52 protein-coding genes and 1 pseudogene (2 of these 53 only partly in view) are annotated in these 57,671 nt (G+C 61.0%); 27 read left to right on the top strand and 26 right to left on the bottom strand.

From position 1 onward, the window contains the following. The 7 genes and pseudogenes from J3O30_RS26640 to J3O30_RS26610 all read left to right on the top strand — a co-directional run. A pseudogene (locus J3O30_RS26640) lies at positions 1-2,846 on the top strand (PAS domain-containing protein) (it extends 789 nt beyond the left edge of the window). Continuing rightward, positions 2,843-3,484, top strand: coding sequence for a response regulator (locus J3O30_RS26635; protein WP_207584772.1), 642 nt, complete (start codon positions 2,843-2,845; stop codon positions 3,482-3,484). Before J3O30_RS26640 ends, J3O30_RS26635 begins: the two are co-directional and overlap by 4 nt. Before the next feature lie 2 nt (positions 3,485-3,486). After that, positions 3,487-3,864, top strand: a complete 378-nt coding sequence (locus J3O30_RS26630) for a response regulator (protein WP_207584771.1) — start codon at positions 3,487-3,489, stop codon at positions 3,862-3,864. Position 3,865: 1 nt separating this feature from the next. Continuing rightward, positions 3,866-4,558 carry a response regulator transcription factor gene (locus J3O30_RS26625; RefSeq protein ID WP_207584770.1) on the top strand — a complete coding sequence of 231 codons (693 nt, stop codon included), beginning with the start codon at positions 3,866-3,868 and terminating at the stop codon, positions 4,556-4,558. A gap of 209 nt (positions 4,559-4,767) precedes the next feature. Continuing rightward, positions 4,768-5,127 carry a metalloregulator ArsR/SmtB family transcription factor gene (locus J3O30_RS26620; RefSeq protein ID WP_207585202.1) on the top strand — a complete coding sequence of 120 codons (360 nt, stop codon included), beginning with the start codon at positions 4,768-4,770 and terminating at the stop codon, positions 5,125-5,127. Positions 5,128-5,318: 191 nt separating this feature from the next. Next, entirely contained in the window at positions 5,319-5,984 is a 666-nt protein-coding gene (locus J3O30_RS26615) for a nitroreductase (RefSeq protein WP_207584769.1), read from the top strand. Positions 5,985-6,066: 82 nt separating this feature from the next. Continuing rightward, complete coding sequence (locus tag J3O30_RS26610) at positions 6,067-6,639, top strand: NADPH-dependent FMN reductase (protein ID WP_207584768.1); 573 nt, start codon at positions 6,067-6,069, stop codon at positions 6,637-6,639. A gap of 65 nt (positions 6,640-6,704) precedes the next feature. On the opposite strand, the gene J3O30_RS26605 is transcribed toward J3O30_RS26610, so the two are convergent. The 6 genes from J3O30_RS26605 to J3O30_RS26580 all read right to left on the bottom strand — a co-directional run bounded on the left by J3O30_RS26605 (position 6,705) and on the right by J3O30_RS26580 (position 15,018). After that, the gene (locus J3O30_RS26605; RefSeq protein WP_207585201.1) at positions 6,705-7,892 is read right to left on the bottom strand and encodes a mandelate racemase/muconate lactonizing enzyme family protein; all 1,188 of its coding nucleotides are present in this window, start codon (positions 7,890-7,892) and stop codon (positions 6,705-6,707) included. 12 nt (positions 7,893-7,904) lie between these two features. Next, positions 7,905-9,116: a mandelate racemase/muconate lactonizing enzyme family protein gene (locus tag J3O30_RS26600; protein WP_207584767.1), complete on the bottom strand. Its 1,212-nt coding sequence runs from the start codon at positions 9,114-9,116 to the stop codon at positions 7,905-7,907. Then, entirely contained in the window at positions 9,113-10,834 is a 1,722-nt protein-coding gene (locus tag J3O30_RS26595) for an ABC transporter ATP-binding protein (RefSeq protein WP_207584766.1), read from the bottom strand. Before J3O30_RS26595 ends, J3O30_RS26600 begins: the two co-directional genes overlap by 4 nt. A 7-nt stretch (positions 10,835-10,841) precedes the next feature. After that, positions 10,842-11,963 carry an ABC transporter permease gene (locus J3O30_RS26590; protein ID WP_207584765.1) on the bottom strand — a complete coding sequence of 374 codons (1,122 nt, stop codon included), beginning with the start codon at positions 11,961-11,963 and terminating at the stop codon, positions 10,842-10,844. 9 nt (positions 11,964-11,972) lie between these two features. Continuing rightward, positions 11,973-12,959 (bottom strand): ABC transporter permease, encoded by a 987-nt coding sequence (locus tag J3O30_RS26585; RefSeq protein ID WP_207584764.1) that lies wholly within the window; start codon positions 12,957-12,959, stop codon positions 11,973-11,975. Between the two features lie 118 nt (positions 12,960-13,077). Continuing rightward, a complete protein-coding gene (locus J3O30_RS26580) occupies positions 13,078-15,018 on the bottom strand; it encodes an ABC transporter substrate-binding protein (RefSeq protein WP_207584763.1) in 1,941 nt (646 codons plus the stop codon). 302 nt (positions 15,019-15,320) lie between these two features. On the opposite strand from J3O30_RS26580, the gene J3O30_RS26575 reads away from it, so the two are divergent. Genes J3O30_RS26575 through J3O30_RS26535 form a run of 9 tightly spaced genes read left to right on the top strand, consistent with a single transcriptional unit; the run spans position 15,321 to position 24,010 of the window. Further along, positions 15,321-16,034, top strand: a complete 714-nt coding sequence (locus J3O30_RS26575; RefSeq protein ID WP_207584762.1) for a FadR/GntR family transcriptional regulator — start codon at positions 15,321-15,323, stop codon at positions 16,032-16,034. Between the two features lie 21 nt (positions 16,035-16,055). After that, entirely contained in the window at positions 16,056-16,886 is an 831-nt protein-coding gene (locus J3O30_RS26570; protein ID WP_207584761.1) for an NAD(P)-dependent oxidoreductase, read from the top strand. Continuing rightward, a complete protein-coding gene (locus J3O30_RS26565) occupies positions 16,883-17,770 on the top strand; it encodes an SMP-30/gluconolactonase/LRE family protein (RefSeq protein ID WP_207584760.1) in 888 nt (295 codons plus the stop codon). Before J3O30_RS26570 ends, J3O30_RS26565 begins: the two co-directional genes overlap by 4 nt. A 19-nt stretch (positions 17,771-17,789) precedes the next feature. Continuing rightward, on the top strand, positions 17,790-18,743 hold the full coding sequence (locus J3O30_RS26560) for a dihydrodipicolinate synthase family protein (RefSeq protein ID WP_207584759.1): 954 nt from the start codon (positions 17,790-17,792) through the stop codon (positions 18,741-18,743). 43 nt (positions 18,744-18,786) lie between these two features. After that, positions 18,787-20,373, top strand: a complete 1,587-nt coding sequence (locus J3O30_RS26555; protein WP_207584758.1) for an ABC transporter substrate-binding protein — start codon at positions 18,787-18,789, stop codon at positions 20,371-20,373. Between the two features lie 5 nt (positions 20,374-20,378). Then, a complete protein-coding gene (locus J3O30_RS26550; protein ID WP_207584757.1) occupies positions 20,379-21,476 on the top strand; it encodes an ABC transporter permease in 1,098 nt (365 codons plus the stop codon). A 4-nt stretch (positions 21,477-21,480) separates the two neighbouring features. Beyond that, positions 21,481-22,416, top strand: coding sequence for an ABC transporter permease (locus J3O30_RS26545; RefSeq protein WP_207584756.1), 936 nt, complete (start codon positions 21,481-21,483; stop codon positions 22,414-22,416). Continuing rightward, on the top strand, positions 22,413-23,270 hold the full coding sequence (locus J3O30_RS26540) for an ABC transporter ATP-binding protein (protein WP_207584755.1): 858 nt from the start codon (positions 22,413-22,415) through the stop codon (positions 23,268-23,270). Before J3O30_RS26545 ends, J3O30_RS26540 begins: the two co-directional genes overlap by 4 nt. Beyond that, the gene (locus tag J3O30_RS26535; RefSeq protein ID WP_207584754.1) at positions 23,267-24,010 is read left to right on the top strand and encodes an ABC transporter ATP-binding protein; all 744 of its coding nucleotides are present in this window, start codon (positions 23,267-23,269) and stop codon (positions 24,008-24,010) included. Before J3O30_RS26540 ends, J3O30_RS26535 begins: the two co-directional genes overlap by 4 nt. 37 nt (positions 24,011-24,047) lie before the next feature. On the opposite strand, the gene J3O30_RS26530 is transcribed toward J3O30_RS26535, so the two are convergent. Both J3O30_RS26530 and J3O30_RS26525 read right to left on the bottom strand, forming a co-directional pair. Beyond that, on the bottom strand, positions 24,048-25,385 hold the full coding sequence (locus J3O30_RS26530; protein WP_246762840.1) for a HAMP domain-containing sensor histidine kinase: 1,338 nt from the start codon (positions 25,383-25,385) through the stop codon (positions 24,048-24,050). Between the two features lie 38 nt (positions 25,386-25,423). Beyond that, on the bottom strand, positions 25,424-26,098 hold the full coding sequence (locus J3O30_RS26525; protein WP_207584752.1) for a response regulator transcription factor: 675 nt from the start codon (positions 26,096-26,098) through the stop codon (positions 25,424-25,426). 267 nt (positions 26,099-26,365) lie between these two features. Here J3O30_RS26525 and J3O30_RS26520 point away from each other — a divergent pair, with 267 nt between their 5' ends. Next, positions 26,366-26,947, top strand: coding sequence for a methyltransferase domain-containing protein (locus J3O30_RS26520; RefSeq protein WP_207584751.1), 582 nt, complete (start codon positions 26,366-26,368; stop codon positions 26,945-26,947). Beyond that, positions 26,944-27,555, top strand: coding sequence for a VTT domain-containing protein (locus J3O30_RS26515; RefSeq protein WP_207584750.1), 612 nt, complete (start codon positions 26,944-26,946; stop codon positions 27,553-27,555). The genes J3O30_RS26520 and J3O30_RS26515 overlap by 4 nt, the downstream gene beginning before the upstream one ends. Positions 27,556-27,748: 193 nt before the next feature. On the opposite strand, the gene J3O30_RS26510 is transcribed toward J3O30_RS26515, so the two are convergent. Next, entirely contained in the window at positions 27,749-28,591 is an 843-nt protein-coding gene (locus tag J3O30_RS26510) for an alpha/beta hydrolase (protein WP_207584749.1), read from the bottom strand. 318 nt (positions 28,592-28,909) lie between these two features. Between J3O30_RS26510 and J3O30_RS26505 the strand changes: the two genes are divergently transcribed. Then, positions 28,910-31,789, top strand: a complete 2,880-nt coding sequence (locus tag J3O30_RS26505; RefSeq protein WP_207584748.1) for an AAA family ATPase — start codon at positions 28,910-28,912, stop codon at positions 31,787-31,789. 182 nt (positions 31,790-31,971) lie between these two features. Continuing rightward, the gene (locus tag J3O30_RS26500; protein WP_207584747.1) at positions 31,972-32,580 is read left to right on the top strand and encodes a class I SAM-dependent methyltransferase; all 609 of its coding nucleotides are present in this window, start codon (positions 31,972-31,974) and stop codon (positions 32,578-32,580) included. Positions 32,581-32,668: 88 nt separating this feature from the next. Here the strand turns inward: J3O30_RS26500 and J3O30_RS26495 are convergent, their stop codons facing one another. Then, positions 32,669-33,781, bottom strand: a complete 1,113-nt coding sequence (locus tag J3O30_RS26495; protein ID WP_207584746.1) for a hypothetical protein — start codon at positions 33,779-33,781, stop codon at positions 32,669-32,671. A gap of 327 nt (positions 33,782-34,108) precedes the next feature. Here J3O30_RS26495 and J3O30_RS26490 point away from each other — a divergent pair, with 327 nt between their 5' ends. After that, entirely contained in the window at positions 34,109-34,621 is a 513-nt protein-coding gene (locus tag J3O30_RS26490; RefSeq protein ID WP_207585200.1) for a hypothetical protein, read from the top strand. Positions 34,622-34,731: 110 nt separating this feature from the next. Next, positions 34,732-34,935, top strand: coding sequence for a cold-shock protein (locus tag J3O30_RS26485; RefSeq protein WP_003572688.1), 204 nt, complete (start codon positions 34,732-34,734; stop codon positions 34,933-34,935). 178 nt (positions 34,936-35,113) lie between these two features. On the opposite strand, the gene J3O30_RS26480 is transcribed toward J3O30_RS26485, so the two are convergent. From J3O30_RS26480 to J3O30_RS26435, 10 genes are all read right to left on the bottom strand, one after another. After that, positions 35,114-36,739 carry a GMC family oxidoreductase gene (locus J3O30_RS26480; protein WP_207584745.1) on the bottom strand — a complete coding sequence of 542 codons (1,626 nt, stop codon included), beginning with the start codon at positions 36,737-36,739 and terminating at the stop codon, positions 35,114-35,116. Further along, positions 36,736-38,265, bottom strand: coding sequence for an FGGY-family carbohydrate kinase (locus J3O30_RS26475; protein ID WP_207584744.1), 1,530 nt, complete (start codon positions 38,263-38,265; stop codon positions 36,736-36,738). The genes J3O30_RS26480 and J3O30_RS26475 overlap by 4 nt, the downstream gene beginning before the upstream one ends. Positions 38,266-38,296: 31 nt before the next feature. Beyond that, on the bottom strand, positions 38,297-39,115 hold the full coding sequence (locus J3O30_RS26470) for an aldolase (RefSeq protein ID WP_207585199.1): 819 nt from the start codon (positions 39,113-39,115) through the stop codon (positions 38,297-38,299). Next, positions 39,112-40,860 (bottom strand): glycerol-3-phosphate dehydrogenase/oxidase, encoded by a 1,749-nt coding sequence (locus J3O30_RS26465; protein ID WP_207584743.1) that lies wholly within the window; start codon positions 40,858-40,860, stop codon positions 39,112-39,114. The genes J3O30_RS26470 and J3O30_RS26465 overlap by 4 nt, the downstream gene beginning before the upstream one ends. 12 nt (positions 40,861-40,872) lie before the next feature. Further along, complete coding sequence (locus tag J3O30_RS26460) at positions 40,873-41,865, bottom strand: aldo/keto reductase (RefSeq protein WP_207584742.1); 993 nt, start codon at positions 41,863-41,865, stop codon at positions 40,873-40,875. Continuing rightward, positions 41,862-42,866: a sugar-binding transcriptional regulator gene (locus tag J3O30_RS26455; protein WP_207584741.1), complete on the bottom strand. Its 1,005-nt coding sequence runs from the start codon at positions 42,864-42,866 to the stop codon at positions 41,862-41,864. Before J3O30_RS26455 ends, J3O30_RS26460 begins: the two co-directional genes overlap by 4 nt. A 1-nt stretch (position 42,867) precedes the next feature. After that, positions 42,868-43,860, bottom strand: a complete 993-nt coding sequence (locus J3O30_RS26450; protein WP_207584740.1) for an ABC transporter permease — start codon at positions 43,858-43,860, stop codon at positions 42,868-42,870. 27 nt (positions 43,861-43,887) lie between these two features. Continuing rightward, a complete protein-coding gene (locus tag J3O30_RS26445; RefSeq protein ID WP_207585198.1) occupies positions 43,888-45,426 on the bottom strand; it encodes a sugar ABC transporter ATP-binding protein in 1,539 nt (512 codons plus the stop codon). Positions 45,427-45,491: 65 nt separating this feature from the next. Continuing rightward, complete coding sequence (locus J3O30_RS26440; protein WP_207584739.1) at positions 45,492-46,520, bottom strand: substrate-binding domain-containing protein; 1,029 nt, start codon at positions 46,518-46,520, stop codon at positions 45,492-45,494. 222 nt (positions 46,521-46,742) lie between these two features. Further along, positions 46,743-46,988, bottom strand: coding sequence for a DUF982 domain-containing protein (locus tag J3O30_RS26435; RefSeq protein WP_207585197.1), 246 nt, complete (start codon positions 46,986-46,988; stop codon positions 46,743-46,745). Between the two features lie 248 nt (positions 46,989-47,236). On the opposite strand from J3O30_RS26435, the gene J3O30_RS26430 reads away from it, so the two are divergent. After that, complete coding sequence (locus J3O30_RS26430; protein ID WP_207584738.1) at positions 47,237-47,806, top strand: nucleoside 2-deoxyribosyltransferase; 570 nt, start codon at positions 47,237-47,239, stop codon at positions 47,804-47,806. A 97-nt stretch (positions 47,807-47,903) separates the two neighbouring features. Here the strand turns inward: J3O30_RS26430 and J3O30_RS26425 are convergent, their stop codons facing one another. Continuing rightward, positions 47,904-48,221: a YkgJ family cysteine cluster protein gene (locus J3O30_RS26425; protein WP_207584737.1), complete on the bottom strand. Its 318-nt coding sequence runs from the start codon at positions 48,219-48,221 to the stop codon at positions 47,904-47,906. 134 nt (positions 48,222-48,355) lie between these two features. After that, on the bottom strand, positions 48,356-49,639 hold the full coding sequence (locus J3O30_RS26420) for an epoxide hydrolase (protein ID WP_207584736.1): 1,284 nt from the start codon (positions 49,637-49,639) through the stop codon (positions 48,356-48,358). Positions 49,640-49,910: 271 nt separating this feature from the next. Between J3O30_RS26420 and J3O30_RS26415 the strand changes: the two genes are divergently transcribed. Together J3O30_RS26415 and J3O30_RS26410 are read left to right on the top strand one after the other, a co-directional pair. After that, positions 49,911-50,828 (top strand): DMT family transporter, encoded by a 918-nt coding sequence (locus tag J3O30_RS26415; RefSeq protein ID WP_207584735.1) that lies wholly within the window; start codon positions 49,911-49,913, stop codon positions 50,826-50,828. A gap of 188 nt (positions 50,829-51,016) precedes the next feature. Then, entirely contained in the window at positions 51,017-51,466 is a 450-nt protein-coding gene (locus J3O30_RS26410) for a pyridoxamine 5'-phosphate oxidase family protein (RefSeq protein WP_207584734.1), read from the top strand. A gap of 22 nt (positions 51,467-51,488) precedes the next feature. Here the strand turns inward: J3O30_RS26410 and J3O30_RS26405 are convergent, their stop codons facing one another. Further along, complete coding sequence (locus tag J3O30_RS26405) at positions 51,489-52,733, bottom strand: DUF763 domain-containing protein (protein WP_207584733.1); 1,245 nt, start codon at positions 52,731-52,733, stop codon at positions 51,489-51,491. Between the two features lie 118 nt (positions 52,734-52,851). On the opposite strand from J3O30_RS26405, the gene J3O30_RS26400 reads away from it, so the two are divergent. After that, entirely contained in the window at positions 52,852-54,393 is a 1,542-nt protein-coding gene (locus J3O30_RS26400; protein ID WP_207584732.1) for a phospholipase D-like domain-containing protein, read from the top strand. Here the strand turns inward: J3O30_RS26400 and J3O30_RS26395 are convergent. Further along, entirely contained in the window at positions 54,340-55,302 is a 963-nt protein-coding gene (locus J3O30_RS26395) for a lysylphosphatidylglycerol synthase domain-containing protein (RefSeq protein ID WP_207584731.1), read from the bottom strand. The genes J3O30_RS26400 and J3O30_RS26395 overlap by 54 nt on opposite strands. A gap of 115 nt (positions 55,303-55,417) precedes the next feature. Between J3O30_RS26395 and J3O30_RS26390 the strand changes: the two genes are divergently transcribed. Beyond that, a complete protein-coding gene (locus J3O30_RS26390) occupies positions 55,418-56,146 on the top strand; it encodes an endonuclease/exonuclease/phosphatase family protein (protein WP_207585196.1) in 729 nt (242 codons plus the stop codon). Positions 56,147-56,214: 68 nt separating this feature from the next. On the opposite strand, the gene J3O30_RS26385 is transcribed toward J3O30_RS26390, so the two are convergent. Both J3O30_RS26385 and J3O30_RS26380 read right to left on the bottom strand, forming a co-directional pair. Further along, positions 56,215-56,721: a hypothetical protein gene (locus tag J3O30_RS26385; protein ID WP_207584730.1), complete on the bottom strand. Its 507-nt coding sequence runs from the start codon at positions 56,719-56,721 to the stop codon at positions 56,215-56,217. Between the two features lie 115 nt (positions 56,722-56,836). After that, positions 56,837-57,671: the 3' portion of an FAD-binding oxidoreductase gene (locus tag J3O30_RS26380; protein ID WP_207584729.1), read on the bottom strand. The gene runs 302 nt beyond the window's last position; the window shows 835 of its 1,137 coding nt (coding positions 303-1,137); its start codon lies beyond the right edge, outside the window; its stop codon occupies positions 56,837-56,839.

Raw genomic sequence — 57,671 nt, 5'->3', positions numbered from 1 at the left:
AGTCCCAGAAACACAAGCAGATCATGCTGCAGCTTTTCCTGGCGATCTCCGCATTTTCGGCGCTGATCGTCGCCGCCATATCCAGGCAACATCAGCTGGCCGTGCTCACATTGCGCCAAAGCGTTGAGACGTTGCGCGACCGGGAACAAGAGCTCTCGCAGCTTGTCGACATGGTTCCGAGCCACGTCTGGCGTCTGTCACCTCGCGGCGAACCAACCTTCTTCAACAGACGAATGATCGATTTCCTCGGTTTGGATGTCGCGGATTCGGACAGGCCGGGCGTGAGCCGATTGGAGGCGGTCATCGCAGCAATCATTCATCCCGATGATGCAGCGAGTTTCAAAGATGCGCTCAACCATTGCCTTGCCACCGGCGAAAACTTCGCCATGCGCTATCGGCTGCGCCGCGCCGACGGCGTCTATCACTGGATGTCGAGCCGCGCCGAACCGATGCGGGATCAGGCCGGCAGCATTGTCCAATGGTATGGCCTTTGCCACGACATCGACGATCAGGTCCGTGCAGAAGAGGCGGTGCGCCAGAGCGAGCGAGCGCTGCAGCAGATGATCGACGCGGTGCCGGTTCGCGTCTGGAGCGTAGAGCCGGCGAGCGGGTCGGTCTATTTCAACAAACGTTATCAGGACCATTTCCGCGCCGTCATCGCCAATTTCGACGCTCTCGGCGCGCCGCGCATCGAAGAGCTGCTGCGGCAGCTGATTCATCCCGAAGACGCGCCCGACGTCCAGCGCACGCTGCGGAATTGTTTTGACAGCGGCGGCGGTACCGCCATGCGGTTTCGCTGGCGCGAAAAAGACGACGTCTACCGCTGGGCGGAATGCCGGGTGGAACCCCGGCGCGACGACAACGGAACGGTCGTACAGTGGTATGGCGTTTCTCTCGATGTCGAGGAGGAAGTGCGCGCCCTGGAGGCGTTGCGTGATCGCGAGCGCGAGCTCTCGCAGCTCGTGGACATGGTCCCGGTGCACATTGCCCGCATGGCGCCCGACGGCAAGCCAACCTTCTTCAGCAGACGCACACTTCAATCCATTGGGGTGGACGACGTCGCGGCCTGGGATACGCCTGACATCAGCCGCTCGGCGGCCATCATCGGGGCGACCGTGCATCCAGAAGATGGGCCGCGCATGAGGGAAGTGCTTGCTCACGCGCTTGCGACCGGCGAGCCCTACACAATCCGGTATCGCCGGCGTTGGGCGGGCGGCGAATATCGCTGGATGGAAGGTCGCGCTGAGCCGTTGCGGGATCAGAATGGAGCGATCGTGCAATGGTATGCGGCTGCGATCGACATCGATGACGAGGTGCGTGCGCAACAGGCCCTGCGTGAGCGAGAACGGGAGCTGTCACAGCTCGTCGACATCGTTCCGAGCCTTCTCTGGCGTCTGAATGCGGAGGGGGAGCCGACCTTCTTCAACCAGCGGCTCATCAATTTTCTCGGTCCCGATATTGCAAACCCGGGCAAGCCCGGCATGAACCTGTCCGCCATCATCGAAGCCGCCATTCATCCCGATGATGCGGAAAGTCTGGCCGAGGCGCTGAAGCATTCCTTCGCCACCGGCGAGCGCTTCTCGAAACAGTATCGCCTGCGACGCGCCGATGGCGTCTACCGCTGGGTCAGAGGCAGTGCCGAACCACTGAGGGACGAAAGCGGACGGATCATTCAATGGTACGGCCTGACCCATGACATCGACGATCAACTTCGCATCGAGGAGGAGTTGCGTGAGAGGGAACGTTCGCTCTGGCAGATCGTCGAAACACTGCCCGCCATGATCGATTGTGCAGCGCCCGATGGGGAGCCGGTCTATCGCAATCCTCAGCTCCGAGACTTCCTCGGATATAAGCTCGAAGAGCTTGATGGAACGGGGAAAACCCGGCTGGACGGCACGCTCGACGCCGGCGTACATCCCGACGACGTGGCGGGGGTCAAAGAGAACTATGCCCATTCATTGTCCACTGGCGAGCCCTATGCGCGCCGGCATCGTCTGCGGCGCTACGATGGGGAATATCGCTGGGTAGAGACGCGTGCGGCACCGATGCGCAATGCCGAAGGCGTTATCGTCCAGTGGAACGTCATCTGCCTTGATATCGACAGTGAGGTTCGCACGGAAGAAGATCTGCGTCAGGCGCGAGAAGGCCTTGCGCGGGCAAGCCAGGTGGCGAGCCTTGCCGAGCTTTCGGCCTCCATCGCCCATGAGGTGAACCAGCCGCTCGCGGCCGTCGTCGCCAACTCGCATGCCTGCCAGCGCTGGCTGATGGCGGAACCGCCGAATATGGAGCGGGCACAGAGGACGGTCGCGCGCATCATCCGCGACGCCAACTCGGCGGCGGATGTCGTCAGCCGTATCCGCGCCCTGTTCAAGCAATCCGCAGACCGGAGGGTCTACACGAAGCTCGCCGGCGTCGTCGACGAAGCCCGCAATCTCATGGCCGACGAAGCGGCACGGCGGAGCGTCAGGCTGAACGTGGACGTCGATGCAAACCTTCCGCTCATCGCCATCGATCGCGTTCAGATCCAGCAGGTTCTGATCAATCTCGTCCGCAACGGCATCGAGGCGATGGAGACTGTCGCCGGCGACAGGGTGATCGGGATGCGCGTGCGCCATATGGGGAATGCCATTCAGACCGAAATCACCGATCGCGGCCAAGGTATCGAGTTCCCCGAGAAGATGTTCGAGCCGTTCTTCACGACAAAGGAAAATGGCATGGGCATGGGTCTGGCGATCTGCCGCTCGATCGTCGAGCTGCACGGCGGACGATTGTGGGCAGAGAAGAACAATCCGCACGGAGCGACGTTGATCTTCACGTTGCCGATAGAAACGAAGGCGGCGTCATGACGGTCGATGACCATATCGTCTTCATCGTCGATGACGACGGACGTGTCCGGGAGGCGCTCAGCGAGCTCATGGACGCGCATGGCATGCGCGCCATCGCCTTCGAATCCGCCGGCGATTACGTGAGAGCGGACAAGTCGGATGTAGCCGCCTGCCTCATCCTCGATATCGAGCTGCCTGACATCAACGGCCTCGACCTGCAGAGACAGATCGCCGACGGGGATCATCCGCCGATCGTCTTCATTACCGGACATGGCGACATCCCCTCGTCCGTGCGTGCGATCAAAAGCGGCGCCGTGGATTTCCTGACCAAACCGTTCAGTGACGCGGATCTCATGGCAGCAATCCACGCGGCGCTCGCCCAGGATCGGGTGAAGAGATCGGAACGTGCCGAACTCGATATGCTCAAACGACACTATCTCGACCTGACGCCGCGCGAGCGCGAGGTGCTGCCGCTCGTGGTCAGCGGTCTTCTCAACAAGCAGGCAGCAGCCGAATTGGGGATCAGCGAAGTTACGCTGCAGATCCATAGAAGAAATGTGATGCAGAAAATGGCGGCGGCGTCGCTCGCCGATCTCGTGCGGATCGCGGAGAAATTGGAAATACCGATTACCCACTCGCGCCGAGTGGGGGGGAATTGAACATGAACGAGACAAGACATGTCGTCGCAATTGTCGATGACGATCCAAGACTGCTTGAATCGATGGGCGACCTTCTGGAATCGGCAGGCTATGTCGCCCGCGGCTTCCCGTCGGCGGGCTCGCTGCTCGTCAGCGGGCTGTCGGACCTCGACCTGCTCATCACCGATATCGGAATGCCCGGTATCGACGGCTTCGAACTTCGTGACCTGGTGAGAAAATCGCGCCCCGAGCTGCCGGTATTCCTGATCACGGGCCGCCACGAGATAGCCGATCAGGGCCGTGCTCAGGGCACAGGCGGGTTTTTCCGCAAGCCCTTCGATGCCCAGGCCCTGCTGTCGGCCATCGCCAACGCTTTATACCAATCGAGAGATGGAGGGTAACATGAGAGTTGACCAGCCGTTGCTGCGGAGATCGGCGCCGTTATCATTGCAGGGCAGATGTGAAGAGTTAGAGCCGCTCGTCATTATCGTCGATGACGACGCATCGGTTCGCGAGGCGCTGTCGGAGTTGATCCTATCGGCGGGTTTTCAGTCGATTAGTTTTGCCTCGACCCGAGAATTGCTTGATGCCGATATAATGGAAAACCCCGGCTGCCTGATCCTCGATGTGCGCATGCCTGGAGCAAGCGGCCTTCACCTGCAGAGCCATCTGGCCGAAAACGGCATTTCCAAGCCGATCATTTTTCTGACCGGCCACGGAGACATCCCGATGACCGTTCAGGCAATGAAGGCGGGTGCTGTGGATTTTCTCACCAAGCCGGTGCGGGACCAGACGCTGCTCGACGCCATCACTGCGGCCATTGCGATGGATGCCGAGCGACGGGCCGAAGCCGCAATCGCCAAACGCAATGTCAAACGCCTGGAGACGCTGACGCAGCGCGAGCGCGAAGTTCTGCACGAAGTGGCGCACGGACGCCTCAACAAGCAGATCGCCTTCGATCTCGGCATCAGCGAAGTGACGGTTAAGCTGCATCGCAGCAACGTCATGCACAAGATGGAGGCCGCCTCGATTGGCGAACTGATCCGGGCCTGGGAGACGCTGCCCGCGCAAATGCGACAGACAGGCTCGCGTTAATTTTTTTGCCGGGCCCTTTCCAAAACGACGAGACCCGACCTCGCACATCAGCTGCCTGTCCATTTGATGCGCGCCGTATCCGATTCGCGTCGAAAAAGACGGCGCGGCGCCAGCAATGGGTTTCGCCTTGGCACCCATGCGTTATCTCTAAATTAAAGCTCAGGGATATGACCTCATGCCCGGCTTAGATTTCATAAAGGAGATCACGCCTGTACGATCGATCACCAGCCTCGCCCTCCCCTGAAGCCAACGCATTCGACATCGAAGCAAACTTCTTGTCGGCCATGGGGAACGCCAAACGGCTTCACATTCTGCATCTGTTGACCGAGGGAGAAGTGTCCGTGACCGTCCTGGCTGATGAAGTGGGACTGAGCCAATCTTCGACTTCCCAGCATCTGGCAATTCTTCGAGAACAAGGACTCGTGCAGACGCGAAGGTCTGCCCAGACGATCTTTTATTCACTTCAATCCGGCACGGCCAGGACGATGCTCGATACGCTCGCCGACATCTTCGGATCGTGCCATCGCTCCCCGGTAGACAGCGCCCGAGCCGGGCACCTGACGAAATGACGAGCCCCGCTCTTGCCGCTCGTGATTGGTCTCCGACTCTGCTGAGGATGATCTTGCAGGCGTCAGGTCGGATGCATCGGTTTCTGATGGACGTTTGATGTACGCCTCCTAGACCACGGTGTGATTACGTCTCCATAGCGAATGGAGATAATCAACCACATCAGGAACTGAACGGTCAGCAGGAGGCGATGATGGACGTATATGAGGCAGTCACTAGCCGACGGTCGGTGCGCGGTTTCAAAGACAAACCTGTGGCCAGGGAGATACTTGAGCGCGTGCTGTCCGCCGCGGCTTGGTCGCCGTCAGGATCGAACATCCAGCCGTGGAATACCTATGTGATGACCGGCGCGACGCTGGCCGAGCTCAAGACATCCGCCGTCGAGCGCGTGGCCCACGGCGACGCCTGGGATACGCGGCAGTACGAGATGTATCCGCCCTCGATGAAGTCCCCGTACGGGGAGCGCCGATCCGCCTTCGGCAAGGAGCGCTACAGCGCGCTCGGCATTGCGCGCGAGGACTGGGAGGCGCGCCAGAGGGCAGCAATCGCCAACTGGAACTGCTTTGGCGCACCCGCCGCTCTGTTCTGCTACATCGACCGTGACCTGGGCCTACCCCAATGGGCCGACGTCGGCATGTATCTGCAGACCGTCATGCTGCTGCTGCGCGCCGAAGGACTGCACAGTTGCCCGCAGATGGCGTGGTCACAGGTTCGCGAGACGGTCGCGGAGGTCCTGTCACCCCCGGACGGGCTCATCCTCTTCTGCGGCATGTCGATCGGCTACGAGGACCCCGCGGCAAGTTCTGCCCATACGGGCCGCGCCCCGCTCGCCGAGACGGTCACTTTCGTCGGTGATTAGTGACGTGCGCTCGAAGGACAAGGGAGCCCTTTTATGATTCTTGCGCAAGACGTCCTTGTCATGCGTGATATCGGAGAACGCCATGACCACGCATAAAGTAGGCTATCTCATCGGCAGCCTCGCCAAGGGCTCGATCAATCGCAAGCTTGCCAAGGCGTTGGTGCGGTTCGCCCCGCCGGAACTTGAAATGTCGGAGATATCCTTCAAGGACCTGCCGCTCTACAGCTACGACTATGACGCCGACTATCCCCCGGCCGGCAAGGCATTCAAGGCGGCAATCGCGACCGTCGACGCCGTGCTGTTCATCACGCCCGAATACAATCGATCCATACCTGGCGGGCTGAAAAACGCAATCGACTGGGCAAGCCGCCCCTATGGCACCAACTCGTTCACACGCAAACCGTCCGCGGTTATCGGCACGTCTCCGGGCGCGGTAGGCACAGCCGTCGCCCAGCAGAATTTGCGCAGCGTGCTTAGTTTCTGCAACTCTCCCCAGATGAATGCCCCGGAAGCCTACATCCAGTTCACACCGGGGCTGATCACCGATGACGGCGAGGTCACGAACGACACCACCGCCGATTTCCTTCGCACTTTCATGCGGGACTTCCATGTCTTCATCGCAAGGGTTCGCTCGGTGCTGCCGAAAGACGCCTAGTGGGCACATAAAAGGAACTGGCCGCCCCATGCGGCAGCAGCCAGTTCCCGATTTTCGAGACGTCTCTAAGCGAAGGCGTAAGAACCGTCCGGCCGCTTCGGCACGCGCCGCTGCCAGTGGATATAGCCTTCCTCCTCCATCGCCTTCTCGTCCATCTCGACGCCCCAGCCGGGCCGATCCGGGCGCAGTTCGAGATAGCCGTCCTTCGGTAGATAGGGATCGACGACGTAACGGGTTTCGCCTTCCCGCTTCTCGATATCGTTGCCGCCATAGACGTAGGCCTGGCCCTTCGGCAGCCGGTATTCGAGGATACGAAAATTCTGCGCCGCAGCTGAAAAATGCACGTTGACCGCCGTTGCCAAGGGGCCCATCGGGTTGTGCGGCGCGACGCCGACAAAGAAGGCTTCGGCGAGCGTGGCAATGCGGCGCATTTCGCTGATGCCGCCGACGACGCAAATATCCGGCTGGATCAGATCGGCGCCCTTGACCTGCAGCAGCCGCAGGAACTCGTTCCTGTTGTAGAGCGACTCGCCGGTCGCCAACGTGCAGTTAAGGCCCTGCTTCAGATCGCCCCAGGCCTCGATGTTTTCTGGCCGTAGCGGCTCCTCGAAAAATAGCGGGTCGTAGGGGGCCAATGCATTGCCGAGCTGGCGAGCGGCGACCGGCTCGAAAATCTTCGCATGCGCGTCGAAGGCGATCTCGTATTCGTCGTTGACCGTTTCGCGAAGCGAGCGGAAATAATCCGCCGAGGCCTTCACGACATTGCCCCAGCGATTGGAGTGCATGTCGATCCGCCAGGGGCTGAGCTTGAAGGCGGTGAACCCCCATCCCTCCTTCAGGCGATCGAATTCGTCGCGGGCCGCCGGCGCATCGGGAGCGGTATAGACCCCGGCATAGACCTTGATGCGGTCGCGCACCTCGCCGCCGAGCAGCTTATAGACCGGGAGATTCGCCGCCTTGGCCGCAAGGTCCCACAGGCAATGATCGAGCGCGGAGATCGCGGCAAGGCCAAGCGCGCCCGGCGGGAACCGGCTCTGCTGGACCAGCAGATTGACCAGATACTCGACGCGAGTCGGATCCTGGCCGGACAAAAATCCGCAGAGATAATCGAGCAGCGGCGGAAGCGCCTTGTCCGGCCCGTGATTGTAGCATTCACCCCAGCCCGTAAGCCCGTCATCGGTATCGAGCGCGACGATCACGCGCGGACGGTCCTTGTCGCGGGTCATGAAAACCCGCATGCGGTCGATCTTCATCATTCTGTCCTTCTAGCGATTGAAATAATTGCGACGCGCCACGCGCGTCTGCACGTAGACCTGCTCGTTGTCGGTTCCGGGATTATAGACGCCGGCAGCTGCCGGCACCGAGACGTTGCCGGCACTGGGGAAACGCGCCACGAAGGCTTCGTCGATATCACAGCCAAGTCCTGGGCCATCGGGAACGGCGATCAAACCGTCGACCTGTTGCGGATGCGGCACGATCGTCCGGCGGCGGCCGTCCCAGTCATCGTCGAGGCGCTCGAGAATGAGAGCGTTCGGGATTGCCGCAAGCAGATGCAAGGCCGCATATTCCGCCACCGGCCCGAGCGAGCCGGAATGCGGCGCCATCTGAATATGATGGGCTTCGGCCATGGCGGCGATCTTCTTCATCTGGGTGATGCCGCCTGCCCGGCCGGTGTCCGGCTGGATCACGTCGACCAGTTCCTTCTCGATAAGCTCGCGCTCGCCGAAGATGGTCGCCGAGCGCTCGCCGGCCGCAAGCGGCACATAAGCTGCATCGCGGATACGCCGGTAGCCGTCGATATTCTCCGGCGCGATTGGATCTTCCACCCACATCAATTCATAGGGCTCGAGCGCCCGCACCAGGCGGCAGGCATCCGCAGGCGTCAGCCACGGCGGCCCATGCAGGTCGATGGCAATGTCCATGTCGTCGCCGACGGCATCGCGGAGCGCGGCGACCTTGCGAATGGGATCGGCGACCCCGCCGCACTTGATCGCCTTTATCCCGCGTTCCTTGAGCGCAAGTGCGCGCTCGGGCGTATTCGCATGCGAATAGATCGGTATCCGGTCGCGCACCTTGCCGCCGAGCAGCATCCAGACAGGCACGCCAAGCGCCTTGCCCTTGATGTCCCATAGGGCCATGTCGATGCCGGTCATCGCACCGCCTCCGACAGTTCCGAGCATACCATGGCCCATCATGGCGATATGCATCTTCTGCCACAGCCGTTCGATATGGGCCGGATCTTCGCCGATGAGGAGGGGTGCAAGATCATGGATCGCGGTCTCGACGACACGCGGCCAGCCCGAGCATTCACCGATGCCGGTGATACCCTCGTCGGTATCGACCTTCAAAAAGAGCCAGTTTCTGGTGCCGCCGAATTGCTTGGAGGCGCCGCCACCGGAACGCTGATCGGAAGCCCAGTTCGAGGGGTCTGGCTGGCCGACATGCATGAGAAAAGTCCGGATCCCGGTGATCTTCATCTCTGAGAACTTCCATTCCTGAGGTTGTCGGGCGCGACGTAGCGGAAACGCCTGGAATGATCGCGGTCACGCGGATCTGGACGGGGGATCGCTGATATCAGCGCCTGCGTGTAGGCGTGCTCGGGTGTACGGCAGACCTTCTCCGCCTCGCCGATTTCGACGAGTTGGCCTTTGTACATGACGCCGACACGGTCGCACATGTAGCGGATGACGCCGATATCATGGCTGATGAAGATATAGGCGAGGCCGAGTTCGTCCTGCAGGCGCATCAGGAGATCGAGCACCTGCGAGCGCACGGAGACATCGAGCGCCGAGGTTGCCTCATCCGCGACGATGACGCGCGGATTGAGCGTGATGGCCCGGGCAATGCCAATGCGCTGGCGCTGACCACCGGAGAATGCGTGCGGGTAGCGTTCGCGTGCTCTCGGATCGAGGCCAACTTGCTCCATCAGATGGCAAACCCGCTCTTCCAGCGCCCGCCCCTTGGCGACCCCGTTGACGAGCAGCGGCTCGCCGATGATCTGGGAGACGGTCATGCGTGGATTGAGGGAGCCGAAAGGATCCTGAAACACCATACGCAATTCGCGGCGCGCGGCGGCCAGTGTGGGACCTTTTGCCGTCGCCAGATCGATGATGTCGCCATCGGCGCGGCGATACAGGATTTCGCCGGCAGTCGGATCGAGCAGCCGCATGATCGAGCGGCCCATCGTCGTCTTGCCGGAGCCACTCTCGCCAACGATGCCGAGGGTCTCGCCCGGCAGCAGCGAAATGGAAACATCGTCCAGCGCCTTCACCTCTCCGAAATCCATCGAGACGTTGCGCAGTTCGAGGATCGGCGCTTGGGTTCTGTCGAGCGGCGCGCGCGCCAGGCGGATTTCCGCCTTCTGCTCCAGCTTCAGCACCGAGCCGATCAGCATGCGGGTATAGTCGTCTTGCGGCGCATGAAAGATCTGCTCGACCGGCGCATATTCCTTGGCGACGCCGTTATGCATCACCAGCACATCGTCGGCGATCTGGGCCACGACACCCATGTCATGCGTGATGAACAGAACGGCCATTCCATTGGCCTTTTGCAGGCGGGCGATCAGGTCGAGAATCTCGGCCTGCGTCGTCACGTCGAGAGCCGTGGTCGGCTCGTCGGCGATTAGGAGCTGAGGTTTACAGGCGAGTGCCATAGCAATCATCGCGCGCTGGCGCATCCCGCCGGAATATTGAAAGGCATACCGATCCAACGCCTTTTCCGGCGAGGGAATCTCGACCTGCTTGAGCAGCGATATGGCCTCAGTGCGCGCCTCTGCCTTGCTCATCCTGGTGTGGAGAAGAAGCGCCTCGACGATCTGGTTGCCGACCGTGTGGATCGGCGACAGCGACGACATCGGCTCCTGGAAGATCATGGCGATGTCGCGGCCACGGATCGCCCGGATCTGACGCCCGCGCGGATTGAGGCTGGTCAGATCGGTCGAGCCGCCGTTTTGATCGTTCAAGATGATCGATCCGCCGGATATGCGGCCAGGCGCGTCGACGATCTGCAGGATCGAACGCGCTGTCACCGACTTGCCGGATCCGCTTTCGCCGACGACACAAAGCGTCTTGCCCGGTTCGATCGAGAAAGACAGGTCGCTGACGGCGCGAAAGATGCCGGTCCGCAGTGGAAATTCGACGGTCAGGTTTTTCACTTGGAGCAGCGGCCTGCCGGCGATGGGAACGATATCGGTCATGCCGGCCTCATTTGTTGTACGGATCGGCCGCATCGCGCAGCCCGTCGCCGAGAAGGTTAAGCGCCATCACGGCGACCACGACGGCGCAGCCCGGCATGAAGAGCCATGGCGCGGTGGCGATCGAGCGAATGTTCTGGGCCTCGCGCAAAAGCACGCCCCAGGAGATGGTCGGCGGCTGCAGCCCGAGCCCCAGGAAGGAGAGAGAGGTTTCGGCAAGGATCATCGCCGGCACCGCAAGCGTGATCGACGCAATGATGTGGCTGGCAAAGCTCGGCAGCATGTGGCGAAAGATGATGCGTCTTTCGCGAACGCCGTCGAGTCTCGCGGCGGCGACGAACTCCTCTGTTCGCAGCGACAGGAAGCGGCCGCGAACGACGCGGGCAAGCTGCGCCCAGCCGGTCAGCGACAGGATGATCGTGATCATCATATACTGCAGCGTCGCCGGCCAATCCTGTGGCAGGGCCGCGGCCATGGCGAGCCAGATCGGTATCGTCGGCAGCGACAGAACGAAATCGATCACGCGCTGCATAAAGAAATCGATGCGGCCGCCGTAATATCCCGAGATACCGCCGAGCACGATACCGAGCATGAGCGAGAAGAAGACGCCGACGAGGCCGATCGACAACGAGATCTGCGAGCCTTGCACCGTTCGGCTGAAAACATCGCGCCCAAGCCTGTCGGCGCCGAAGAGAAGCAGCGGCGTCGTCTTGTCGGGCGAGGCGATCAGGTGGATGTTTGACTTGAACAGACCGAATACGGAATATTCATAGCCGCGCCCGAAAAATTGGACGTCGACACGCTTTGTCGTGTCTTCCTTGAAGATGGCGGCCAGTGTTTCCGGATCGCGGGTCAGCTTCATCGGATAATAATGCGGGCCGAAGGAAAAGCCATTCTGCGTGTCGATCAGATGCAATCTCTGCGGTGGGTGAAAGGTCGCCCGCGCATTTTGCAGGTTCGGATCGTTGATGGCGAAGAAGCCGGGAACCAGGGCAACGATATACATCATCACGGTGACGACAAGCGCCACCATGGCCAGCCGGTGCCGGCGGAAAGCCCACCAGATCAACTGCCACTGCGATGCGACGGCGGCGCGATCCGGCTGAATATTTGTAACGGTGATGTCAGCCACGTTAGGCTCCTATTCCAACCGGATGCGGGGATCGACCAGCGCAAGCAGGATGTCGCTGATCAAAGAGCCTATCAGCGTCAGAGCGCAGATCAGCAGAACGAAGGCACCGGCCAGATACATGTCCTGGGCCATCAGCGCCTGCAGCAGCAAAGGTGCGGCCGTCGGCAGATTTAGGACGATGGCGACGACAACCGAGCCGGAAATGAGGTTGGGCAGCAGCCAGGCAATGGTCGAGATGAACGGATTGAGCGCGATCATCATTGGGTATTTCATCAGCAGCCGGAACTCTGAGAGACCTTTTGCCCTTGCCGTCGTCACGTAAGGCTTCGGCAGTTCATCGAGCATGTTGGCGCGCATGACACGGATGAGGCTCGCGGTCGATGAAACGGCAAGAATGATGACCGGAAGCCAGAGATGCGAGAAGAGATCGATCATCTTGGCGAAGCTCCAGGACGCGTTCTCGTATTCGGGCGAAAACAGCCCGCCGACATCCTGTCCGAATTCGACCGCCGCGACATACATCAGCACCAGCGCCAGCAGGAAGGACGGAACGGCCAGGCCGAAAAAGGTGAAGGCGGTGAAGAAATAGTCCCCGATCGAATATTTGCGCACAGCGGAATAGACGCCGATCGGCAGGGCGATCGCCCAAGTGGCGATCAATGTCGACAGGGCCAGAACAAGCGTCAGCGCCATGCGCTCCCAGATAAGGTCGGAGACGGGCTGCTGCCATTCGAAAGAAATGCCGAAATCGCCGCGCGAGAGGATGCCCCATATCCATTTGAAGTATTGGACGAGCATCGGATCGCCGAGGCCGAAGCGCTCGCGTAATTGTGCCGCCGTGTTCTGATCGACGATTTCGTTGGATGCCGCCAGTGTTGCGATATAGGTCGTGACATAGTCGCCCGGCGGCAGCTGGATCAGCACGAAAGCGAGAAAGCTGACGGCAAAAAGCGATGGAATCATCCATAGGAAGCGTTTGGCGATGAAGACCAGCATAGGGCGTCTCTTGCATTGAACGCCGCCCCGACTCCTTCGGCTGGACGGCCGAAAAGGCATTGGGGGACAGACTTGAAGGAAGACGCCGTGCCTGATGGCACGGCGCCGGAGATCCGAATCAGCTCGTGAAGGTGAATTGCTGTGGCAACGCAGGCCCCGGATTAGGCCAGGACCAGCTATCCGGCTGCTTCTCGGGAACGTTGCGCAGATTGTTGCGGATGATGCCGAACCCGCCGACCGCGAGGCAAAGCCCGACGGTCTCGAATTCCTCCGCGGCGATGTCGAAGATCTGCTTCATGACCGCACCGCGCTTGTCGAGATCGGCCGTCGAACGCGCTTCGTCAAAGAGCTTCATGCGCTTTTTCTGGCTTTCCGGCGGCTCTTCGCCGCGTGCACCGTTGGAGGTGTACCAAAGCGTCCACGGAATGGCGTAACGCGAACCCTGCGGATGGAAGGCGAAGAAATCGCGCGGATCGAGCATCGGATCGAGACCGCCGGGCCCCGGCCACACCTGCGCATCATGGGCATTGTCGTCGCCGCGGGTGTAATAAAGCGCCCGCTCGATGGTATTGACCTTCATGTCGATGCCGATCTGGGCCCAATGCGTCTTGACCAGTTCGAGCGCGTCGACCAGATCGGGATATAACGTCGGAATGACGTCGATCGAGAAGAACACCTTTTGGCCATCGGGCCGAAGGCGGAAGCCGTCGCCGCCCTTCTTGTAGCCGGCCTGATCGAGCATCGCGCCTGCCTTGTCGGCGTCAAATTCGGTGAACTGGCGCGCGTATTTCTCGTTATACCACGGATGGGTTGGACGCGGCCCCGCCTGGTAAGGCTCGCTCTGCCCGAAATAGACAATATCGATGAGCTCTGGGCGATTGATGCCGATCGACAAGGCCTGCCGAAACGACTTGTCCGCAAACATCTTGCGCATGGCAGGATCTTTGTGGGTGATATTGAAATAGATCTGGCATTGTTGCGAGGCCGAAGGCACCAGCGTCAGCAGTCGATAGTCGCCTTTTTCCATGTTCTTGGACAGCGTCGGCTTGTTGGCAAGCACGCTGATATGGCGCTCCTGGATGTCGATCTTTCCCGAAATGACGTTCAGCATCAGCGATTCGACGTCCTGCGAGATGCCGAAGTTGATCTCATCGATGTAGGGAAGCTGGTTGCCTTCGGTATCGACCTGCCAGAAATAGGGATTGCGGGTCATGACGACACGCGTCGCGCCGCCGGCATAAGGCTCTTTCACCACCCATGGATCGAGCGTCGGCTTGTCGACGTTGCCCCACCGCGACGGGATCTCGATGTCACCGCACCGGCTGCGGAACAGCTCCGTCCAGCTGGTGACGCCGGCCTTCTTCGCATCGGCCTCGATATTGGGATTATATTTCGGCAGGAACTGGCTGCAGTAATGCTTTGGAAAGAGCGTCGGATGCTGACCAAGCGGCGTGGCGAGGTTTTCCAGGTAAAGCGCGTTGGCCGCCGCAAAGGTGAACTTCACCGTATAGTCGTCGATTTTTTCGACGGTCACCGGCTTGCCGGCGACAGCAAGCTGCGCTGGTGTCGAGCTGTAGAGCTCGGTATTCTTGACGCAGTCTTCGATCGCAAAAACGACGTCATCGGCCGTAAAGGGATGACCGTCCGACCAGCGCACGCCTTCGATGAGATGGAAGGTGAATTGCGTCGCGTCGTCGCTGACTTCCCAGCGCTCGGCAAGGTTCGGCTCCACAGCGGTAAACTCGAGGTTCCAGCGCACCAGGCTCTGGTTGCCGACCATGCGCAGAATGCCGTTATGGTCGGATGAACCGCGAAGGCCGCGGCGCAGAGAGCCGCCATAGGTGCCGATTTTTTCGAACGGCTTGACGACCATCGGCTTCTTCGGCAGGCGCTCGGCGAGCGGCGGCAGTTTTCCATCTTTCACAAGCTGTGCAAGTGCGGGTGCTTCACCGCCTGCGGCGGCGGAGACGCGACCAGCGACGGATAGCGCGGCGACACCGGCCATGCCGCCAAGCACGGCGCGGCGGGTAACGCCACGCGACAGTATTTCATTAGGCATCGAGTTCCTCCGTTTTTATGCCGGCGCAGCTTTTTAGACCGGCGGATGCGGCGGGCTCCCGACCCGCCGCCTGCGCCCTCCTCGGCGCTACGACCGAACCATAGACACGTTCCCAAATGATTACAAGAGTTGACAGATAATTACAAATTTTGTAGCGATGCAACATCAGAACTTGAATTGCCTGCCCGGAATACAAGGCTACAGCGAACTAAATACGGCGATCTGTTAGAAGCTGTGAGCTGCCATGGAGATATGATGCCGGCGACAGCAAGAGCCCACAGCGTTCAGAGAAAAGGACGATCATGACATTCGCGGTCGACGCCGTTTCGAACAGAGCCGCAACGCGGTTCAGCGACATCATCTACGAGAAAATCGTGGGGATGATCGCCGACGGCAACTTTCCGGTGAACGAACGATTGCCGTCGGAGACGAAGCTCGCTGCTGATTTCGGCGCATCGAGACCGGTCGTGCGCGAAGCGCTCGAACGCTTGAGAGCCGATGGTCTGGTCGTTTCACGCAAGGGCTCCGGCTCCTATGTCAGGCAGAGGCCGGATTCGTCGATGCTGAAAATGGTGCCGGTCGGATCGCTCGCGGATGTTCAGCGGTTTTTCGAATTCCGCGCCGGTCTCGAAGCCGAGGCGGCGGAGCTTGCCGCGCGAAACTGGCAGCCGGACGACAGGGAACGGATAACCGCAGCGCTTCTTTCGATCGAGCAATGCCTGCGCAACGGAGAGCTCGGCGCCGAGGAGGACCAGGCTCTGCATGATGCAATCGCCATGGCGACCGGCAACCAGTTCCACATCACCGTTCGCGAATGGTTCAGGCCGCATTTCGCCATCGGCCATTCGGTTACGCGAAGCTTGAGCCTGAAACGGACCCTGGAGCAGATCCGTAGCGTCCAGGATGAGCACGCGGTGATCGTGGAGGCGATCTTCGCACGGCAGGAAACCGAAGCTCACGATGCAATGAAGAAACACATACTGAATGCCCGCGCCCGCATGTTCCAGGGCGTTTGAGCGAGAATGGGAGGAAGAACGATGAAACGGATCGCTGTGACGGGTGCTGCCGGACGTGTAGGAACCCTGCTGCGCCCGCTCCTCCGCGGGCATGTCGAGCACGTCAGCCTGATCGACCTGCAGGAACCGGCTGAGCTCGGCGGAAACGAGACGTTCGTAAGGGTCGACCTTGCAAAGCTCGACGAGGCAACGGCTGCGCTGAAAGATATCGACGGCATCGTTCATCTGGCGGGCATCGCAAGCGGCATCGACATGAACGCCATTCTGCACGCCAATGTGCTCGGAACCTACAATCTTTACGAAGCGGCACGGATCAACAAGATCCCCAGGGTCGTCTATGCGTCGAGCAACCATGCGACCGGCTTCTATCCGCGTGACGAAGTCATATCGCCGCTCGATCCCATGCGCCCCGACAGCCCTTATGGACTTTCCAAATGCTGGGGCGAACTGGTGGCGGGGCTTTACTACGACACGTCGGGCATTCGCTCCCTTTCCATCCGTATCGGCAATGCCGGCACCTACCCCAACAGCGAGCGATCGGTTGCGATCTGGATCAGCGCGCGAGATCTGGCGCAGCTGGTGCGGATCGGGCTGTCCCACCCGCTGATCGCCGCGACAGTCATCTACGGCGTTTCCGATACCGACGAGAAATGGTGGGATAACGATCTGGCAACGAGGCTCGGTTACCAACCACAGGACCGGCCGCGCGATCACGCCCGCATCGAACAGGGATCTGAAGGGCCGGTAGCGCTTGCGTTCCAGGGTGGCGGGTTCTGCGAGATCAATCACGACGGCACCATCCGCATGCGTGACGCCGAAGGTTTGGCCAAGAGCCTGGAGGCGGCCGAATGACGGCGCCTCGGATCATCCGCCCAGAAATCCGTTCCGTCATCCAGCAGCCGCTGACGGTCGGTGAATCGCCGGTATGGGACGATGAGACCGGCACGCTGTGGCTGGTCGATATCCTGGCGCCAGCGGTTGTCCGGCTTTCGGCGTCAGGACAGATCGATCGTTTCGACATGCCGGCGGCGATCGGCAGTCTCGGGCTGTGCCGAGACAACAGGATCGTCGTGGGCCTTCAGACGGGCGTCCATCTCTTCGATCCCGTCTCGGGAAAAATCGAATTTCTGTGCGACCCGGTCGGGCGGGATATCAATGGCCGCCTCAACGACGGCAAGGTCGGCCCCGACGGCCATTTCTGGGTCGGCTCGATCAGCGAAGCCAAGCCGCAGGTGAATGACGCAGCACTTTTCCGCGTCGGGGCCGATGGCAGCACGCGGACCGTCGCAACGGGGTTGACGAGTTCCAATGGTCTCGCCTGGTCGCCGGACGGCCGGCGGATGTATCACTCCGACAGCCGCCAATGTTTCCTGCAGGCATTCGACTTCTATCCTGAGACGGGCAGTCTCGGTAAAGGACGTCGCCTTCGCAGCTTCACAGAAGATGAGGGGCGGCCGGACGGGGCGACGACCGATCGCGACGGGCTTTACTGGAGCGCCGGCGTCTCCGCCGGCCGGGTCAACCGGATATCGCGCGAAGGCGAAATCGTCGAGATTTACATTCTGCCGGTCGCAGCACCGACAATGCCGTGTTTCGGCGGACCCGATCTCAGCACGCTCTTCGTCACCAGCCTGTCGACGGACCGCACCGGACGGTTCGAGGCGGGAACGGTCATCGCCTTCGACGTGGATGCAGAGGGGCTGCCGCCCTTCCGCTTCGGCAACCAATCATCTTGAAAGCGAACGGGGAAGAGAAATGAGCATCGCGATCATGCGCAAGGCGCTTACCGGCGTGTCGGGCGTTCCCGTCACGGCCTATGACGGTAAAGGCAACGTCGAACCTGCGATCACGGCCAAGGTCTATGCGCGAGTGGCGGCAGCAGGCATCCACAACATCGTTGCTGCCGGCAACACCGGCGAGTTTTACGCCCTGACGCCGCAAGAGATCCGGATCGTCCACGAAGCAGCGGTTTCAGGCGTCAATGGCCGGGCGCCGGTGACGGCGGCCATCGGCCGCTCGCTGCGCGAGGCGATCGGTATGGCGAGGGATGCGGCTGCGATCGGCGCCTCCGCCGTCATGTCGCATCAGCCCGTCGATCCTTTCGCAGCACCATCGGCCCAGATCGGCTATTTCTGCGATCTTGCGGATGCTTCCACCCTGCCGCTCATCGCCTATGTCAGAGCCGAGGGTTTCGGGGTCGACGATATCGTCCGTCTCGCCAACCACGGCAATATTGCCGGCATCAAGTTTGCAACGACCGATCTGATGCTGCTGTCCAGAGCCATCCCCGCAGCCGATCCGGCCGGGGCGCTGTTCGTCTGCGGCCTGGCGGAAAGCTGGGCGCCGACATTTACCGCGGCCGGCGCGCGCGGCTTCACCTCGGGTCTCGTCAACGTTGCACCGCAGCTTTCGCTTGCCGTCCATGCTGCGCTCGAACAAGGCGATTTCGCCGCGGCACGGGCGATCGTCAACCGGCTCGAACCATTCGAGCGGATGCGGACCAAATTCCGCAACGGTGCGAACGTCACGGTCGTCAAAGAAGCCGTCACCTATTCCGGCCTCGATGTCGGTCCCGTGCGCGTGCCGGGATTGCCGCTGATCGACCAAAATGATCGCGAGGAACTTCATCGGTTGCTTCGAGGCTGGGAGGCCGACGGCACCATTCAAATAGATCCGGACCGGCAGCAATCTGCCAAGGCGGCCGGCTGAATTCGACTATTTCCGCAAAACAACAGGATTGGGAGGTCTAGAGATGCTGAAACAGCTACTGACAACGATCGCAATTACCGGTGCCCTAGTAACGACGCAGCCTGCCTTCGCCGCATCGCCGCCCAATATGCTGGTGATCGGCACCAATCTCACCGGTATCCGGACGCTCGATCCGGCCCAGAATAACGCGCGCACGGTTTCCGAACTGATTTCCAATCTTTACGACAATCTCGTGCAGCTGTCGCCTGAGGATCTCAAGACGCTGAAGCCGATGCTTGCGACGCAATGGAGCGTCTCGCCAGACGGCAAGATCATCACGCTCACCTTGCGCGACGACGCCGTTTTCCAGAGTGGCAACAAGGTGACCGCCGAGGATGCGGCCTGGTCGATCCAGCGCGTCATCAAGATGGGCCAGGTCGGCTCCACCGACGTCGCGCTCTGGGGCTTCACACCAGACAATGTCGAAAAGCTCGTTCGGGCCAAGGATGAACATACGCTCGAGATCGAACTGCCGCAGACCGTGAATACCGATCTGGTGCTCTATTCGCTGGCCGGCTCATCACTCGGCATCGTCGACAAGAAGACGGTGCTGTCGCATGAGGCCAACGCCGATTTCGGCGGCGCCTGGCTTTCCGCCAATTCCGCCGGCAGCGGGCCGTTCAGCCTGGCGCAATGGCGCCCGAACGACGTCGCTATCTTCAATGCGCAACCGAAATATTGGGGCGGCAAGCCGGCCATGGCCCGCGTCGTTGCCCGCCACATCCCGGAATCCGGCAATCTCCGGCTGCAGCTCGAAGCCGGCGACGTCGATGTCGGCCAGTATGTGGCAAGCGGCGATCTCGATGCGCTCGCCACCAAGAAGGATATGGTGATCGAGAACGTACCGGGTCTCGGCTTCTACTACATCGCCCTCAACCAGAAAGACCCGGACCTGCAAAAGCCGAAGGTCCGCGAGGCCTTCCAGCACGCCTTCGACTGGAAGGCGATCTCCGGCAACATCATGCGGTATACGGGCTTTCCCTGGCAGTCGATGATCCCGCGCGGCATGATCGGCGCTCCCGAGCAGGCCGACGTCCGCTATGATTACGATCCCGCCAAAGCCAAGCAGCTGCTGGCGGAGGCCGGATATCCCAACGGCTTGAGGAAGGTGCTCAATCCGTCGGGGGCCGCGACCCTGCCCTTCGCCGAAGCGCTGCAGGCAAGCGCCCGGGCCGCAGGGCTCGATCTCGATCTGGTGCCCGGCGAGTTCACGCCCGCCTTCCGCGAGCGCAAATTCGAAGTGCTGCTCGGCAATTCTGGCGCCCGCCTTCCCGATCCCTTTGCCGTCGCCACACAATATGCCTTCAACCCCGACAATAGCGACGAGGCACGCCTCGGCAGCTATTACCTCTGGCGCACGGGCATGAAGGTGGACGACCTCAATTCGCTCATCGATCAATCGATGAAGGAGCGCGATACGGTCAAGCGCACGGATATCTTCAAGAAGATGGACGGCATTTACTCCGGCATGGCCGCCCCGCTCGTCATCTTCTTCCAGCGAACCGACCCCTATGTCATGCGCGCCAACGTCAAAGGCTATCACGGGCATACGACCTGGTCGACGCGCTGGCATGACGTGACCAAGGAGTAGAGCGCGTGGCAAGCGCCGATCTGACATCGAAGCAGGAGAGCAGCCGTCATTCTCAGGCGGGCGGGTTTGCCGATGCAGCCCCGCACCCCTTGACCAGCCTGCTTCGACGCTTAGCGGGGCGTGTGGTGGCTGTTGTCACCACGCTGCTCGGCCTGCTTTTCCTGACCTTTTCGATGGGCCGCCTGCTTCCCGCCGACCCGGTACTGTCAATCACCGGGCCGGAGGTCAGCAAGGAGGTCTATGATCGGGTTTTCAATGAGCTGGGGCTTGGGCAGCCGATCTGGATGCAGTTCCTCTCCTATGTCGGCAAGATCGCCACAGGCGACCTCGGCACGTCGGCGACGACGGGCCAGCCGATCCTCACGGATCTCATGATGATTTTTCCCGCGACGATTGAGCTTGCCATCATCGCCATGATCATCGGCGCCATTATCGGCATTCCCTTGGGCGTCACGGCCGCCGTCAGACGCGGGACGATCATCGATCACATTGCCCGGATCATCGCCCTCGCCGGTCACTCAATCCCGATTTTCTGGACCGGGCTGATGGCGCTCTTCATCTTCTACGCCAAGCTCAAGCTGGTCGGCGCATCGGGCCGGGTCGATGTCTTCTACGAGGGCCTCGTCACGCCGATGACCGGCTTTCTTCTGATCGATGCGGCAATCCAGCAGCAATGGGAAGTGTTTCAGAATGCGGTCGGCCACATCATCCTGCCGGCGTCAATCCTCGGCTATTATTCCGTCGCCTATATCAGCCGCATGTCACGAAGCTTCATGCTGGAACAGCTCAGCCAGGAATACATCATCACCGCGCGGGCAAAGGGGCTCGGCACCCGCAAGGTCGTCTGGCGCCATGCCTTCAGGAACATTCGCGTGCAGCTCTTGACGATCCTGGCGCTGACCTTCGGCGGGCTGCTCGAGGGCGCGGTGCTGATCGAGACGGTCTTCGGCTGGCCCGGGCTCGGCCAATATCTCACCCGCGGGCTGCAGATGAACGACATGAATGTCGTGATGGGTTCGGTGCTGACGATCGGCGCCGTCTTCCTGACCATCAACATCCTGTCGGACTTCCTTTATCGCATTCTTGATCCGAGAACACGGTGACGCCATGACGATCTCCACCGAAGACGTAAACAGCGCCAATGCCGGCGGCTTCAGAAAATGGCTGCTGGCGCCGGAGCCTCAGGGCTGGTTTCAGTCGTCGACGCAGCAGATCCATCAGGGCTGGCTGAAGTTCAGCCTGCACCCGCTTGGCCTGGCAGGCCTCTTCATCGTCGTGCTGTTGATCGTGGTGGCGACGGCAGCCCCACTACTGACAAGCTACGATCCGATCGCGCAGGATATGGCCGGGCGGCTGGCGCCGCCCTCGGCAGCCCATCTTCTCGGCACCGACAATTTCGGCCGCGACGTCTTTGCGCGGGTGATCTACGGCGCCCGTACGACGCTCTACATCATCATGCTGGTGACGATCATCGTCGCACCACTCGGCCTGCTGATCGGCACCGTCTCGGGATATTTCGGCGGCATCGTCGATGAAATCCTCATGCGCATCACCGATATTTTCCTCTCCTTCCCCGGGCTGGTGCTGGCGCTGGGTTTTGCCGCAGCGCTCGGCCCTGGTATCACCAACGCGATCATCGCGATCTCGCTGACGGCTTGGCCGCCGATCGCCCGCCTGGCACGCGCCGAGACGCTCAGCCTTCGCAAGGCGGATTATATCGCCGCCGTGCGGCTGCAGGGCGCGACATCACTTGCGATCATCATCCGCCATATCCTACCGATGTGCATCCCCTCGGTGATCGTCCGCGTCACCCTCAACATGGCCGGCATCATCATCACTGCCGCCGGTCTCGGCTTTCTCGGCCTCGGTGCGCAGCCGCCCTGGCCGGAATGGGGCTCGATGGCCGCCAGCGGGCGCGAGTTCATGCTCGACAGCCCGTGGGTGATCGCCGCACCCGGCATCGCCATTGCGCTCGTCAGCCTCGCCTTCAACCTCGTCGGCGATGCGCTGCGCGATGTTCTTGATCCGAGAGGTTCGGAATGACAGAGCCCCTGATCGATATTCGTAACCTCGAAATCGCCTATGGCGGTGGGCACATGCGCGCGGTGCGGGGCGTCAGCTTTGCACTCGGACAGGAAAAACTCGGCATCGTCGGCGAATCCGGATCGGGAAAATCGACCGTCGGCCGCGCGATCATGAAGCTGCTGCCGCCGACCGCGATCGTCCGAGCCGAGCGGATGGCTTTTCGCGACGTCGACCTCATCAAGGCAGACGAGCGGACGATGATGACGATAAGGGGACGGCGGATCGGCCTGATCCTGCAGGACCCGAAATATTCGCTCAATCCGGTCATGCGGATCGGCGAACAGATCGCCGAAACCTACCGCTTCCATCATCCAAAGGTCAGCAAGGCAAAAACTTACGCCCAAGCGCTCGACATGCTCGAAGCCGTCCAGATCCGCGATCCCGAGCGCGTCGCCCGCCTCTATCCGCACGAAATATCGGGCGGTATGGGCCAGCGTGTTATGATTGCCATGATGCTGATTGCCGAGCCCGAAGTGCTGATCGCCGACGAGCCGACTTCGGCGCTCGACGTGACGGTCAGGCTTGAGATCCTGGCCCTGCTCGACGAACTCGTTGCACGCCGCAATCTCGGCCTGATCTTCATCAGTCACGACCTCAATCTCATCAGGAATTTCTGCGACCGCGTCCTCATCATGTATGCGGGCCGCGTCGTGGAAGTGCTCGAGGCGCGCGATCTCGACAAGGCCAGACATCCTTATACCCAAGGGTTGCTGGCATCCCTGCCGACGATCGACAATCCCCCTGCCCGGCTGCCGATCCTGAAGCGGGATCCCGCCTGGCTTGACGACCTCGCACTGGAGCCGCCGCGGTGATCAGAATTGACAATCTCACCATCCGTTTCGGACACGGCCAGCGGCCGGTTGTCAGAGATGTAAACCTCACCGTCGAGAGGGGAACGGCATTCGGCCTGGTCGGCGAATCCGGCTGCGGAAAATCAACGGTTCTTAGGGCTCTCTCCGGCCTCAACGCCAATTACGACGGCAACATCGAACTCCAGGGCGAGACGCTGGACCGGCAGCGCAGCCGGCCGTTCTATCGCCGCGTGCAGATGGTGTTTCAGGACCCCTACGGATCGCTCCATCCCCGCAAGACCATCCGCTCGCAGCTGAAAGAACCGCTGCGCAACCAGGGGCTGGAGACGAATTCTGTCGACGTCAACGCGGTGCTGAGATCGGTCGGCCTCGATCCGGCGCTGAGCTACCGATTTCCGCATCAGCTCTCCGGCGGGCAGCGCCAGCGCGTGGCGATCGCCCGTGCCCTGATGCTGAACCCGGACGTCCTGCTTCTCGACGAACCGACATCGGCGCTCGATGTGTCGGTTCAGGCCGAAATCCTCAACCTGCTGCAGGATCTGCGCGCCGAGCGCGGCCTTACCTATCTGCTCGTCAGCCACGATCTCGCCGTCGTCTCCCACATGTGCAGCCGCGTCGCCATCATGGAAGCGGGCGAGATCGTCGAACAGGTCGAGATCGAGGCGTTGCGAAGAGGCGCGGTCGAACATCCCTATTCGCAACGCCTGCTGCGCGCGAGCCGGATGTACGGAAGGGCATAGCTAGCGACAGCTGTGGATTTTCGCCGTTGAGATCAGGTTACGGCAGCGGCCTTGCCGGTGGCGTAAGCGGGAAGGTCAGACGGAAGCATGCGCCGGGACCGGGCCGGACTTCGGCGCGTCCCCCATGCAGGCGCATAATCTTCTGGACGAGATCGAGGCCAAGGCCCACCCCACGACCATCGTGCCGCAGGCGATGGAAGGCCTCGAAAATCTGTTCTCGCTCCGCCTCTGGAACTCCCTTCCCCTCGTCACAGACCTCCAGCCATCCGGCTGCGGAGACACGGACGCTGATCGTTCCCTGTCTTCCGCCGTAGTTAATGGCGTTTTGGACAAGGTTTGTCAGTGCGCGCTCGATGGATGTCTCGTCGCCGGACACCAGTATTTTGTCACCCTCCGGTTCGAAGCGCATTTCGTATCCGGCACCGAAGGCCAGCGGCGCAAGGTCGATGACGACGCGCTCGGCAAGGTCCACCAGGTCGACAGCTGTAAACGTGACCATCTGCTGTTCCAGACGCTGCAAGTCGAGAAGCTGGCCCGTCAGCGCGGTCAGCCTGGCGGCATCCTCCAGGAGGCGGACCTTCAACGGCCCGGGCGGAAGCCCCGAAAGGCGCGTCGTCAGGATAGCGATCGGCGTGCGGAGCTCGTGGGCCGCATCGGTCAAAAATCTCCTGTGGCCCGTATATCCCTTGTCGAGCCTGGTAAGCGCTTCGTTGACGGCATTGACGAAGGGTAGAATCTCAAGCGGCACGCCGCTGGCGGACAATCTCGTGCCGCTCCGATGGATATCGATCTTCTTCGTCTCTTCGGCCGCGTGGTCGAGGCCTTTCAGTGCGCGGCGAACGACGAACGGCGTCACGAGGAACGTTGCAACTGCGGTGATTGCGATCAATATCGCCATCACCGTCAGGAGACCTTGGCTCGACTCGAGTATCTGGGCAATGGTGACATGTCCCTGCGCGCCCGACATGATCTTGACCCGCCCGGCAGGCGTTTCCTCCCAGTGGACTATCGCGAGCGGCAATGCGTCCTTCTCGAAATTTTGGATCAGATCGGCATATGTGATAACATCCAACGCCGATACCGCAGACATGACCTCCAATGGGACGCGGCCTTCCGTCAGTTGCTGTCCGTTCGCATCTCGAACCAGAAACCAGAGATTGGGGATCTGCGATCTGAGTTGGACCAGTTCCTGCGTTGGGGAGATGAACAGCTTTCCGTCGGGGCCGCGTTGAATCGCGTTGCGCACCACTTCGGGTGTCGTCCTGTCATTGACCCCGTGATTGATGTATCCGAAGTACCAGAGAAACCCGATAGTGGCGAACATGCCCACGAAGATCACCACCAGCATCACGATCTGCGCGGTTGTGATATGCATGACCAATCGCCACCGCAGAGATCGGGGCTCGACGAGGCTCATGGTTCCTCCCTCAACAGATAACCCACTCCCCTGACACCGTTGACGATGACACCGCTGTCCGCATCCGCAAGTTTTCTGCGAAGGCGCGAAACCTGGGTGTCGAGTGCGTTCGGCTGCACCTCGTCATCGATTGCGAAGACGGCTTCCATCAACGACGAACGCGGCACCATACGGCCGAGGCGTCGCAACAGCGCTTCAAGGACGAGCAATTCTCGGCGTGTCAGCTCAATCGCGTTGTCGCCGACCCTGGCCTCGTGATTGAAGTGGTCATAAGAGAGCCGGCCGATCGTCACGATGTCGCGCTGCATCGTAGCTGGTCGGCGCATGAGGGCTCGAAGCCGCGCCACAAGCTCCTCGAATGCGAAGGGCTTGGTCAGATAGTCGTCCGCGCCTTGTTCGAGGCCCTCGACACGGTCGGTCAGCTCCCCCCGGGCGGTCAGGACAAGTACTGGCACAAGGTTTCCTTTGGCGCGCAGCTTCGGAATCAGAGACAGTCCTTCGCCATCAGTGAGTTGCCGATCGAGAATAAGCACGTCATGCAGGCCGGGCGCAGTGATCAGCTCAGCGTCAGCAAGACTGGTCGCATGATCGAGAACCATGCCGCTACCTGCAAGCGCGTCACGCAGCGCAGATGCCATCTCAGGCTCATCTTCAACCAACAATACTCTCAAGACGAACCTACCTCGTTGGAACGGCTTATCTTCTTACGGGCGCTCCATGTCGGCAACCTTGCACGAGAAACATAAGCCCGGTTTTTCCGAAATTCTGGCCAATCCGGGCTGCGACAGACTGCCGACATGTAAAACTGACATTAGCTGTGTATGAGGCACAAACGCTTTCCGCATTCAGTCTGGTGCCGTGACCCGGATCAACAATGATGTACACCCTAAAAATACTCATGCTCTTGCCATTGCTTTACGAAACGAACGGAGCGCGGCATGGGCATCACTGATATTTTTCTGTTCCTTGGCGAATGGTTTCGCAATCCGCGCAGCGTGGCGGCCATTGCACCGTCCGGCCGCGCCTTGGCTTCATTGATGACAAGGGACATTACGGCGCGGACGGGTAAGGTTCTGGAACTTGGACCAGGAACGGGAGCATTCACGCAGGCCCTGATCGAACGCGGAGTCCGGGAAGAAAACCTCACTCTGATCGAGTGCAGTCCGGACTTCGCAAGGCTTCTGGAAGCGCGGTTTCCCCGGGCCCGGTTGTTGGAAATGAATGCGGAGCAACTGAACCGGCTGACATTGTCCGATATTCCGGTGGGCGCGATCGTTTGCGGCCTGGGACTGCTAAACATGTCGCATCAAAGGGTCGCCAGTATCATGAAAGGCGCCTTCTCCTGTTTAAAGTCCGGCGGCGAGTTCTTCCTGTTCACCTATGGGGCTGCCTGTCCGGTGCACAAGTCCATACTTGCGGAACTTGGTCTTGAGGCCAAACGCCTGGGACGAGCTTATCTCAACCTTCCACCCGCAGCGGTCTATCGCATTACGCGGCGTGTTGAGGAGACGATGGCATGAGCTCATCGGAGCTGTTGCCCCTAGTCGTTCAATTTGGCGTCTTGGGCATGTTCGCCGCGGCGGTGTTCGAAAAGACCATACCCATCGTACCCTCCTATCTCATGCTGCTGATCTTCGGCTCCGCCACGTCGACGATCATGGAGCTGGCTGCCGTCATTGTCGTGACGTCCAGCGGTTCGTTGATTGGGACAGCATGTGTCTACACGTTCGGTCGCTCCTTTGGAGAAGAGCGTGTCACTCGGGCGGTCGACAAATACGGGAGGTTCGTCTTTCTGCCCCTCGAACGTTATCGGCATCTTGCCAATGCCTATCGCCGAAATCACTTCGCTGTCTCACTCTGCGGCCAGATAATCCCTGTAGCGAGGCTTTACCTGTCGTTGCCGGCCGGCGTGCTTAAGCTGCGGGCCGATCGTTTTCTCGTCGCCTCGGCGATCGGGATCACGACCTATAACACGTTTTTCCTGACCACCGGATTCGTGTTGCGCGGAGCCGCCCATGACCCGGTCAAAACAGGCGTTCTCTTGTCCTTGGCGCTTGTGGCCGTTGAAATCGTAGTTGCAGGCAGCATGCGATGGCTCATGCGGCGGCAGAGGACGGCGCGAACATAAGCCTCAGACCGAGCAAGGGCTAGTTCGTAGAGTGGGAGGCAAGCATCCCGCTTAACGGCGCGTTGCCAAAGCGGGCGAGATCGTCGAGGTCGAAGAGGTACCGTGGAAACATCCCTATTCGCAACGCCTGCTGCACGCGAGCCGGATGTACGGAAGGGCGTAGCCATCCGGCACGCCCTCGCTCTCTCTTGGATCACCGCAAGTGGGCGTCGATAGCGGAAACGATCTCTTCCCAATCATCGGGATGAATTTCGTGGCCGCCACCTTCGAGCCGAACAAGCTTCGCTCCCCGGACAGTTCTTGCCAGCAGTTCGCCGTGTTCAACCGGATAAATCGGATCCGCCGTTCCGTGTATGACAAGCAGGGGCGCGGCCAGTTCTCCCAATTTTCCTTTCAAGGTCTGGCCGCCCTTCAGCATGAAATGATTGGTGGCGCTGACGAAGCTTTTCGCCCGCCTGACGTCCCGTTCGACAAAGGCGCGCGCCCGCCGTTCGTCGTAGGGATGGGCCACACCGGCGATCTCTTGAGTATCCTTGACAAGGAATTCGATGACCTGGGCATCGTCTGTCCAGTCGACGGTCTCGCCCGTCGCTGCATGCGCCATGTAGGCGCCGGTGGTATGCGGTAGAGCACTGGTATCAATGCCCATCGGCGTGGTGGAAATCAGCGTCAGCGTCTTGATGCGTTCGGGATGCGAGAGCGCTGCGATCTGGGCGATCGTGCCGCCCAACGACATTCCGATCAGATTGGCGCCGTCGATACCGTAGCCATCGAGTATTCTGATGGCGTCCTCAGCCATGTCGTCCATTGTATAGGGAGGTTCCCCCGGCTCGTAGATCGTCGAGCGGCCGGTGTCTCGATTGTCGTAGCGAATGACATAAAATTTGCGATCGGCAAGTGTTTGGCAGAACTCGTCCGGCCACCACAGCATTGACGCCATGGCGCCCATGATCAACAGGATCGGCTGATACGCCGGGTTGCCAAATGCCTGCGTGGCGATCTCGACGTCGTCAAATCTGATAATGCGTTCACTCACTTGGGGCGTCCTTTACGTGTACTGGGTGAAGCGGCGAAAACCTTGGGTCCTGGTATCAGCAGGCATCCCCATATTGGGGCTAAGGCAGCGGTGCCGCATCGGGCATTTTCAGTAGGACAGGTCAAAAACACTCGGGAGCAACAGCGGCGGCACTGACACCAAATCCCCTTCCACCCGTGGAAAATTGAACAGCTGCGCGTCGATGGAGATCGCCGGTGTCCGAAATCGGCACATCGCTCCTCGGCCGATGTTCGCCGCACATGGGATGACTACGTCTCCATCTCTGCTAATCTCAAACCGCACGTACCGGAGGATTTTGTGCCGACATCTCATAGACGATCTCTGTTCTCTGGCCGCGCAGCAGAACTCGATGCGATGGAAGCCGCGTTCCGGGATGTCTCCGGCGGGCGGCAACGTTCCTTTCTTCTCGGGGCAGAAGCCGGCGGCGGCAAGAGCCGGCTGGTTGAAGAGTTTGCCGACCGACTGTCCGGCCGTGCCCTGTTCCTGAAAGGCGGCTGCATCGAGCAGCGGGAATCAGCATTGCCCTATGCGCCTGTGACGGCTGTGCTCCATGAACTGGTTCAGCTGCGCGGCGCGCCATCAGCGCGGTCGCTTGTCGGCGCCGAGGGTGCCCGTGAGTTGGCATGGCTTCTTCCCGAATTCGGCGAGACCTCCGAAAGGTATGATGCGGGCATCGCAAGAGCACGGCTGTTCGAAGCGCTGCGAAAATTGTTCGAAGAGCTTGCACGAGAAATGCCGCTCGTCCTGGTCGTCGAGGATATACACTGGGCCGACCAGACCACGTGCGATCTGCTTCGCTTCCTCGCGGCGCGGCTGAGGAAAATTCGGCTGATGCTGATCGTCACCTATCGACCCGAGGAGACCAGCGGCAGCAACGCACTGCGGACGACTATTGCCGACCTCTCCCTTTCCGAGGGTGCCGAGGTGTTGAAGCTTCCCCGCCTCACGCGGGCGGAGGTCGCAGCACAACTCAAAGGGCTGCTCGGGCGCCCGCCAACACCTGCTGTCATCAATGAGGTTCATACGCGGTGCTGCGGGATACCGCTTTTCACCGAGGCCCTCATCGATGCAAGCGGAGGCTTGCGTACGGATTTTCCCGGCTCGCTCATCGACTACCTGCTCAAAGCCGTCAGGGATTTGCCGGCGTCCACGGCCGAGCTGTTGAAGGTGGCGGCGCTCGGCGGCCCGCATATCGCCCATGGGCTTCTTCGCAGCGTGGCGGATAAGTCCGACCTTGAACTGGCAGATTTGCTGCGCCCTGCGATTTCGGCCGGGATCCTGGTGCCCGATGGCGACGGATATGCGTTCCGCCACGCCCTTATCCACAAAGCGGTGCGAGGCGACCTGATTGCCGGCGAGAGGATGGCCATTCATCGCGCCTATGCCGAAGTGCTCGAACGCGGTCCGGTTCCAAGCTACCGGGTTTGGCATGCCGTTGCGCTCGCCCGCCACTGGCACGGTGCCGGCGAAGCCGAACATTGCCTGCGGTGGGCCTGGCAATCGGCTGCAGAAGGCGCCGCGACTTTCGCCTATGCGGACCAGATGGAGATGCTGAAGCTCGTGCTGGCGGCGTGGCCCGACGTCGATAATGCGGCCGACTTGATCGGCGCGGATCCCTGCAGGGTGCTGGAACTGGCTGCCGATGCCGCCTGCTGGGCAGCGGAAGCGGAACAGGGACTGGCTTTTGTCGAACGCGCACTCGCCGAGGTGGATGCCGAGCGCGACGGCACGCAGCTGGCAGCCCTTCTGCTGCAGCGCGCGGTGATGCGTCAGCACACGCTTATCCCAGGCGAAATCGCCGATCTGGAACGAGCGCTTGATCATGCGCTCGATCCCACAAGGCTGCGCGCGGACGGACTGGGGCAGTTTTCCCGGGCGCTGATATTGCGGGGAGAGTTCGATCGCGCCAGGCGCTTAGGCGACGAACTGAAGGATCTGTCGGAGAGGCTCGATGACGAGGAGTACCGTATCGAGGCGCTGATCGTCGCGGCCTCTGTGGACATGGCATCGGACAGTTCCCGCATCGACGCCCATTGGAGCGTGGCCAAGCGCGCCGAGCAAGCCTCCATCGGCCGGGTCGAGGTGCTGGCGGGTGCCTCCCTCCTTCAAGCCCTGTTTGCGACAGGAAAATACGCTGAGGTCATCGAAGTCGGACCGGCGATCTTTGCGCGGACCGTCGAGTTCGGTCAGGCCCGGTATATCGGGGCGATCGTGGGTTCGCCTTTGTGCCGCGCCTTGCTCGCCGTCGGCCGCGTTTCCGAAGCCATTGAGACGTGCGAACGGATGGCGGCATTGGATCCGCTGCCGCTTGGGCTTGTTCATGTTTTCGAATGCCAGGCGGAGATTGCCCTGGTGTTAGGGGATTCGGATCGAATTGCCGCAGCCGCAAGCTCCTTGCGCGCTCTGCCACCGGGTCCTCAGGTTGCGAGCCGCATGGCGGCCAATCTTCTGAGATTCGATATCGAAAGCTGCGCGCTGGCGGGCGATACGGATCAGTCTGCGATACTGATAAGATCCGCTTCGACCCATATCGAGAAGCAAGGAAGCGTCTCATGGCCGCTGCTGGCCTCGGCCATGCGTGTTGCCGTCGATATGAGTCAGAAAGATGCCGCCCGGCAGCTCGCGGACCTTGCCGCTCGGTCGCCGTGCCGCAACATAGTGGAGGAGGCCGAGAGGCTGGGCATTTCGGCCGAGATGTCGCGCACCGCGGGGTCCGACCTCGATGGCTGGGAAGCGCTTGCCCAAAACTGGGCTGATTTGAGCCGGCCCTTTCGGCAGGCCTATGCCCTTATGCAGGCCGGTGGCGCTGCGGTGAATGCCGGCAAGCGCGCCAGGGGTGCGGGTCATTTACGGCAAGGCGCTGATCTTGCCCATTCGATCGGCGCCCGCCTCCTCTGCGATCAGATCGAGACGCTGGCCGCAAAGGCTCGTATTGATCTTCGAGGTGGGACGGACGGCGGTATGCCGAAGGCACCGCTTGGCCTGACGGACCGGGAATTCGAGGTGCTCCGGCTTGTCGCTGCAGGACAAAGCAATCGCGAGATCGCCGACAATCTGTTCATTTCTTCGAAAACGGCGAGCGTTCATGTCTCCAACATCCTGAGCAAACTCTCCGTCCCCAGCCGCGGCGCTGCAGCCGCGATGGCGCACCGGCTGCGGATGGTTGATCCCGCCTAGATGTTAGCTTCCAGGAGATTGCCTGGCTGAACCCTCCTGATTGGCCGCTCTCACGAGGTCGGCATCGCATTCAATTCTTTCGTTGCCTAGGCATTTTGCCTGATGTGCGTGCGCGGCCTTACGCTGAGCATGGTGATACGAAGCGCTGAGCGGCGTTAGTATTCCATCATTCGGAGGTCAAAATGCCCACTTCTTCCGCCACTTTGGCCGGCACGCAACGCACGATCGATTCCTATGAAGATTGTGCGGATGATTATAGTCGCATCGTTGATCCGTTTCCCTCACCCAGCCTGGAGACGGCGTTGCGTCAAGTCGCCGTCGCCGCCGGCAAAGTAGGCCGGATCCTTGAGATTGGCTCCGGCCCCGGATGGGATGCGGATTTCCTTGAGACCCAGGGCGTTTTGGTAAGGCGAACCGATGCCACGCAACGCTTTCTCGAACTGCAGGCGGCGCGCGGCAAGCAGGGCGAGTTCCTCAACGTCATCACCGACGACCTCGGCGGCCCCTATGACGCTGTGATCGCTCTCTGTGTCCTCATCCATGTGCCTCGCGACCAGACCGGCCAAGTCCTTGAAAAGATCGTCGCAGCGCTACGCCCCGGAGGCGTCTTCCTGGTGACGATGCGTGATGGCGACGGGGAGACGAGCGGTGCCTACCATATGACCTACTGGCGCCGGGACGACTTCGCGCTGTGCATCAAGGCCGCCGGCATGGATCTTGAATGGGACGCATACCGCTTGGGTCGTAACAACGAAGCGTGGAACACATTTTACGCACGGAAACCCGGATGACGCGCAGCGATTTCGTGCGCTTCGCGATGCAAAGGCTGCTATCAGGCGTTCCTTATCAAACGATAGGCGTCGGCTGCGCAGGCCGTTTTCATTTCCAGCTCGTGTAATCGGCGGCGACGCAACCGAACGGCGCGCGATCCTGACCAAACCGCTTCTTTAGTTGCTCGCATCCCCACGCGTTTAACGGCGCCGGCATGAGATTGTTGATGTCCATTCCAGGCGATTGGAATTGCGTCGAGGAGGTTGTGACATACCAAAGCCAGAAGCCGACCACACCGACGACCATCAGAAGCAACACACCGAAGAAAAACTGCAGCCGCTTCCATATCGATACCGTTCTTTTGGCTTCTTCAATCAGCACCGGCACACCCTGATCGCTTGCTTGCTTATGCGCTAAGGGTGCAAGAGCCGCGGTGCGCTCGGCATCCGTGAGCTCGACCCGCTGCAGACGATCGTCCAGAAGCACTGGCAGGGCTGTATTGCCGTGCCGGACAGCCAGTCCGATCGCCTTGCCATTGGCTTCACCGACGATCAGCGGTTCCTGTCCGCTCTTCATCCGCGTGTAAGCCGAACGCCCTGTTTTGTCGGCGGCAATCTTGTCATTGTAGGTGATGGAAAGGACGCCGCGTTTTCGGTCGAATGCGCTGATCTCGACCGGGACCGGGATCAGCCTGGCGGGCCGGCGCAATTGCCCCTTGACCCGCCAAATGCGGATACCGAGAAAAATCATCCCCAGGCTCATGGCGCCAAGCAGGACCACAAACAGAGTGAGGGTGATAATCCTGTTCCAGAGCATGTCTAGACCGAGACTCATCGTCGCGAGTTCCGGATGATCGGCGGAAATCACAAGACCGGTTTCATAATCGCCGGTATGGAAATCGACGAACATGACCTCGACCTCGGTGTCGTAGTTTCGTCCACCGTAGCTGTAGACAAGGCGTGCCTCGCAGTCGGTGAAGACTGCCTTGCGTGTCGTGCATTTCCCGTTTTGCACGTCACCATCTTCGAGTACCAAAGGGTTCTGGCTGATCTGGAAATCGCGGATCACGCCCGGTGCTTCCGAGACGAATAGAAAGACAGCCAACGCCAGGATAATGGGCGTTGACCAGAAGTAGGCGTTCGGCGTGGAGATGACGTTGCGCGCCAATGAAAGCGGGCGACTGGGGAGTACAAGCGAAGACAATGGCGTTGGACCCCTCATGTGACAGCGCCGCGCGCCGGTAAAGCTTCAGACAGCAACCGATGACGAGCAGCGGAGTTGGCGTCATTCTGATCGGCTTGCATAATCCCGATCTACAACTTGATGCGAAGGATTCGCAATCCCTTTATGCACGCTTGGGCAGCATTCCTACGTCGATCCTGTTGATACGCACGCGCGCATGACACCACCGTCGCAAGAGGAGTGAGTTGCAAGCCTGAATGCTTCCCATACGGAACCAAATCACCGCCGAGCGATTATATGACGACCCTTCTCCTCGATTTGCTAAGCGTCGTGATGCTGATGTCCCGTGGGCCAAAAATTACTCACATGATCCAGGTCATTGCATGCTCCGTCGCCATTGCGACCGGGTCGGGGGTCATGGCCGGCGGTGCCCATGCCGACGAATCAGCCTTCCTAAAAACACTTGCGGGAAGTTGGAGCGGTAAAGGGACGGTGAAAGTGCGGACAAATGCACCCACTCTCAAAGTCACGTGCCGCTTCAAGTCGGACACAAACACGAATTCCCTCGCACTCAATGGGCGCTGCACCAGCCTCATGATCTTTTCCCGCATCATCAGCGCCAATCTCAAGACGAGCGGTGACAGCTACACCGGCTCCTATGTCGGGGCGGGAACCGGCACCGCGGGTCTTGGCGGCAAGCGCAACGGCGATGCCATAAACCTCGCGATAAAGTGGGCCAAGGAGGTAAATGGCGATCGACGTGCGCAGATGACGATCAAAAAGATCGGTGCGTCGGGGATGCGTCTTACGACCGTCGATACCGACCCCGCCACAGGTCGATCGGTTGTCACGAGCCTGATTGACCTTCAACGAAGCTAGTGCCTTCGTTGCTTTTGAATTGCGTCAACGGCATGAAGGTTGATAGAGAAGCGTCGGCGGTATAGTTTCGCTTTCGCAAATCGACGAATGACACAAGGAATAGTTATCTCATGCCGACAGGTACGGTTAAATTCTTCAATGACGACAAGGGCTTCGGCTTCATTACCCCTGAGGATGGCGGACAAGACGTGTTCGTGCACGTGTCTGCGCTGCAGCGCGGCGGCTCGCTCCGCGAAGGCGACAAGGTCAGCTTTGACGTCGGACAGGATCGCAAGACCGGAAAATCAAAGGCTGAGAACGTCTCAACCCTCTGATCGAAAGTCGAAGATTGCCCAGCCCGCGTTAAGCGGGTTGGGCTCCTCGTCGCAGTCCGCAGGCAAGAATGCCTTAGCGCGATAGGCTGTCACGACGGTAACCAAGCGTTGCGCGTGTCGTTTTGGGGTACCGGGACGGCAAGGCGTTTCACGCATTCACTTCAGGCAATCCCAAGAGCTATTGCCCTGACAGGATACTCTCGGCGGCCTTCTCGGCAATCATGATCACCGGCGAGTTGGTATTGCCCGAGACGATCGTCGGCATGATCGATGCATCGACGACCCGCAGCTTCGCCAGCCCATGCACCCGCAATTGTGAATCGACGACCGCCATCGTGTCGCTGCCCATCTTACAGGTGCCGACCGGATGGAAGATCGTGGTGGCGATATCGCCGACGCGACGAATCAGATCCTCGTCACTTTGGTATTCCGCGCCCGGCAGCATTTCCTGTGGCCGGTACTTGGCGATGGCCCCGGCCTCCATCAGCCGGCGGGCATGCCGAATCGATTTTGTTGCAACGATCCGGTCGCCGACGGTCGAAAGATAATTCGGGCGGATTTCCGGTGCCACGGAAAGGTCCGGGCCGCCAACATGCACGGTGCCCCGACTTTCCGGCCGCAGATTGCAGACCGAAACGGTGACGGCGGGATATGTGTGCAGCGGCTCGCCCAGCCGGTCGGTGCTCAAGGGCTGCACGTGATATTCGAGATCGGCGGTCGCAACCGCCGGATCGCTTTTGGCAAAGATACCGAGTTGGCTGGGCGCCATAGACAGCGGACCGGACCGGCGCAGCATATATTCAAGCCCCATGCCCGCCCGGGTGAACAGGTTGTGATAGAGCTGATTCAGCGTCTTTGCGCCCTCGATGCGGAAAACCGTACGGATCTGCAGATGGTCCTGCAGGTTCTCACCGACACCCGGAAGTTCATGGGTGACATCAAGTCCGGCAGCCGACAACACATCCGGGCGGCCGACCCCGGAGAGCTCCAGGATTTTCGGCGAATTGATCGCACCGGCAGACAGAATGACCTCGCGGCCGGCGCGCGCCAGATGAGTTTGCCCGTTCAGCCGGAACCGCACGCCGGTCACCCTCCTGCCGTCGAATTCCAGCCGCTCTGTTTCAGCGCTGGTCAGCACCCGCAGATTGGCCCGCTTCATCGCCGGGCGCAGAAAGGCCTTGGTGGTGTTCCAGCGCAGGCCGCCGCGCTGATTGACCTCGAAATAGCCTGAGCCCTCATTGTCCCCATCGTTGAAATCGTCGGTTTTGGGAATGCCGAGTTCTTCGGCCGCATCGCGAAAGGCATCGAGGATCGGCCAGGAGAGCCGTTGCTTTTCCACCCGCCATTCGCCGCCTGCCCCGTGCATCCGCGACCTGCCACGATAATTGTCCTCGGATTTCAGGAAATAGGGCAGCACGTCGTCCCAGCCCCAACCGGAATTTCCCGCCTGCCGCCAGCCGTCGTAATCGGCCGCCTGGCCGCGCATGTAGATCATGCCGTTGATCGACGAGCAGCCGCCCAGCACCTTTCCACGCGGATAGGGTAGCGACCGGCCGTTCAGTCCGGCTTCCGCTGCCGTCTTCATCATCCAGTCGGTCCGCGGGTTGCCCATGCAGTAGAGATAGCCGATCGGCACATGCACCCAATGATACCGGTCGCTGCCGCCGGCTTCGAGCAGCAGGACGCGGGTTTTCGGATTAGTCGACAACCGGTTGGCCAGAACACATCCCGCCGATCCCGCGCCGACGATGATGTAATCATAGCTTCCCGCATCAATGGCGGCATCATTCACACGCATGTTCACGCCGCCACTCCCGCTGCCGCCGGCGCGACTGCCGTCAGACGCCGCCAGAGCGGCGCCATCGCCTCGGCGATTTCAAGATAGAGAGCGTAACGTCGCGCATAATGCCCCTCAAGCGAGACATCCGGCCGGTAATGCCGCTCGGTCTGCACCATCGCCGCTGCACCAGTGCCGAAGTCCGCGAAGATGCCGACGCCGATTCCAGCCGCAATCGCCGCCCCCAGCGCACCGGTTTCGCGCGAGCGGGCGACGGTGACGGGAACGCCGAGCACATCGGCAAAGATCTGCGGCCAGATCAGGCTGCGCGAGCCGCCGCCGGACAGCACGGCTTCGTTGAAATCAGCGCCGGCCTTTCGGATCGCCTCGATATGCTGGCGATGGCCGAAGGCGACACCTTCGAGAAGCGCGCGAACCAGATGCCCCTTGGTGTGCCAACCGGCAAGACCGTAGAAGCCGGCGCGTGCGTGGCCGTCCTGCTGGGCGCCGTAGAGATAGGGATGATAGAGCGGGTCGTCTGCGGCGGGCTTGATCACCGCAGCCAGCGCGCAGCAGGCATCGAAAGGGGAAACGCCTTCCGCATGCTCGCCTTCGAAGAACTCCCGCACCAGCCATTCGAGATTGGCAGCCGAGGTGGCGCTGTTCTCCATCGCCATGTAACGCGTGCGATCGAAGGTCGAGGACATGAACACCGGCCCGTCGAGGTCGGGACCGTCGATGATAACCTGGTTGATGCTCCAGGTGCCGGCAATGATCGAGGCACTGCCGGTGCACGAAACGCCCGAGCCGAGCGCCGAGGCGACTACGTCGAACAGCCCGCCGACCACCGGCGTGCCGGCAGCCAGCCCGGTCTGCGTCGCCACCTCTTCCGTGACCGTGCCGGCAATGTCGGCGCTTTCGATGAGCGGCGGCAGGAGATCCATGCAATCGCCCAGTCCATAAGCCTCCATCAGCGCCTTGTCGTAGCGGCGCGCGGCAAGATCGAGCAAACCGGCCCCTGACATGTCGGAAACCTCGCTGACGCGGCGACCGGTCAGGCGGTTGACGATAAAATCCTTGGAGAAGAACACCGTGCCGATGCGGCTGAAAAGCTCCGGCCGGTAACGCTTAAGCCAGGCAAGCAATGTCGGCGTCTGGGACGGCCAAGGACGCTGGCGGGCAATCGGATAGGTCCGCTCTCCGACGCCGGCCTCCCGCCATTCGTCGACCAGCCCGGCCGCCCGCGTGTCGAGTGACTGGATGGCGAGCAGCGGAGCGCCGTCGCGGTCAAGCGCATAGAGACCGTTGCCATGCCCGGCGCAGCCGATCGCGGCGATTTCCTCCGGCCGGATCTTTGCCTTTTCGATGCAGGCGCGGATGACCTGCCGTGCATTCATCCAGAGTTCGTCCAGCCCCCGCTCGACATGCCCGGGGCTCGGCATGCGGCTGTGCCCCTCCTCGGAGGCAGCCGCGACCTCGTTGCCGTGCCGGTCGAAAATCACCGCCTTAATGACGGTATTTCCGGCGTCGAGCCCCAAAAGATAATCTCCCATGCAGAACCCCTCCGAAGGTTCGAAATCGCTCTCAGCCCTGCTGATAGAGCGCAAAGGCCTGTTCGCCGCTCGCATCTTCGTGCACGATCGCCATCAGCCCGCGCACCACGGCACTCGGATTGGCGTGCTGATAGATGTTGCGGCCATAGACCATGCCCACAGCGCCCTGTCGCATCAAGGCCGCCGATTTGTCGAAGACGGCGCGAAGATCTTCCTTGCCGCCGCCGCGGACGAGAACCGGGCACCGGGCCGCTTCCACCACCCTGTGGAAATCCTCGGCATGGGTGGTCGGATCCGCCTTGACGATGTCGGCGCCCATCTCACGGGCGAGCCGGGTCAACGTAACGATCTTGTCGGCATCGCCATCGACCATGTAACCACCCTTTGCGGTGACCGGCTGCATCACCAGCGGCTCGATCATCAGCGGCATGCCATATTTGTCGCAATCGGCCCGCACGCGGGAAATATTCGCAACGCACTGGCGGAACAGGTCCGGCTCGTCCGGCAGCATGAACAGGTTAACGACGACGCAGGCCGCGTCCATCTCGATCGCGCCGATCAACGGCTCGGACTCGTTCTGCAGCACCGCCCACATCTCGCGATGGCGAACGCGGTTATAAGGATTGCCCATGTCGATGCGCATGACCAGCGCCGGCTTGGCCTTGCCGGGCACGTCCTGCAGCAGGTCCGCCTGGCCGTAATTCATCTGGATCGCATCCGGCCCGGCAGCGACCAAGGCGTTGACGACGGCCTGAATATCCTCCAGCCCGTCGAGGAAGGATGGCTCATTGCAAACGCCGTGATCGATCGCCACGTCGAGGCAGCGGCCGCCGTCGAACAGCCGGTTCATCCGGACTTTGCTGTTGTGTCGCATTCTGTGCTCCTTGGTTCGTTCCTTGCGGAAAGCATGTCTTCGTTGACGCCGTGGCGTTCGTTGAGAAGGGTGAGAAAACGGTGACGCTCACTGGCACGGTGGCCCGGCGTCCAGCGCTTTTCCTGCGCCAGCAGGTCGAGCGCGGCATCCATCATGTCGAGCGAAAGCTCGCCCGAAACGGCGAGCGTGGTGCGCCGCAAAAGCAGGTCGTCGAGATGCTCCACTGCTTCATCGCGGATCAGCAACTGCAATTCGCGCACCGAATAGCCGGCGTGCGGCAGCGCTGCATCGGGGCCTGCCGCGATGAAACCGGCAATCGCCTCAGCATCCGTGCCGTACCGGGCGAACAACTCAGCCATGCGCCCGCCGGAAAGGCCTTTGGCGGACGCCACCTGCGCAAGCCAGGCGGATTTGTTGGCGGGAAATGCCCGCCCGCCGCCGATCGGCCGATCGGTTGTCGCAACGCTGCGCCCTCTGCCTAGCCCTTCCAGAGCCATGTCGGCCGCCAGTTCTCCGAAGGACCGGAATGTCGTCCACTTGCCGCCGATCATGCAATGCACCGGCGGCCCGCCCCCGGACGGCTCCAGCACCGTGCAGAAATGATCGCGCGGGATGCGTCCGGTAAAACTGTCGGTGCTGGCCGGCAGCGGCCGCACGCCGGAAAACTGGAAAACGATCTGCTGCGGCCGGATGGTGATATCAGGCAGCACGAAGGCGAGCGATTGCAGGATATAATCCCGCTCGTCCGCCTCGCAGCGCACCGTTTCCGGATCATCGACGCGGATATCGGTGGAACCGACGAGAACCTTGCCGAGATAGGGAAACAGGATACAGATCCGTCCGTCCTCGTTCTCGTAGTAGATCATGTGATCGGCAAGTGCATCGCGCAGCTCCGCATTGTCGATGATGAGATGCGAGCCCTTGGTGCCGCCCATCAGCGGTGCCGGCCGTGCTTCCGGCGAAAACAGGGTTTGATTGGCGACGTCGATCCAGCCGCCGGTGGCGTTGATGATCAGCGACGGTTCGACGGCAACGGCTGCGCCGCCTACCCGGTCCTCGATGCGATACCGGCCATTTTCCATCCGCCGCAGTTCGGCATAGTTCAGCGCCATCGCGCCGGAATTGCCTGAAAGACCATCCTGCAGAAGCTCGATGCCCAGCCGCTCGGGATGGCTGACCCAGGCGTCGAAATAGGTGGCTGAACTCTTGATGGCGGGATTGAGCGCCGGCCACTTGGCAAGCGTCGTGCGCCGGCCGCGAAACTTGTGGCGCGGCATCAGCGCCCGCTTGCGCGTCAGGAAATCATAGATGCTCAGGCCAGCCTTGATGGCGACGGCGCCACGGCGGCTCGGGCGGCGGCTGAGGCCCAGGAAGCGGACGATGCCATTGCCGAGGCCGGAAAAGATGTCGAACACCGGCACCGTCGTCGGCAGCGGCGCGACGTAATGCGGCGCGTTGCGCAACAGCCGGTCGCGCTCGACCAGCGATTCCTGCACCAGCTTGAATTCGCCGTTTTCAAGATAGCGAAGCCCGCCATGCACCATGCGGGACAACGCCGAACTGGCACCGGAGCAATAGTCGTGCTTCTCGACGAGCAGCACATTCAGGCCCTGCAGCGCCAGCTCCCGAAAGACGCTGATGCCGTTGATGCCGCCGCCGATAATGCACACGTCAACCTTCGGGCTCTGGCGAAGCCCGTCCAATATCTCTTCACGTTTCATGATGGCGATCCGCTATCTCATGTCAGTCAGTTTCGCCGCTATGGCCGTATCGATGGCCGCACGATCGGCCGCATCCAGCCGGATGATGCCGGCCCGGGCATTGTCGATTGCTTGTGCCGGATTGCGCGCCCCGCAGAGCGCAAAGGTCACGCCGGGCTGTGCCAGCGTCCAGGCAATCACGGTCTGGGCGATACTGGCGCCGTGTTTTTCGGCTATCGGGCGGATGGCGTCGGCAAGCGCCGTTGCCTTCCGGCGGTTGGCGACCGAAAAGCGCGGATTGTCCTTGCGCTGGTCGTCGCCGGAAAACACACGGTCCGGACCGATGGTGCCGGACAGCAACCCCAGCGCCAGCGACGAGTAGCTCAGCGTCGCGATGCCGTTCACGTTCGTCAGCGGCAGAAGCTCCGCCTCGATCTCACGGTCGATCATGCTGAACCGCTCCTGGATCGCATCGAGGCCACCGGCAGCGATATAGGCATTGAGGTCGTCGCGGCTGACATTGCTTGCGCCGATCGCCCGGATCTTGCCCGAGGTGCGCAGATCTTCCAGCGCCCGCATGGTTTCCTCGACCGCTGTCGTCGGGTCCTGCCAATGGGTGATGTAGAGATCGATATAGTCGGTTCCGAGCCGCGTCAGACTTTCCTCGACTTCATGCAGGATCGCATCGCGGCCGAGATATCGGTGGACAGGCTTGCCGTCTTGATCGAAGAAATGACGGCCAATCTGCGTATGCCAGACAAGGCCGCATTTGGTGGCTATGACAGCCTTGTCGCGGCGACCGGTCAACGCCTTGCCGACGATTTCCTCGGAGCGTCCAAGACCATAGGCTGGCGCCGTATCGATCAGCGTCACGCCGGCATCGAGCGATGCCTGGATCGCGGCGATGGATTCTTTTTCGTCAGTCCCGCCCCACATCCAGCCGCCGATCGCCCAGGTGCCCAGTCCGACCGCCGAGGCGGAAACGCCGGACTTGCCGATGTCACGTGTCAATTGCTGTCCGCTCATGCCCATTTTCCTTCGCCACTCGCCAGTGCCAGCACCCGCGCACCCGTGGCCTCATCGGTCACCAGCGTATCCAGATGATTGCCCCTGAGGACGCTGAGGATTGGGCCTGCCTTGTTCGGCCCGCTCGCGACACCGATCTTCGTGGGGATCGAGGCGAATTCCGCCAGCGTCAACGACACCAGCGAACGGTTGAGGCTGTAGTCGCAGACTTGGCCATGATCATCGAGCAGGTGCGCCAGCAATTCGCAGGAGGCGCCGGACCGCTCGATCGCGGCGCGGTCGGTGCTTGAGGAGGGATGCAGGTCGTAATAGCTGGAATCGTCCGACAGGATCGAGCCGATGCCGACCACGGCCACCTTCGCCTCGCGCGCCCGTTTGAAAACGTCTGCAACGGAGCGCATGTTGATCAGCATCGCCCGTTGTTCGGCATCGTCGGCAAAGAGCGGCGCATGGATCTGGTAGGAACGCCCCCCAAGCCGGTCGGCCATTAAGGTCGAGACATGATTGACGTCGGTGTAGTGTTTACCCTGCACGCACCCGGTTGCCGGAATGACTTCGACATCAAAACGACGCGGCGGCTGCAGACCCGCAACGACGGCGCTTACCCCTTTGCCGCCGGTGATGCAGATCGTATCTCCGTCGATGATCTCTTCCAGCAGCAACCTTGCTGCCGCTTCGCCGACGGCTTGAAGCGCCGTCTGCGGATTGTCGGACACTGTCGGCACCACCACGGCGCGGCCGATGCCACCAAGCGCTCGCAGCTGTTCTTCCATATCGACCAGCGGCTCGACCGGCGACTTGATCTTGATCTCGACCAGGCCGAGCTGACGGCCGCGCTTGATCAGGCGGTTGACGGTGGCGTGCGAAATGCCGAGCTGATCGGCAATTTGCGCCTGTGTCAGTCCTTCGAGGAAATGCAGGACGAGAGCCTGGTGCATCTGCCGGGCGATGACGATTTCCTCGCGCGGCGCATTTGCGGGTTTGAGTTTGGCTATCGGCATATCAGGCAGCCTTCCGCTTGTGCAGGAAATGGTCGATCGAAACGGCGGCAAGCAGAATGCAGCCCTTGATCATATCTTGCCAATAGACGGACACGTCGAGCAAGATCAACGAGCTTGTGACGACCGACAGCAGGGCAATACCGAGAATTGCCCCGAGGATCGTGCCGGAGCCGCCATTCAGCGACGCACCGCCGATCACCGCGGCTGCGATGATGTTGAGCTCCATGCCGACACCAAAAGTCGGGGTCGCGGCACCGAAGCGGGACATGTAGATCACCCCGGCAACGCCGGAGAGCGTGGCGCAGAGCACCGTCACCCAGAACTTCACCTGGTTGGTCTTGATCCCGGAATAGAGCGCCGCCTTCTCGTTGCTGCCGGTGTAGAACACCTTGCGGAAGGCGGTTGCCCGGCGCAGCAGGAAGTCGAACAGCACGACGACCGCGACAAAAATCAGGATCACATAGGGGACGCCGGAGAACGTGCCCTGCCCGACCGCCTTGAATGAGGGCGGCAAGGTGAACAGCGACAATGGCGTACCCTTGGTAATGATCAGGCAGATGCCGCGCACGATCACCATCGCCGCAAGCGAGGTGATGAAGTGGTTGAGCCCGACAACCGTGACGAAGAAGCCCATGACGCAGCCGATCAGGCCGCTGGCGATGATCCCGATCAGGGATGCGCTCCACGGATCGAGCCCCATCAGGAACAGCGAGCCCGACAGCACCATCGAGAAGCAGACGACCGAGCCGACCGACAGGTCAATGCCGCCGACGATCAACAGGATGGTCATGCCGACGACGACGATCCCCTCCACCGAGAAGGACATCAGCATCGCCCGGAAATTGCCGAGCGTCAGAAAATGCGGCGAGGCAAAGCTCATGACGATGCAGAGCGCCAGGATGATCGCGATCAGTCCCGCCTCGCGCATCGTCCCCAGCCGTTTCCAGCCGGGCGCCCGTGCCCGATGCGCCGTTGCCAACGTAGCGTCCGCCATGACCTTGTCTCCTGCCCTGCTTTTTCTCTATGCGGCATGCTCTGATGCCTTTGAATTATCGTGACCGCCGATACCCGACGCGAGCCGCATGATCGCTTCCTCCGTCATCGTCTCGCCCTCGACCTCGCCTGCCACGGTGCCCTCGTGGATGACCAGCACCCGGTCGCACAGGCCGAGAAGCTCCGGCAGTTCCGACGAGATGACGACGATGCCGATGCCGGAGCGCGCGAGATCGCGCAGCAGCCGGTGGATTTCCGATTTGGCGCCGACATCGATGCCGCGGGTCGGCTCGTCCATCAGGATGACCTTGGGATTGACCGCCAGCTGCTTGGCGATCGCCACCTTCTGCTGGTTTCCGCCCGACAGCGACGAGACCGGCATGTCGATGCCACCCATCCGCACGCCGAGCCGCCGAACCAGGTCGCGGGCACGATCCGCCTCGGCCTTGGAATTTAACAGTCCGAGCGGCCCGGTCAGTGACTTCAAATCGAGAACGGCAATGTTCTGGGCAATGGAAAGATCGAGGAAAATGCCGGAGCCTTTCCGGTCTTCCGACAGGTAGACGACGCCCGCTTGCACCGCCTGCGCATAGGAGCGCGCCCGCAGCCGCTGTCCATGCAGTTGCACCTCGCCGTCGATTACCGGCCGCAACCCGCAAATACCTTCGGCTATCTCGGTGCGGCCCGAGCCGATCAGCCCGCCAACGCCGAGAATTTCCCCTTTGCGCAGGTCGAAGTTCACATCCGTGAAGCGGCTGCCGTCGCCGAGATCGCGGACGCTCAGAATGATCTCATCGGTCCGCTCCGCCGGCGCCTGCTTTTCCGGATAGAGCTGGGTGATCTCGCGCCCGACCATCCGGCGCACCACATCGTCCGGCGTCAAATCCGCCACTTTCTCCGTCGAGACATAACGGCCATCGCGAAACACGGTGACCCGGTCGCACAGGCTGAAGATTTCGGCCATGCGGTGGCTGATATAGATAATCGAAATACCCTGCGCCTTGAGGTCGCGGATGATAGCGAACAGGATCTGCGTCTCCGATTCCGTCAGCGCTGCCGTCGGCTCGTCGAAGATCAGCACCCGGCAATCGAGCGTCAGTGCCTTGGCGATCTCGACGAGCTGTTGGCTGGAAATCGACAAGTCGCCGACTTTGCGGCGGACGTCGATCGGCGCCAGACGGCTCATCACGACCTGCGCATCCCGCTCCAGCCTGCCATAATTCATGAAAGGCGAGCGGCGACGATTGGTAGCGGCCATGAACATATTCTCGGCCACCGTCGCATCGGGGCAGAGCGCGATTTCCTGATGCACGAGGCCAAGCCCGAGCGATTGCGCCACGGCCGGCGACGTCACTTTTACCGGCGCGCCGTCGACGAGAACGTCCCCCTCGGTCGGCTGCAGCACGCCGGCAATGATGTTCATAAGCGTCGACTTGCCCGCGCCGTTTTCGCCGCAAAGCGCATGAACCTCGCCTCTTTCCAAGCTGAAGCTCACCTGCGTCAACGCCTTCACCGCACCGAAGTGCTTGCTGACATTGCGGATTTCCAGAACCGGCACCGACGCCATCATCCTCTCCTCCTCATTTCCGCAGCGGCTGTCCGGAGCTTCTGCCCGGACAGCCAGCCAAAGGCTTACTCCTCGATGCCTTTGGTGCCCCGCCGCTTCAGGTACTTGTCCCAGTAGAAGTCGTCGGCATTGTCAGCCGTGACGATCGACAGGCCGTTGTCGACGAACGGAATGCTCATCGGGTTGAAGCTGGCGCGCTTGGCGTCGTTCATCGGGTCGATGAGTTCCGGATGCTTGGCCAGCCACAGCAGCATGAAGCCCATGTAACCCTGCATGCCCTGGTTCGGGTTGATCGAGCCGAACACCTCGCCCGCCTTGATCATGTCGAGGATGTTGGCGTTGACGTCGGCGCACATCACCAGGATCTTGCCGCCGCTTTCCTTGTTGGCCTGCGAAGCGCCGATTGCCGAGTTCGCTTCCGGCATGAAGACGGCGCCAATGTTCGGATGGGCCTGCACCAGGCTCATCAGGCCCTGGTAGGCCTTGTTCGGGTCCTGGTTGGACGCGGCGCGGCCGACCAGCTTCATCTCCGGATATTTTTCCTCCATACGGGCGATGAAGGCGGCAATACGCTTGTCATGATTATCCTGGCCCGGATTTTCCAGAACGGCATATTCCCCCTTGCCGCCCATCTTTCCGGCGATCGCGTCGGCCGCATAGGTGCCTTCGCGGGTATTGTCCGAGGTGATGAACGAGATGCGCTTGGAGAGCGGCGCATCGGCTGCGAAGGTAACGACCGCCGTGCCCTGATCGATAGCCCGGTTGATCGGCTCGATAAACGGGTCGGAGTTCATCGGATGAACGAGGATACCGGCCGGGTTCTGGGCCAGCGCCTGGTCGAAGGTGGCAATCTGCTTGTTGACGTCATATTCCGGCGTGCCGGTATAAGCCGTCTCGCAACCGAGCTGCTGACCGGCCTGCTTGAACATCTCATAGACCGGAAACCAATATTCGACGCCCGAGACCATCACATTCATGACGTATTTTTCGCCCGGCTTGCAGCGGAACGGATTTTCCGTGTCTGCGCTGGCCACGCCAGCCAATAGTGTCGATGCGAGGACCGCCAATGCGGTCGTGCTTAGAAATCTGCGCAAGTTTCCTCCTCGAGGCCGAGGCCCCTCCCAAATATCCGGCGGCACCTGAGCGGCTGCCGATGATCCATTGAAGACCGGAGTTCCTCCTCGAAGTCCGGTATGGGCAGGTAATCCCAACGATAGAGAGCTGTCAATAAAATTCACGCACTGAAATATATTTCACATGAAATCACTGAAGGTCCGACTGTGTGCCCAATCGCTTTTCCTCGACGCAAAGAACGGCTAGCGGTGAAGGACGCCGGCTTCCTCAGCCGCAACTTTGAATGCCAATGCGGCAGCGGATGGATCTGCCCGCCCGTCAACGGCGTCCGTGCAGATCCTCTTCGCGACGGCGAAGGAGGCTGCTCTCTCACGCGGCCAACAGGTCATGAGATATGCGAGCGCGTCCCGGCTGCTGCGGATACTCTTAAGGTGGTCGCCATCCCCAATGATGACCTCAACGGGTTGGTCCCAAAAATCGCGGCGCATCGACATCTCTTCAGCTCCTTCAGCTATCGGCTGAACGTCATCTGCGCGGGCTCGTTCCAGCATAGGGCTTTAGTCCTATGAAGAGCCATCGACCGGACCAACACGCTACGGAACAATTCCATCGGCTAACGATCTGATTGGTACACGCTGCGCGTCGCGGGCGGTTCTCGTCCACTGGATTGTGATCCTCCTTGGCTATACAGCAAGGGAGGTATTCCGAGCCCATCCCATTAAGGTGCAATTCGTCTATGACAAAAAAAGTTTATCTGGCCGGTCCGGAGGTCTTCCTTCCAAACGCCCGTGAAATGCTCGACCGGAAGGCAGCGCTTGCGCGCGAGGCGGGACTTTTCCCACTCTCGCCCGGTGATCTGGAAATCCCGCACACGAACTCGAAGCGCGAGCGCGCAGCGGCAATAAACGCGGTGGACGAAAAGATGATGATGGAGGCTGACGCCATCATCGCCAATCTGACGCCCTTTCGTGGCATTGCCGCCGATACCGGGACGGCCTTCGAACTCGGATTCATGTGCGCAAGTGGTAAGCCGGTATTCGCCTACACGAATGTGGCCCGAGATCACAGCGGACGGGTGAGCGATCTTTACGGCGGGGCCCTCGCCTATGATGCCGACGGTCGACTGCGAGACCCGAACGGGATTGCCGTCGAGGATTTTGGCCTGGCCGACAATCTCATGCTGCACGCCGGGATCGAGCGGCGCGGTGGCGTCCTCATCGTCGGAGACGCGCCTCGGGATGCGCTCTATACCGACCTCGCCGCATTCAAGACGTGTCTCGCCATCGCCGTTGAAAAGCTGCGCTAAAATGCTTGGTTCAGGCGTTCGAGGTCGAGGATAAATCGCCCGAATTCGTTTATCTTCCGCGCAAAGCTATGAATTTGGTTCCCGTTCAAGCGCTGGCCTACCCGAGGATCTGATGCGGCAGCGTTAATCCGAAGGCTTCACGCGCCATCAGGCAGGCATCATCTCCAGGAACGCATTCGCGACAAACGACAGGCCGAATATCGTAAACGAGGCACGATGTCTCAAAACCGACCCGACCTGCCAACGCAGAGCAACGCGACCCGCTACAACGCATTCCCGTCTCATCTGCCGCAACGAAGCGCGGTGGCAGCAAATCGAGAGCAGCATCACTTTCCGTAGAAAATCTTGGCCAATCCGATGAAAAAGAGCAACACGCGCCGCAGCTTTGGCAATCTATATCGCTTAGTGAGTTCATACCCAACTCCTACCACGACACCCGCCCTTAACGCAAAGTGCTTGAAACAGAACTCGAAAGGGATATCGGACGACGCGCTCGCTTGCGGCTGAAGGGATGGCCGCCGCAATCGCGACGGCCATCAAGCACTCGACTTAGCGTAGCGAACGGAACGCCGCCCGAACTTCGTTCGTGAAGATCGCGGGCTGTTCCCAAGCGCCGAAATGTCCGCCGTTATCAACCTCGTTGAAATAGATCAGGTTGCCGTAGGCTCGCTCTGTCCACGACCTCGGGGCTTGATAAATTTCCCCTGGGAAGACGCTGACCGCCACCGGCAACGTCGGGATCTTGTCGAGGGCATTGAAGTTGTTGGTATGGTCTTCCCAATAGATTTGGGCAGCCGAGGCACCGGTCTCCGTGAACCAGTAGAGCGAAATGTCGTCGAGCATCTCGTCGCGCGTCAGGACCTTTTCCGGCTGCTTGTCGCTAAATGTCCATTCAGCAAACTTGTCGTACATCCAAGCGGCCATTCCGACCGGTGAATCTACCAACGAATAGCCGATGGTCTGCGGACGGGTGACCATCATTTGCGCGTAGGCAGCGCTATCTCGGTAGAAGATCGCCAGCTTATCGAAACAAGCTCGCTCCTCCTCGTTGAACTCTTCGGGTGCGGCAGCGCCTGCAGCGAGGAGAGGTACGATTTCGCGCGGGACGATTGCAGGCATGGTGAGATGAATGCCCAGCAAACCGGGAACGTTCTGATGCGCCATGCGCTGCGAGATGACCGAGCCGCAATCGCCACCCTGGGAGACGTATTTTTGGTATCCGAGCCGGTCCATGAGCGTGCTCCATGCGCGACCGATGTGGTCGGAACCCCATCCCCGCACGTCCGGTTTACCGGAAAAACCGAAGCCCGGAATCGAGGGAACGACCAGATGGAAGGCATCCTCGGCCCTCCCGCCGTGAGCTGTCGGGTTTGTCAGCGGATCGATGACCTTGAGCATTTCAAGGATCGAACCCGGCCAGCCATGGGTCATGATCAACGGCAGCGCGTTCTCGTGCCTGGAGCGGACGTGGATGAAATGGATGTCGAGCCCATCGATTTCGGTAATGAACATCGGAATGGCATTGAGCTTTTCCTCGACCTTCCGCCAGTCGTAACCGTCCTGCCAATAGTTCACGAGGGCGCGAAAACGGTCGAGCTGGACGCCCTGGGAGTCGTCACCGACGGTTTCCTTGGCGGGCCATCGCGCTGAGGCAAGGCGCTGCTTCAACTCTTGGAGAGCGCTGTCGGGAACGCTTACCTTGAAAGGTCGAATCTCGTGGGCTGCGCCAGTGGAAGCAAATGACATCGCAGGCTTTAATATCGTTGCAGTGCCGGCGATGGCGGCGGCCGCCAGAAAATTGCGGCGGTTAATATCAGGAGGGAGGGACGTCAAAGGGAAACTCCGTTTTAGGGTTGAATTTTCGCCCCAAGACGGTGCCTTTTTCATGTATCCGAGATATGTCCGAGGTCACGCCGATTTGTATCCGCAGATGTCCGGCATAGCGGCGAGGACGCCCCGCTAGGGAACGTGACGGGAGCACCGCGGCCCCAGCGATGGCGGCGATCAATCAAATTGCGGGTGAAACTAACCGTTGACATCGGCGGTGTTAAAGCTGAAGCCGACCTCGGCCGCGCCTGAGCGGCCCCTCTTGCAAGGACGCCATATGAAGACCAAGACGGCCGCAGCCAATGCCGGAAACCTGATCATGACCGGCGTCGTGCTGATGCTGCTCGGCGATCTGCTCTTTGCACTGAACGATGCGATGGGCAAGTGGCTGGTCGCAAGCTTTGCCGTCGGCCAAGTGCTGGTTATCCGCTCCGTCGGCGCTTTCGTTGTGCTCGGGCCGATGATCGCGCGACAAGGGCCGATGGCCCTGTTTCGCGTCGAACAGAAGGGCCTCCAGTTCATCCGGGTCGCCATGGCGACCGCCGATGTTGCCCTGTTCTACGCCGCCGTCGCCTATCTGCCGCTCGCAGATGTCATGACCTTCTATATGGCCGGGCCGATCTACATTGCGGCGCTCTCGCATTTCTTTCTCGGAGAGAAGATCGGCTGGCGCCGTTGGCTTGCCGTTCTGCTTGGCTTTGCAGGTGTCGTCATTGCACTGCGTCCATCGACGGCGATGCTGTCGCTTCCGTCGCTCTTCGGTCTTGTTGGCAGTTTTGCCTTTGCGCTGTCGCTGGTGATGAGCCGCTATCTACGTTCGACCAGCGATACGACGCTCGTGACATGGCAGACGATCGCCGCCCTGGCGACCGGCATCGTGTTGAGCATCGGCCATTGGCAGCCGGCAACACTCGTCGATTGGGCCGGCATGCTATTGCTCGGGATCGTCGCCTCCTGCGCGCACCTGCTGATCACACGCTCGCTGAAGCTCGCGCCGGCATCGCTGTTGGCGCCGCTGCAGTATACGCTGCTGCTCTGGGCGATCATTCTGGGCTATTTCTTCTTCAATGATATTCCCGATGCACAGATCGTCATCGGCGCCGCAATCATCGTCTTTGCCGGGCTCTTCATCTTCCACCGGAAGAACCTGAAAGAGACGGTTCCGGTCGAAGCCGTCCCGCCCGACGGCCATTGAGGGTATAGCGCCGCTTATCTTCAGCTTTGCATAGGACGCTGCTGTAACCCCTGGAATTCCTGCATACTTCCATCCTTAAACCTTGCGGGAATAGATCAAAAGGATGGAGGCTTAGTCACGTAGGCTTTCCACGGAACAATTTGGACGCCTGCACGCTACTCCCGAGCATTCAAACCCGGGAGATCGCAATGGCGTCCATGACCCTCGAAGACCTATCCTCACAACTGAAGAAGATCGATTTCTGCATGCTGTCGACGAACGCCGGGTCGGGCTGCATCTCGGCCCGACCGATGAGCAATAATGGCGACGTCGAATATGACGGGGATTCCTGGTTCTTTTCGTATGAGGACAGCAGGAAAATCACGGAGATCGAAGGCATCGACATCGTCTCGCTGACGTTCACGGCACCTCCCAGCCTCCTCGGCAAACCGGGGATTTTCATCGCTGTCGAGGGCTTCGCCTCGCTGGTGCGGGACAAGGCGGCGTTCGAAGAACATTGGGTGCCCGATCTCCAGCGGTGGTTTCCTGAAGGTGTGGACACTCCCGGGATCGTTCTTATCAAAGTTTCGGCGTCCTCCATCCGGTACTGGGATGGTGAGGAAAACGGCGAGGTCACCCTACCCGGCGCAGCGAGTTAAGACAGTGGCACAAAGGGGTGCCCTACTCTGCGGGCGGCTCCTCACAGCCGAAGACGCTCCGGCCGCCGAAATCGGCGGACTGGCGGAATTCGCCGGCGATAATTTCCTTGAGGTCTGGACCGGTGACGTAGCGTTCCATCTGCCTGGATTGGTCATCGAGGCGCTTCAGCGCCTGCAGTTCCTCCTCCCGTCCGAGCCTGCCTTTCTGTACCGCCGATTTCATCACGCCGATCGTCTCGTCATAGACTTTGAGCGGCACTGGGAAGGGATGGCGGTCCTTGCCGCCATGGGCGATCGAGAAGCGCGCCGGATCGGAAAAACGGCAAGGCGCGCCGTGGACGACTTCGGCCACCAGGGCCAACGCATTCACGGTGCGGGCACCGACACCTGGAACCAGCAGCAGCTCTTCGAAATCCGCCGGTCCACGGTCGGCTGCGGCGGCCAGATTTCCGTGCAGGCGCCTCATGATGATGTCACTTTCGCGAACGTCGTGATGGGTCGGCATGATCAGGTGCGGCAGCATCGGTTGTTCGGCAGGCTCGGGCGCCGGGTGCTCAACACGCAGCAGCGCGGCGGCCTCGCGAACGATCCGGTCGGGACCGAGCGTCGCCAGCAGATCGAGTTGGCCACGCCGAGAACGCTCGGCGCGCCTGTCGGCCAGATTGACGATCTCGCCCTGGCTCCTGCCCTCGATGGCCGCATGCGGCGAGTCGACGAAGCTCTCCAGCCCTTCCGACAGCCAGTGATAGCGCCGGGCCTGCCGCTTGTCGCCATTCATGCCTTGCTGCACGACCACCCAATGGCCGTCATCGGCGACGATGAAGCCGTGCAGATAAAGATCGAACCCGTCCTGAAGGGCGGCGCTGTCGACCTTGGCAATGAGACGGCTCGTCGTCGCCAGCCCCTCCCCATCGAGACCGACCCGTTCGCCGATCGACAGCAGCTCCTGCGGGGTCTTGCGCGACTGCGCGCCGCGGCCGCCACAGACATGCAGGCCGAGTTCGCCGGCGCGCGGCTTCAGTCCGCGTTTCAAGGCGCCGAGAACGCTGGTGGTGACGCCGGAGGAATGCCAGTCCATGCCCATGACCGCGCCGAAGGACTGGAACCAGAAGGGATGCGCAAGCCTGCGCAGGAATTCGTCGCGGCCATAGTGATGAACGATCGCCTCGGTGATCAGCGTACCGAGTCGCGTCATCCGGTCGCCCAGCCAATGTGGCACACGTCCCCCGTGAAGCGGAAGATCGGCACTGCCTGCTCGTTGTGACATCGCGTTTCCTTAGGCTTTCTATCGCCGGACGAAGTCAGCCCGGCCGCCTCTTCCGCCACCGCAGGGAACCCAGAAATATTCCAAGCGTTTGTTTCCCCAGTTAGAGGCAGAGGCAATCATGACCGCAATTGAGACCGTCTTCAATCATCCGACGCTGACACAGGCAAAATTGCCGGCGCTGGTCGGCCATAAAAGGCAAGATTGCAGTGGGTTTGACCTGCAAGGGAGTGCCGCGAAGGCGGCCTTCCTGATCAACGGCAACAGCTATTTTGCCGAGCTGGCGCGGGCGCTACGGCAGGCGCGGCGCACTGTCTGGATCATCGGATGGGATTTCAATCCCGACATCCTGATGGAACCCGATAAATCCGAGGAGACGCTTGCCGACCTGCTGCACGGTCTCGCGGCGGAAAATCCCGAACTGGAAATACGCATCCTCGTCTGGGCACTCGGCCCCCTCTATTCGAACAAGTCCCTGCAGCTGTTTCGCAAGAAGAATTTCCCGAAGAATGCCCGGATCGATCTGCGCTTCGATTCCGCGCGGGCAGTCGGCGGCTGCCATCATCAGAAACTCGTCTGCATCGACGACGCGGTCTCCTTCATCGGTGGGATGGATCTGACGGCGCGGCGGTGGGACACTTGGCTTCATCGCGCCAAAGACAAACTGCGACGTGATCCCGCCGGCGTTTCCTACGACCCCCTGCACGATGTTCAAGCGATGGTCACGGGCGACGCGGCCAAGCTGATCGGCGATATCGCCAGGCGGCGCTGGGAAGACGCCACCGGCGAAAGCCACTCGCCGCTGGTCGCGAGCGCGCCTTTCGTCTGGCCCGATGATCTGCCGGTTTCGATCGGAGATATTTCGGTCAGTTTCGCGCTGACGGAACCCTCGACGGCCTTGCGGACCGGCGTAAGCGACGGTATCGACATGACACTTGATGTGATCGCCCGGGCGAAGCGATCACTTTACATCGAAGCACAATACCTCGCCTCCTTCCGCGTCGCGGAGGCCATCGCCGCCGGGCTTGAGGAGGAAGACGGGCCTGAAGTCATCATCATCTGTACGCGCAGCTCTCACGGGCTGATCGAAAAGCTTGTCATGGGCAATAATCGCGACCGTGTCATCCGTCGCCTCAAACGCGCTGATCGCGCTCATCGGCTGCGCATCTACTATCCCGTTGTTCCGGGGCCGGTCATGCCCAAAGCCACTGCCCCTGGGCGAGCCCCGCTGGCGTCGAGCACAGAAGTGGAGGTGCTCGTCCACTCCAAGCTGATAATTGCCGATGACAAATTGGTGCGCATCGGCTCGTCCAACATCAACAACCGCTCGGAAGCAATTGATACCGAATGCGATATGCTCTTGGAGGCCGACGGCGAGGATCAACGCCGGGGGATCGTGGATCTTCGCAACCGCCTGCTTTCGGAATACCTAGGAAGGGCGGCCGAGACCTTTGCTGCAGCCTTCGCTCGGACAGGATCGGTGATCGAAGCGATCGAGACGCTGAATGATGGTCGCCGCGGCTTGCGCGAGTTTGCAGTCGACATGGCCGGCAGCACCAAGCCAGTCATGGGAACCGCGCTCTTCGACCCGGGTCGGCCCACCACACTGCTAAGCCGACTGGGCCTCGGCGCCTTCGTCCGCCGTCTCGTTCGCTCCACGTGATCGGCGGCGAAAGACGACCTCGCTGATTGCGAGTAGCGTTGCGCCAAGCGCCAGCGGAATGAAGAAATAGACGCAGCGGAATGCGATCAGCGCGCCGATGGATGCTTCCTTCGGCACCGCATAGGAGACGGTCGCCTCGAGCACGCCGAGACCACCTGGAACATGCGTTGCAAGAATTGCCGAGTTGGCGAGCACGTAGGCTGTTACCGATCTGAAGAAGGCAACATCGCCGAAGGCTGAGAGCATCTGGTGGAGACAGGCAGAAACGAACCCGAAGTTGATCGTGCCGACTCCAACTTGCGCGACCGCTATCGAAAATCGCGGCAACTGAAAGGACCAGCGCCAAAGCCGCAACTTGCTGCGGATGAAAAACGCCAGCCCCGCATAGACGACCGGCACGATGAGCGCCAGCAAGCCGAAGATGCGCACACCGGCCGGATCGAGCCGCAGCAGGCGCCCGGCGTCGCCGGGATTGATGATCATCGCCAGGCCGCCAAGCGTGATCAGCCCCAGCCCGACTGTGATGCCGCAAAACAGGATGATATTGGCGACATCCTCGGTCGTCAGCCCCCAGCGCGAATAAAAACGGTAGCGGAAGGCGCCGCTGCTCAGTCCGGCAAAACCGATATTGTGGCCGAGCGACAGGCTGATGAACGAAGCCAACGCGATTTTGGGGTAAGGCAAGGATTTGCCGAGTGAACGGATCGCCAGGAGATCGAAACAGCCAAGACATAGATAGGATGCCGCCGCAAACAGCAGGGCTACGCAGAAATTCGAAAAAGGTATGCTGCGAACCGATTGGACGATCTGCTCGAGGCTGTACTGTTGGAAGATGCGGTAAAGAAGGAAGACCGCGAAACAAAGGGCAGCAACGAGCAGTCCATTCCAGATCATGTTTTTCAAGCTCATCGATTGTCCTCAGGAGTGCAAACGGGATGGTTCGATAATCTGGAACGATCAAATGAGTTTTGTGTTCCCCTGGGGAACGAGATCCATGTCCCCGAGGACAAGCTTCAGCGGACTCATGTCGGAAAAAACGATCAAACTCTTAACCTATAACGTGCACAGCTGTATCGGCAACGACCGCAAGCTCGATCCCGGACGCATTGCTTCAGTCATCGCCGAGGCGGAAGCCGACATCATCGCTCTTCAGGAGGTCGATGTCCTCAGGCGCAGGACCGGCGGCATCGACCAGGCCCATACGATCGCCGCGCTTCTGGAGATGCAGGCTCATTTTCATCCGGCGCTGTCGATTGCCGAAGAGCAGTATGGCGATGCGATCATCACCGCGCTGCCGACTGGCGCGGTCAAGGCCGGCCCGCTGCCATCCATCGGCGAACAGCGCGGTGCCCTTTCGGTCGAAATACTGGTCGGCGACAGAAAACTGCTGGTCGTCAACACCCATCTTGGCCTTCGCGGCCGCGAGCGCATGCGGCAGATGACGACGCTGTTGAACTCGGGCTGGCTGCGCGGGACAGCGGGCGAATCTCTCCCCACCATCCTTTGCGGCGACTTCAACGCCATTCCGGCATCGGCGACTTACCGACTTGCCACTCAGTCATTGAAGGATGCTCAGCGCGAAGGCAAGGCCACACCAAGAGCAACCTTCCCTTCCCGCTATCCGCTGATGCGCCTTGACCACATTCTCGTTTCCGACGATCTCGTCGTCAAACAGGCGACGGTCCTGGAAAACCGACTGACAAGGGTCGCCTCTGATCACCTGCCTCTCCTTGCGGAAATTAGTTTCGCCTAAACGGACGCCGAGAGAAGGCGATTGAAGCAGAAGTGTGCCGTGCCCGATGTCCCGTTAGAGGACGATGTTCACCTGACGGACTTCCGTTTCATCGCGGCCGCCACCAACGGTAGCGCCGTCGTCGCCACGGTTCCGAGCGGCAGCCGCGTGATGCCTCTCGTGACGACGAATGTTGCCGCCATTGCGCCGGCCAGCTTGAGCCAGGGCTGATTGCCAAGCTGCGCGTGGGCGCTTGCATCGGCCCAGCGGACGTTCGCCGCAACGACGGTCGCAGCCTGATGTTGGATCACCTGAAGGCGGGCGCGGAGGTTTTCGAGTTCTTCTCTCAGTTCTCGCAGACGGCCTTCCAGGGCATGATTGTCAGAGGCCAGGAGAGGCTCCTCAAAGGTGCCTCCAACCGGAGCATGACCACCGAGCGTCGCGATATAAGCCCGATATTCGGCCTCGCTCGCGAAGCCCTCACGCCTGATGAGATCGGGATTGGCGTTTGCATCTTCGAAAGCAGCCGGTGCGGTGCCGGTATTGTCGCGCCTGTCCAGGTTTGTGCCGATGTCCCCGAGTTCGTCCTTGAACATGATGGATCTCCAGTTGTTCCTGGCGATAGAACGCTCGACGGCTCAGAAGGATGCATCGGACGCCGGTCGCGGTTCGCAACGGCGCCGAGTCGGACTTCCGCTCCTTCCACGACCGTCATCCTCGCGACGCGCTGAAACGTTCGGGCCGAAACTCCGCCAGCAGCGGATGACGGCGTCCGGTGGCGATCTCGTCGGCCAGCAGTTCACCGGCGATCAGGCCGAGGGTGGCGCCACTATGGCTGAAGGCGACGAAGTAACCCCAGATCGACGGCAGTTCGCCAAAGACCGGCTCGCCATCGCCCGGAATGGGCTTTGGGCCGACCCCATAATCTTCGATCTCGAGCGTCGGGTTGCCTTCGAGAACTTTTGACGCCTCGCGCAGCAGCCCGTCCAACGTCGATTGTCTGACTTCATAGCCGCCGTCCGGCTTCACTTCGACCTCTTCCTCGGACCAGGCGGAATCGAGGGCGAAGCCGCCATTCGGCATGGGTCGGATGGCGACGCGGGGGGTGTTGAGCACGGCCTTCAGCGAATGGCGGATCGGCTTGGTCCTGACGAGAAGCGCGACCGGCGTTGCATCGTCGATATGCTGGCCGGCTTCGGCAACGATTGCCGGAACGGCGCCGCCCGCGGCAAGCAGCACAGACTCCGCGTCCCAGTGTCTGCCGTCCGCTGCGCTCACGCCGCAGACACGGGCGCCTTCGACATCAATCGCCGCGCGCCCGGCGTCCGTCACGACCTCGCCGCCGAGCGAACGGAATTCCTCCGCGAGAAGGCCGATCAGCGAGGTAAGATCGACCCAACCTTCTCCGGGATTGAAGATCGCGCCCTGCGGCGTCACCGCACCGGCGTCGACGCCGGGCGTCGCGCCGGGAATGTTTTCCTGGGCCAGCCATTGCGCGTGATAGCCGAGGTCGCGCTCGAAGTCGAAGACCTCGGCTATCTCATTG

The sequence above is a fragment of the Rhizobium sp. NZLR1 genome (assembly GCF_017357385.1).
Lineage (GTDB): Bacteria > Pseudomonadota > Alphaproteobacteria > Rhizobiales > Rhizobiaceae > Rhizobium.
Note: the sequence above shows the minus strand (reverse complement) of the source record. Positions and strands in the feature narration are given on the sequence as shown.

Bases quoted from the DNA above. Each gene is read 5' to 3' on its own strand.
- J3O30_RS26600 (WP_207584767.1), bottom strand. From the start codon at position 9,116: ATGAAGATCACCGGGATCCGGACTTTTCTCATGCATGTCGGCCAGCCA.
- J3O30_RS26450 (WP_207584740.1), bottom strand. From the start codon at position 43,860: ATGGCGGACGCTACGTTGGCAACGGCGCATCGGGCACGGGCGCCCGGC.
- J3O30_RS26515 (WP_207584750.1), top strand. From the start codon at position 26,944: ATGAGCTCATCGGAGCTGTTGCCCCTAGTCGTTCAATTTGGCGTCTTG.
- J3O30_RS26625 (WP_207584770.1), top strand. From the start codon at position 3,866: ATGAGAGTTGACCAGCCGTTGCTGCGGAGATCGGCGCCGTTATCATTG.
- J3O30_RS26395 (WP_207584731.1), bottom strand. From the start codon at position 55,302: ATGAGCTTGAAAAACATGATCTGGAATGGACTGCTCGTTGCTGCCCTT.
- J3O30_RS26575 (WP_207584762.1), top strand. From the start codon at position 15,321: ATGACATTCGCGGTCGACGCCGTTTCGAACAGAGCCGCAACGCGGTTC.
- J3O30_RS26630 (WP_207584771.1), top strand. From the start codon at position 3,487: ATGAACGAGACAAGACATGTCGTCGCAATTGTCGATGACGATCCAAGA.
- J3O30_RS26545 (WP_207584756.1), top strand. From the start codon at position 21,481: ATGACGATCTCCACCGAAGACGTAAACAGCGCCAATGCCGGCGGCTTC.
- J3O30_RS26435 (WP_207585197.1), bottom strand. From the start codon at position 46,988: ATGCGCCGCGATTTTTGGGACCAACCCGTTGAGGTCATCATTGGGGAT.
- J3O30_RS26425 (WP_207584737.1), bottom strand. From the start codon at position 48,221: ATGAACTCACTAAGCGATATAGATTGCCAAAGCTGCGGCGCGTGTTGC.
- J3O30_RS26585 (WP_207584764.1), bottom strand. From the start codon at position 12,959: ATGCTGGTCTTCATCGCCAAACGCTTCCTATGGATGATTCCATCGCTT.
- J3O30_RS26470 (WP_207585199.1), bottom strand. From the start codon at position 39,115: ATGAACCGGCTGTTCGACGGCGGCCGCTGCCTCGACGTGGCGATCGAT.
- J3O30_RS26390 (WP_207585196.1), top strand. From the start codon at position 55,418: ATGTCGGAAAAAACGATCAAACTCTTAACCTATAACGTGCACAGCTGT.
- J3O30_RS26605 (WP_207585201.1), bottom strand. From the start codon at position 7,892: ATGAAGATCGACCGCATGCGGGTTTTCATGACCCGCGACAAGGACCGT.
- J3O30_RS26410 (WP_207584734.1), top strand. From the start codon at position 51,017: ATGGCGTCCATGACCCTCGAAGACCTATCCTCACAACTGAAGAAGATC.
- J3O30_RS26530 (WP_246762840.1), bottom strand. From the start codon at position 25,385: ATGCATATCACAACCGCGCAGATCGTGATGCTGGTGGTGATCTTCGTG.
- J3O30_RS26405 (WP_207584733.1), bottom strand. From the start codon at position 52,733: ATGTCACAACGAGCAGGCAGTGCCGATCTTCCGCTTCACGGGGGACGT.
- J3O30_RS26485 (WP_003572688.1), top strand. From the start codon at position 34,732: ATGCCGACAGGTACGGTTAAATTCTTCAATGACGACAAGGGCTTCGGC.
- J3O30_RS26455 (WP_207584741.1), bottom strand. From the start codon at position 42,866: ATGCCGATAGCCAAACTCAAACCCGCAAATGCGCCGCGCGAGGAAATC.
- J3O30_RS26635 (WP_207584772.1), top strand. From the start codon at position 2,843: ATGACGGTCGATGACCATATCGTCTTCATCGTCGATGACGACGGACGT.
- J3O30_RS26570 (WP_207584761.1), top strand. From the start codon at position 16,056: ATGAAACGGATCGCTGTGACGGGTGCTGCCGGACGTGTAGGAACCCTG.
- J3O30_RS26490 (WP_207585200.1), top strand. From the start codon at position 34,109: ATGATCCAGGTCATTGCATGCTCCGTCGCCATTGCGACCGGGTCGGGG.
- J3O30_RS26475 (WP_207584744.1), bottom strand. From the start codon at position 38,265: ATGGGAGATTATCTTTTGGGGCTCGACGCCGGAAATACCGTCATTAAG.
- J3O30_RS26460 (WP_207584742.1), bottom strand. From the start codon at position 41,865: ATGAGCGGACAGCAATTGACACGTGACATCGGCAAGTCCGGCGTTTCC.
- J3O30_RS26495 (WP_207584746.1), bottom strand. From the start codon at position 33,781: ATGAGGGGTCCAACGCCATTGTCTTCGCTTGTACTCCCCAGTCGCCCG.
- J3O30_RS26415 (WP_207584735.1), top strand. From the start codon at position 49,911: ATGAAGACCAAGACGGCCGCAGCCAATGCCGGAAACCTGATCATGACC.
- J3O30_RS26430 (WP_207584738.1), top strand. From the start codon at position 47,237: ATGACAAAAAAAGTTTATCTGGCCGGTCCGGAGGTCTTCCTTCCAAAC.
- J3O30_RS26555 (WP_207584758.1), top strand. From the start codon at position 18,787: ATGCTGAAACAGCTACTGACAACGATCGCAATTACCGGTGCCCTAGTA.
- J3O30_RS26595 (WP_207584766.1), bottom strand. From the start codon at position 10,834: ATGACCGATATCGTTCCCATCGCCGGCAGGCCGCTGCTCCAAGTGAAA.
- J3O30_RS26610 (WP_207584768.1), top strand. From the start codon at position 6,067: ATGACCACGCATAAAGTAGGCTATCTCATCGGCAGCCTCGCCAAGGGC.
- J3O30_RS26540 (WP_207584755.1), top strand. From the start codon at position 22,413: ATGACAGAGCCCCTGATCGATATTCGTAACCTCGAAATCGCCTATGGC.
- J3O30_RS26400 (WP_207584732.1), top strand. From the start codon at position 52,852: ATGACCGCAATTGAGACCGTCTTCAATCATCCGACGCTGACACAGGCA.
- J3O30_RS26520 (WP_207584751.1), top strand. From the start codon at position 26,366: ATGGGCATCACTGATATTTTTCTGTTCCTTGGCGAATGGTTTCGCAAT.
- J3O30_RS26445 (WP_207585198.1), bottom strand. From the start codon at position 45,426: ATGGCGTCGGTGCCGGTTCTGGAAATCCGCAATGTCAGCAAGCACTTC.
- J3O30_RS26385 (WP_207584730.1), bottom strand. From the start codon at position 56,721: ATGTTCAAGGACGAACTCGGGGACATCGGCACAAACCTGGACAGGCGC.
- J3O30_RS26565 (WP_207584760.1), top strand. From the start codon at position 16,883: ATGACGGCGCCTCGGATCATCCGCCCAGAAATCCGTTCCGTCATCCAG.
- J3O30_RS26465 (WP_207584743.1), bottom strand. From the start codon at position 40,860: ATGAAACGTGAAGAGATATTGGACGGGCTTCGCCAGAGCCCGAAGGTT.
- J3O30_RS26560 (WP_207584759.1), top strand. From the start codon at position 17,790: ATGAGCATCGCGATCATGCGCAAGGCGCTTACCGGCGTGTCGGGCGTT.
- J3O30_RS26500 (WP_207584747.1), top strand. From the start codon at position 31,972: ATGCCCACTTCTTCCGCCACTTTGGCCGGCACGCAACGCACGATCGAT.
- J3O30_RS26580 (WP_207584763.1), bottom strand. From the start codon at position 15,018: ATGCCTAATGAAATACTGTCGCGTGGCGTTACCCGCCGCGCCGTGCTT.
- J3O30_RS26615 (WP_207584769.1), top strand. From the start codon at position 5,319: ATGGACGTATATGAGGCAGTCACTAGCCGACGGTCGGTGCGCGGTTTC.